Annotated in this window: 57 protein-coding genes, 5 tRNA genes and 1 pseudogene (1 of these 63 only partly in view); 39 read left to right on the top strand and 24 right to left on the bottom strand. The window is 70.8% G+C overall.

The window, feature by feature from the left end; genetic code table 11:
- From LOK55_RS11730 to LOK55_RS11720, 3 genes are all read left to right on the top strand, one after another.
- Positions 1–79: the final stretch of a DNA polymerase IV gene (locus LOK55_RS11730; protein ID WP_229935500.1), read on the top strand. Its footprint begins 1,193 nt before the window's first position; 79 of the gene's 1,272 nt are visible here — the last part of the coding sequence; its start codon lies off the left edge, out of view; it ends in the stop codon at positions 77–79.
- 130 nt (positions 80–209) lie between these two features.
- Positions 210–536 (top strand): hypothetical protein, encoded by a 327-nt coding sequence (locus tag LOK55_RS11725; RefSeq protein ID WP_141380031.1) that lies wholly within the window; start codon positions 210–212, stop codon positions 534–536.
- Positions 517–1,116 (top strand): hypothetical protein, encoded by a 600-nt coding sequence (locus LOK55_RS11720; protein WP_229935499.1) that lies wholly within the window; start codon positions 517–519, stop codon positions 1,114–1,116. The genes LOK55_RS11725 and LOK55_RS11720 overlap by 20 nt, the downstream gene beginning before the upstream one ends.
- Before the next feature lie 74 nt (positions 1,117–1,190).
- On the opposite strand, the gene LOK55_RS11715 is transcribed toward LOK55_RS11720, so the two are convergent.
- From LOK55_RS11715 to orn, 5 genes are all read right to left on the bottom strand, one after another.
- Entirely contained in the window at positions 1,191–1,691 is a 501-nt protein-coding gene (locus LOK55_RS11715; protein ID WP_229935498.1) for a DUF2017 family protein, read from the bottom strand.
- On the bottom strand, positions 1,688–1,972 hold the full coding sequence (clpS, locus tag LOK55_RS11710) for an ATP-dependent Clp protease adapter ClpS (RefSeq protein ID WP_141380027.1): 285 nt from the start codon (positions 1,970–1,972) through the stop codon (positions 1,688–1,690). Before clpS ends, LOK55_RS11715 begins: the two co-directional genes overlap by 4 nt.
- Complete coding sequence (locus LOK55_RS11705) at positions 1,969–2,319, bottom strand: metallopeptidase family protein (RefSeq protein ID WP_229935497.1); 351 nt, start codon at positions 2,317–2,319, stop codon at positions 1,969–1,971. Before LOK55_RS11705 ends, clpS begins: the two co-directional genes overlap by 4 nt.
- A gap of 34 nt (positions 2,320–2,353) precedes the next feature.
- Positions 2,354–2,429 (bottom strand) — tRNA-His (locus LOK55_RS11700).
- Between the two features lie 34 nt (positions 2,430–2,463).
- Positions 2,464–3,087 carry an oligoribonuclease gene (gene orn / locus LOK55_RS11695; protein ID WP_141380024.1) on the bottom strand — a complete coding sequence of 208 codons (624 nt, stop codon included), beginning with the start codon at positions 3,085–3,087 and terminating at the stop codon, positions 2,464–2,466.
- A gap of 60 nt (positions 3,088–3,147) precedes the next feature.
- On the opposite strand from orn, the gene LOK55_RS11690 reads away from it, so the two are divergent.
- Together LOK55_RS11690 and LOK55_RS11685 are read left to right on the top strand one after the other, a co-directional pair.
- Positions 3,148–3,219: transfer RNA gene (locus LOK55_RS11690), tRNA-Arg, on the top strand.
- A gap of 95 nt (positions 3,220–3,314) precedes the next feature.
- Positions 3,315–3,524, top strand: a complete 210-nt coding sequence (locus LOK55_RS11685) for a methyltransferase (RefSeq protein WP_229935496.1) — start codon at positions 3,315–3,317, stop codon at positions 3,522–3,524.
- Here the strand turns inward: LOK55_RS11685 and LOK55_RS11680 are convergent.
- Entirely contained in the window at positions 3,511–4,119 is a 609-nt protein-coding gene (locus LOK55_RS11680) for a YitT family protein (RefSeq protein WP_196324786.1), read from the bottom strand. The genes LOK55_RS11685 and LOK55_RS11680 overlap by 14 nt on opposite strands.
- Before the next feature lie 61 nt (positions 4,120–4,180).
- Between LOK55_RS11680 and LOK55_RS11675 the strand changes: the two genes are divergently transcribed.
- Positions 4,181–5,602: a PLP-dependent aminotransferase family protein gene (locus LOK55_RS11675; RefSeq protein WP_229935495.1), complete on the top strand. Its 1,422-nt coding sequence runs from the start codon at positions 4,181–4,183 to the stop codon at positions 5,600–5,602.
- Positions 5,603–5,727: 125 nt separating this feature from the next.
- On the opposite strand, the gene LOK55_RS11670 is transcribed toward LOK55_RS11675, so the two are convergent.
- Complete coding sequence (locus LOK55_RS11670; RefSeq protein ID WP_141380019.1) at positions 5,728–5,976, bottom strand: DNA mismatch repair protein; 249 nt, start codon at positions 5,974–5,976, stop codon at positions 5,728–5,730.
- A gap of 226 nt (positions 5,977–6,202) precedes the next feature.
- On the opposite strand from LOK55_RS11670, the gene LOK55_RS11665 reads away from it, so the two are divergent.
- From LOK55_RS11665 to LOK55_RS11650, 4 genes are read left to right on the top strand one after another with little or no spacing between them, the layout of a single operon-like run.
- Positions 6,203–6,793: a single-stranded DNA-binding protein gene (locus LOK55_RS11665; protein ID WP_229935494.1), complete on the top strand. Its 591-nt coding sequence runs from the start codon at positions 6,203–6,205 to the stop codon at positions 6,791–6,793.
- Positions 6,794–6,851: 58 nt separating this feature from the next.
- Complete coding sequence (locus LOK55_RS11660; RefSeq protein WP_229935493.1) at positions 6,852–7,337, top strand: hypothetical protein; 486 nt, start codon at positions 6,852–6,854, stop codon at positions 7,335–7,337.
- A gap of 49 nt (positions 7,338–7,386) precedes the next feature.
- On the top strand, positions 7,387–9,066 hold the full coding sequence (ettA, locus tag LOK55_RS11655; protein WP_141380015.1) for an energy-dependent translational throttle protein EttA: 1,680 nt from the start codon (positions 7,387–7,389) through the stop codon (positions 9,064–9,066).
- Between the two features lie 4 nt (positions 9,067–9,070).
- Complete coding sequence (locus LOK55_RS11650; protein ID WP_229935492.1) at positions 9,071–9,532, top strand: thioesterase family protein; 462 nt, start codon at positions 9,071–9,073, stop codon at positions 9,530–9,532.
- On the opposite strand, the gene LOK55_RS11645 is transcribed toward LOK55_RS11650, so the two are convergent.
- A complete protein-coding gene (locus tag LOK55_RS11645; protein ID WP_229935506.1) occupies positions 9,519–10,385 on the bottom strand; it encodes an acyl-CoA thioesterase II in 867 nt (288 codons plus the stop codon). The genes LOK55_RS11650 and LOK55_RS11645 overlap by 14 nt on opposite strands.
- 168 nt (positions 10,386–10,553) lie before the next feature.
- Between LOK55_RS11645 and LOK55_RS11640 the strand changes: the two genes are divergently transcribed.
- On the top strand, positions 10,554–11,222 hold the full coding sequence (locus LOK55_RS11640) for a hypothetical protein (protein WP_229935491.1): 669 nt from the start codon (positions 10,554–10,556) through the stop codon (positions 11,220–11,222).
- 76 nt (positions 11,223–11,298) lie between these two features.
- On the opposite strand, the gene LOK55_RS11635 is transcribed toward LOK55_RS11640, so the two are convergent.
- The 6 genes from LOK55_RS11635 to pepN form a co-directional block, all read right to left on the bottom strand.
- Entirely contained in the window at positions 11,299–13,029 is a 1,731-nt protein-coding gene (locus LOK55_RS11635; RefSeq protein ID WP_229935490.1) for an FAD-binding dehydrogenase, read from the bottom strand.
- A gap of 75 nt (positions 13,030–13,104) precedes the next feature.
- Entirely contained in the window at positions 13,105–13,560 is a 456-nt protein-coding gene (locus LOK55_RS11630) for a globin (protein WP_229935489.1), read from the bottom strand.
- On the bottom strand, positions 13,557–14,840 hold the full coding sequence (locus tag LOK55_RS11625) for a mechanosensitive ion channel family protein (RefSeq protein ID WP_229935488.1): 1,284 nt from the start codon (positions 14,838–14,840) through the stop codon (positions 13,557–13,559). Before LOK55_RS11625 ends, LOK55_RS11630 begins: the two co-directional genes overlap by 4 nt.
- Positions 14,841–14,930: 90 nt before the next feature.
- Positions 14,931–15,752, bottom strand: a complete 822-nt coding sequence (locus tag LOK55_RS11620; protein ID WP_229935487.1) for an ABC transporter permease — start codon at positions 15,750–15,752, stop codon at positions 14,931–14,933.
- Complete coding sequence (locus LOK55_RS11615; RefSeq protein ID WP_229935486.1) at positions 15,749–16,699, bottom strand: ABC transporter ATP-binding protein; 951 nt, start codon at positions 16,697–16,699, stop codon at positions 15,749–15,751. Before LOK55_RS11615 ends, LOK55_RS11620 begins: the two co-directional genes overlap by 4 nt.
- Positions 16,700–16,818: 119 nt before the next feature.
- The gene (gene pepN, locus LOK55_RS11610; protein ID WP_229935485.1) at positions 16,819–19,371 is read right to left on the bottom strand and encodes an aminopeptidase N; all 2,553 of its coding nucleotides are present in this window, start codon (positions 19,369–19,371) and stop codon (positions 16,819–16,821) included.
- Positions 19,372–19,488: 117 nt separating this feature from the next.
- Here pepN and LOK55_RS14135 point away from each other — a divergent pair, with 117 nt between their 5' ends.
- The 5 genes from LOK55_RS14135 (at position 19,489) to LOK55_RS11590 (ending at position 23,453) form a co-directional block, all read left to right on the top strand.
- On the top strand, positions 19,489–19,617 hold the full coding sequence (locus tag LOK55_RS14135; protein ID WP_268252556.1) for a hypothetical protein: 129 nt from the start codon (positions 19,489–19,491) through the stop codon (positions 19,615–19,617).
- Between the two features lie 9 nt (positions 19,618–19,626).
- Positions 19,627–20,187, top strand: a complete 561-nt coding sequence (locus LOK55_RS11605) for a ribose-5-phosphate isomerase (protein WP_229935484.1) — start codon at positions 19,627–19,629, stop codon at positions 20,185–20,187.
- A complete protein-coding gene (locus LOK55_RS11600) occupies positions 20,187–21,221 on the top strand; it encodes an Fpg/Nei family DNA glycosylase (RefSeq protein ID WP_141380000.1) in 1,035 nt (344 codons plus the stop codon). Before LOK55_RS11605 ends, LOK55_RS11600 begins: the two co-directional genes overlap by 1 nt.
- 61 nt (positions 21,222–21,282) lie before the next feature.
- Positions 21,283–21,954: an FMN-binding negative transcriptional regulator gene (locus LOK55_RS11595; RefSeq protein WP_229935483.1), complete on the top strand. Its 672-nt coding sequence runs from the start codon at positions 21,283–21,285 to the stop codon at positions 21,952–21,954.
- Positions 21,951–23,453 carry an amidohydrolase gene (locus LOK55_RS11590; protein WP_229935482.1) on the top strand — a complete coding sequence of 501 codons (1,503 nt, stop codon included), beginning with the start codon at positions 21,951–21,953 and terminating at the stop codon, positions 23,451–23,453. Before LOK55_RS11595 ends, LOK55_RS11590 begins: the two co-directional genes overlap by 4 nt.
- A 118-nt stretch (positions 23,454–23,571) precedes the next feature.
- On the opposite strand, the gene LOK55_RS11585 is transcribed toward LOK55_RS11590, so the two are convergent.
- Entirely contained in the window at positions 23,572–24,057 is a 486-nt protein-coding gene (locus LOK55_RS11585; RefSeq protein ID WP_229935481.1) for a Dps family protein, read from the bottom strand.
- Between the two features lie 143 nt (positions 24,058–24,200).
- Between LOK55_RS11585 and LOK55_RS11580 the strand changes: the two genes are divergently transcribed.
- A complete protein-coding gene (locus LOK55_RS11580) occupies positions 24,201–24,740 on the top strand; it encodes a gamma carbonic anhydrase family protein (RefSeq protein ID WP_141379995.1) in 540 nt (179 codons plus the stop codon).
- A gap of 48 nt (positions 24,741–24,788) precedes the next feature.
- Here the strand turns inward: LOK55_RS11580 and LOK55_RS11575 are convergent.
- Positions 24,789–24,859, bottom strand: a tRNA-Gly gene (locus LOK55_RS11575).
- A gap of 119 nt (positions 24,860–24,978) precedes the next feature.
- Here LOK55_RS11575 and LOK55_RS11570 point away from each other — a divergent pair.
- From LOK55_RS11570 to clpX, 5 genes are all read left to right on the top strand, one after another.
- A tRNA-Pro gene (locus LOK55_RS11570) sits at positions 24,979–25,055 on the top strand.
- 73 nt (positions 25,056–25,128) lie between these two features.
- On the top strand, positions 25,129–26,691 hold the full coding sequence (gene tig, locus LOK55_RS11565; RefSeq protein WP_229935480.1) for a trigger factor: 1,563 nt from the start codon (positions 25,129–25,131) through the stop codon (positions 26,689–26,691).
- 174 nt (positions 26,692–26,865) lie between these two features.
- The gene (locus LOK55_RS11560; RefSeq protein WP_229935479.1) at positions 26,866–27,480 is read left to right on the top strand and encodes an ATP-dependent Clp protease proteolytic subunit; all 615 of its coding nucleotides are present in this window, start codon (positions 26,866–26,868) and stop codon (positions 27,478–27,480) included.
- A gap of 17 nt (positions 27,481–27,497) precedes the next feature.
- On the top strand, positions 27,498–28,187 hold the full coding sequence (locus tag LOK55_RS11555; RefSeq protein WP_373288696.1) for an ATP-dependent Clp protease proteolytic subunit: 690 nt from the start codon (positions 27,498–27,500) through the stop codon (positions 28,185–28,187).
- Between the two features lie 159 nt (positions 28,188–28,346).
- On the top strand, positions 28,347–29,615 hold the full coding sequence (clpX, locus tag LOK55_RS11550; RefSeq protein ID WP_229935478.1) for an ATP-dependent Clp protease ATP-binding subunit ClpX: 1,269 nt from the start codon (positions 28,347–28,349) through the stop codon (positions 29,613–29,615).
- A gap of 112 nt (positions 29,616–29,727) precedes the next feature.
- Here the strand turns inward: clpX and LOK55_RS11545 are convergent, their stop codons facing one another.
- Positions 29,728–31,776, bottom strand: coding sequence for a M3 family metallopeptidase (locus LOK55_RS11545; protein ID WP_229935477.1), 2,049 nt, complete (start codon positions 31,774–31,776; stop codon positions 29,728–29,730).
- Positions 31,777–31,864: 88 nt separating this feature from the next.
- Here LOK55_RS11545 and LOK55_RS11540 point away from each other — a divergent pair, with 88 nt between their 5' ends.
- Together LOK55_RS11540 and LOK55_RS11535 are read left to right on the top strand one after the other, a co-directional pair.
- Positions 31,865–32,482, top strand: coding sequence for a helix-turn-helix domain-containing protein (locus LOK55_RS11540; protein WP_229935476.1), 618 nt, complete (start codon positions 31,865–31,867; stop codon positions 32,480–32,482).
- Positions 32,482–32,709 (top strand): hypothetical protein, encoded by a 228-nt coding sequence (locus LOK55_RS11535; RefSeq protein WP_196383435.1) that lies wholly within the window; start codon positions 32,482–32,484, stop codon positions 32,707–32,709. Before LOK55_RS11540 ends, LOK55_RS11535 begins: the two co-directional genes overlap by 1 nt.
- Positions 32,710–32,716: 7 nt before the next feature.
- Here the strand turns inward: LOK55_RS11535 and LOK55_RS11530 are convergent, their stop codons facing one another.
- From LOK55_RS11530 to LOK55_RS11515, 4 genes are all read right to left on the bottom strand, one after another.
- Positions 32,717–32,965 (bottom strand): hypothetical protein, encoded by a 249-nt coding sequence (locus tag LOK55_RS11530; RefSeq protein WP_196323543.1) that lies wholly within the window; start codon positions 32,963–32,965, stop codon positions 32,717–32,719.
- A gap of 1 nt (position 32,966) precedes the next feature.
- Positions 32,967–35,564 carry a valine--tRNA ligase gene (valS, locus tag LOK55_RS11525; RefSeq protein ID WP_229935475.1) on the bottom strand — a complete coding sequence of 866 codons (2,598 nt, stop codon included), beginning with the start codon at positions 35,562–35,564 and terminating at the stop codon, positions 32,967–32,969.
- A gap of 386 nt (positions 35,565–35,950) precedes the next feature.
- A complete protein-coding gene (locus tag LOK55_RS11520; RefSeq protein WP_229935474.1) occupies positions 35,951–36,511 on the bottom strand; it encodes a GNAT family N-acetyltransferase in 561 nt (186 codons plus the stop codon).
- The gene (locus LOK55_RS11515; RefSeq protein WP_229935473.1) at positions 36,508–36,882 is read right to left on the bottom strand and encodes a hypothetical protein; all 375 of its coding nucleotides are present in this window, start codon (positions 36,880–36,882) and stop codon (positions 36,508–36,510) included. The genes LOK55_RS11520 and LOK55_RS11515 overlap by 4 nt, the downstream gene beginning before the upstream one ends.
- 242 nt (positions 36,883–37,124) lie before the next feature.
- Here LOK55_RS11515 and ileS point away from each other — a divergent pair, with 242 nt between their 5' ends.
- Genes ileS through ndk form a run of 4 tightly spaced genes read left to right on the top strand, consistent with a single transcriptional unit; the run spans position 37,125 to position 42,721 of the window.
- Positions 37,125–40,523 (top strand): isoleucine--tRNA ligase, encoded by a 3,399-nt coding sequence (gene ileS, locus LOK55_RS11510; protein WP_229935472.1) that lies wholly within the window; start codon positions 37,125–37,127, stop codon positions 40,521–40,523.
- Positions 40,520–41,872, top strand: a complete 1,353-nt coding sequence (locus LOK55_RS11505) for a folylpolyglutamate synthase/dihydrofolate synthase family protein (protein ID WP_229935471.1) — start codon at positions 40,520–40,522, stop codon at positions 41,870–41,872. The genes ileS and LOK55_RS11505 overlap by 4 nt, the downstream gene beginning before the upstream one ends.
- Positions 41,860–42,306, top strand: a complete 447-nt coding sequence (locus tag LOK55_RS11500) for a DUF4233 domain-containing protein (RefSeq protein ID WP_308066669.1) — start codon at positions 41,860–41,862, stop codon at positions 42,304–42,306. The genes LOK55_RS11505 and LOK55_RS11500 overlap by 13 nt, the downstream gene beginning before the upstream one ends.
- Position 42,307: 1 nt before the next feature.
- On the top strand, positions 42,308–42,721 hold the full coding sequence (ndk, locus tag LOK55_RS11495; protein WP_141379979.1) for a nucleoside-diphosphate kinase: 414 nt from the start codon (positions 42,308–42,310) through the stop codon (positions 42,719–42,721).
- Between the two features lie 43 nt (positions 42,722–42,764).
- Here ndk and LOK55_RS11490 read toward each other — a convergent pair whose 3' ends face one another.
- Positions 42,765–43,370, bottom strand: coding sequence for a vitamin K epoxide reductase family protein (locus LOK55_RS11490; protein WP_229935470.1), 606 nt, complete (start codon positions 43,368–43,370; stop codon positions 42,765–42,767).
- Between the two features lie 323 nt (positions 43,371–43,693).
- Here LOK55_RS11490 and LOK55_RS11485 point away from each other — a divergent pair, with 323 nt between their 5' ends.
- Complete coding sequence (locus tag LOK55_RS11485; RefSeq protein WP_229935469.1) at positions 43,694–46,216, top strand: Rne/Rng family ribonuclease; 2,523 nt, start codon at positions 43,694–43,696, stop codon at positions 46,214–46,216.
- Positions 46,217–46,283: 67 nt separating this feature from the next.
- On the opposite strand, the gene LOK55_RS11480 is transcribed toward LOK55_RS11485, so the two are convergent.
- Positions 46,284–46,580 carry a DUF4031 domain-containing protein gene (locus tag LOK55_RS11480; protein ID WP_196323535.1) on the bottom strand — a complete coding sequence of 99 codons (297 nt, stop codon included), beginning with the start codon at positions 46,578–46,580 and terminating at the stop codon, positions 46,284–46,286.
- A 188-nt stretch (positions 46,581–46,768) separates the two neighbouring features.
- Here LOK55_RS11480 and rplU point away from each other — a divergent pair, with 188 nt between their 5' ends.
- The 10 genes from rplU (at position 46,769) to LOK55_RS11430 (ending at position 53,722) form a co-directional block, all read left to right on the top strand.
- Positions 46,769–47,077, top strand: coding sequence for a 50S ribosomal protein L21 (gene rplU, locus LOK55_RS11475; protein WP_229935468.1), 309 nt, complete (start codon positions 46,769–46,771; stop codon positions 47,075–47,077).
- A gap of 18 nt (positions 47,078–47,095) precedes the next feature.
- Complete coding sequence (gene rpmA / locus LOK55_RS11470) at positions 47,096–47,353, top strand: 50S ribosomal protein L27 (RefSeq protein ID WP_141379975.1); 258 nt, start codon at positions 47,096–47,098, stop codon at positions 47,351–47,353.
- 90 nt (positions 47,354–47,443) lie between these two features.
- Positions 47,444–48,958: a GTPase ObgE gene (gene obgE / locus LOK55_RS11465; RefSeq protein WP_229935467.1), complete on the top strand. Its 1,515-nt coding sequence runs from the start codon at positions 47,444–47,446 to the stop codon at positions 48,956–48,958.
- Positions 48,955–49,776, top strand: a complete 822-nt coding sequence (gene proB, locus LOK55_RS11460) for a glutamate 5-kinase (RefSeq protein WP_141379973.1) — start codon at positions 48,955–48,957, stop codon at positions 49,774–49,776. The genes obgE and proB overlap by 4 nt, the downstream gene beginning before the upstream one ends.
- A 31-nt stretch (positions 49,777–49,807) precedes the next feature.
- Positions 49,808–51,067 carry a glutamate-5-semialdehyde dehydrogenase gene (locus LOK55_RS11455; RefSeq protein ID WP_196323531.1) on the top strand — a complete coding sequence of 420 codons (1,260 nt, stop codon included), beginning with the start codon at positions 49,808–49,810 and terminating at the stop codon, positions 51,065–51,067.
- 40 nt (positions 51,068–51,107) lie between these two features.
- Entirely contained in the window at positions 51,108–51,335 is a 228-nt protein-coding gene (locus LOK55_RS11450; RefSeq protein WP_141379971.1) for a hypothetical protein, read from the top strand.
- A gap of 10 nt (positions 51,336–51,345) precedes the next feature.
- Complete coding sequence (gene nadD, locus LOK55_RS11445) at positions 51,346–51,942, top strand: nicotinate-nucleotide adenylyltransferase (protein ID WP_141379970.1); 597 nt, start codon at positions 51,346–51,348, stop codon at positions 51,940–51,942.
- Positions 51,939–53,201 (top strand): hypothetical protein, encoded by a 1,263-nt coding sequence (locus LOK55_RS11440; RefSeq protein WP_229935466.1) that lies wholly within the window; start codon positions 51,939–51,941, stop codon positions 53,199–53,201. Before nadD ends, LOK55_RS11440 begins: the two co-directional genes overlap by 4 nt.
- Positions 53,198–53,572 (top strand): ribosome silencing factor, encoded by a 375-nt coding sequence (rsfS, locus tag LOK55_RS11435; RefSeq protein ID WP_229935465.1) that lies wholly within the window; start codon positions 53,198–53,200, stop codon positions 53,570–53,572. Before LOK55_RS11440 ends, rsfS begins: the two co-directional genes overlap by 4 nt.
- 77 nt (positions 53,573–53,649) lie before the next feature.
- A tRNA-Ala gene (locus LOK55_RS11430) sits at positions 53,650–53,722 on the top strand.
- A gap of 142 nt (positions 53,723–53,864) precedes the next feature.
- On the opposite strand, the pseudogene LOK55_RS11425 reads toward LOK55_RS11430, so the two are convergent.
- A pseudogene (locus LOK55_RS11425) lies at positions 53,865–54,382 on the bottom strand (transposase); the annotation flags it as partial.
- Positions 54,383–54,501 lie beyond the last annotated feature (119 nt).

Genomic DNA, 54,501 nt, shown 5'->3' with positions numbered 1-54,501 from the left:
CGTGCTGGGCCCGCGCCGCGACACCGGCGCGCTCCCCACGAACCCGCGCCTGCCACCCGACGCGCCGCCGGCAGGCTAGCGCCGCCGGTGCGCGGCCATCGCACCACCGGCGCGCGTCCAGCCCGGCCCGATCGCGCGGAGGTGCCGTCGCATCCGCGTCGCCGTGCCCGGCCGTCGCGGTCGGGCGGTGCAGGGGCTACGGTGGAGACATGCCCAACCTCGCACTCGAACTCGGCAAGCAGACCGCATCGATCGGCGTCACGAGCGTCTACGGCGAACAGCAGGACGTCGACGGCGTGCGGCTCATCCCCGTCGCACTGACGTGGTCGGGCTTCGGTGCCGGCGAAGAGCCCGGGGGCGGCGGCAGCGGGGGAGGCGGCGGTGGCGTCGCGATCCCCGTCGGCGCCTACATCCGCAAGGGCGACGACCTGCGGTTCGAGCCGAACATCATCTCGCTCGTCGCCGTGGGCATCCCGTTCGTGTGGGTCGCCGGTCGCGCGCTCAGCCGCATCATCCGTGCCCTCAAGAAGCACTGACGGGTTCGACGCCGCGATCGACGAGGCCGCCCGCCGCGTGCGGGAGGCCGCCGACGCGCTCGCGCCCGTCGGTGCCCGCGCGACTTCCGGTGCGCCGACCTTGGTGCTGATCGACGGACAGTCCGGAGCGGGCAAGACCACCCTTGCCGCGCGGCTGCGCGAGCTCTGGGCCGGTCCGGTCGAGGTCGTTGCACTCGACGACGTCTATCCCGGCTGGGATGGCCTGGCTGCCGGCGCCGAGGTGGCGCGCGCGCAGATCCTCGTGCCGTGGAGCGAAGGCCGCGATGCCGCCTGGCGGCGGTGGGACTGGGCGCGGTCGGCGCCCGGCGACGAGCGGCTGACGCGAGCGGATGCCTCGCTGATCATCGAAGGCTCGGGGGTGCTCACCGAGGCATCCGCCGCGTACGCGCCGATCCGGGTGTGGCTGGACTCTCCCGAGGCGGCGCGGCGCGAGCGCGCGCTCACGCGTGATGGGGATGCCTACCGTCCGCACTGGGAGCGCTGGGCGGCGCAGGAGCGGAGCCATCTCGAGCGGGACCATCCGAGGAGCCTCGCCACCCTGATCGTCGACGTGCCCTGATCGTCGACGTGCCCTGATCGTCGACGTGCCCTGATCACCGGTCGCCGGGGCCGAGTGTCGCCCGGCCCGCGGGGTCAGTTCTCGAGTGCCTGCAGCAGACCCTCGAGGCGGAACCCGAGCCAGTCGTAGACGCCGAAGCGGGGGTCATCGGGCCGGTCGCCGTCATCGTCGTCGATGACACCCAGCCGGGTCGCCATCACGAGCCGCACCGAGGTGAGGGTGCGCAGCCACGCCGCCACCGCGAGGTCGTCGAGCTCGACGACGAACGCGGCGTGCGCGTCGGCATCCGTCACCTCGTCGGGCCTCAGCCGCACGCCGTCCCGGCGGAGGGTCTCGAGCACGCGGGCCGCGTCGTCGCGGCGACGGTCGAGGAGGTCGTGCTGCGTGAGCCGGCGGAACTCGCCGGCCGCGGCGTCGTCGTCACGGTACGCGTCGGGGACGAGGCGGGCGACGGCCTCGTCGTCGTCGATCGTGTCGCTGTCGACCGTCTCGGCGATGAGCTCGGCGAACTGGTCGACGAGGTCGGTGAGGTGCGCCGCCTCGAGGATCGACATCTCCATCAGCACCCGGGTCATGCTCCGCCCTCCCGTACCGTGGCCCACAGGCCGTAGTCGTGCATCGCCTGCACGTGCAGCTCCATCTGTTCGCGGGCGCCCTCGGCGACCACCGCGTGACCGACGTGGTGCACGGCGAGCATGAGCTGCTCGGCGCGTTCGCGCGAGTAGCCGAAGTACGTGCGGAAGACGTAGGCGACGTAGCTCATCAAGTTCACCGGGTCGTTCCACACGACGGCCTGCCACGGCCCCGCGGTCGCGGCGCTCTCGTCGAGGCGGATGTCTTCGAGGGGGAGGCTCATGCCCACCCCAGCTCGTGCAGGCGCGCATCGTCGATGCCGTAGAAGTGCGCGATCTCGTGCACGAGCGTCGTGTGCACCTCGTCGCGCAGGTCGTCGACGCTCTCGCAGACCTCCAGGTGCGGCTCGCGGTAGACGATGATGCGATCCGGCAGTTCGCCGACGCCGTAGCGGTCGCGCTCGGTGAGGGCGAGCCCGTCGTAGAGGCCCAGCAGGTCGAGCGAACCGTCCTCGGGGCGGTCCTCGACGACGAACACGACGTTGTCGAGGCCCTCGATCATCGCGTCCGGCAGGCGGTCGAGCTCATCGGTGACGAGCGCGTCGAACGCGTCGGCATCCATCTCGATCATGCGAACCTCCCGGCGGAAGAATCCGCGGGTTCCGTGGGGTGGCTAACGGGACTTGAACCCGCGACCCCCGCGACCACAACGCGGTGCTCTACCAACTGAGCTATAGCCACCATGTGCCTGTTTCCAGGCAACCAGACGATTGTATTACACCTCGGAGGCGTACGATGACACCGCCTCGGCGGCGGCCTCGCGCGCTTCGTCGCTGGTGGGCCCCGGCTCGGGCACGAAGACCGCCTGACGGTAGTACGCGAGCTCGCGGATCGACTCGCGGATGTCGGCGAGTGCCCGGTGCCCGCCGTCTTTCGCGGGGGCGTTGAAGTAGGCACGCGGGTACCAGCGACGCGACAGTTCTTTCACGCTCGACACGTCGACGTTGCGGTAGTGCAGCCATCGGTCGATGCGCGGCATGTACTTCGCGAGGAACATCCGATCGGTGCCGATCGTGTTGCCGGCGAGCGGCGCCTTGCCCTCGGGAACGAAGCGCTGGATGTACTCGAGTGCCTCGAACTCGGCCTCGGCGACGCTCACCCCGTTCGGGATCTCCTCGAGCAGCCCCGACGTCTCGTGCATCTTCGTGACGAATTCGCCCATGTGCGCGAGCGCCGAGTCGTCGGGCCGGATCACGATCTCGAAGCCCGGGTCGAGCACGTTCAGGTCGAAATCGGTCACGACGATCGCGATCTCGACGAGCTCGTCGACCTCGAGATCGAGGCCCGTCATCTCGCAGTCGATCCAGACGAGACGGTCATTCTCAGCGGCACTCACCATGGGAATCATCCTAATGAGGGGTCCCGACGCGGCGGGCGGGGCGCACTACGCTGGAGGGGCGCCTCCGTAGCTCAGTGGAAGAGCGACGGCCTTCTAATCCGTTGGTCGCAGGTTCGAATCCTGCCGGGGGCACCGATCCTGACTCGTTCGTTGCGGGCGCGGCCCGTCGCAGGTCTGGCGCCGGGGACGGGTGCGGCGTAGCGTCGGCGGTGACGAGAGGAGTCACCATGAGCACCGTATCGTCCGCCCTCTGGGTCGCCTACGGGCCGGAGGGCAACGTCGTCGGCACGATCCGACGCGATGACGAGGGCTACACCGCGACCGTCGCCGGAGCCGATGCGAGCGTCGGCACCTACCCGACGATGGAGGTCGCCAAGAGCGCGCTGCACGGGCACCTGCCGCCGGGTTCGGATTGGCCGCGCTTCACGCAGCACTGACCGTCCTGCGGGCGTCGCGCCGGCGCCGCAGGTCGAACAGCGGAAGTGTGCGGTGCACGAGCGGACCGATCCCGAGCGCGAAGAGGATCGTGCCGAGGCCGACGGAGCCGCCGAGCAGCCAGCCGGCGAGCAGAACGGATGCCTCGACGACGAGCCGCGCCGCCCAGATCGGCCAGCCGAAGCGTGCGCGCAGCCCCGTCATGAGGCCGTCACGCGGGCCGGGACCGAAGTCGGCGCCGATGTACAGGCCCGAGGCGACGGCGACGAGCATCATGCCGAGGAGGAACACGAGCACCTGCAGCGCGAACCCGTCGATCGCGGGAAAGACGGCGAGCGTCGCCTGCATGCTCGTGCCGACGAGCAGGATGTTCGCGAGGGTGCCGACGCCCGGCTTCTGACGCAGGGGGATCCACAGCAGCAGAACGAGGAAGCCGACGATGTTCGTGACCCACCCGATCCCGATGCCGGTCTGCAGTGACACCCCTTGCGCGAACACCGTCCACGGATCGAGGCCGATGCCGGCGCGCACCATGATCGCGCACCCGGCCCCGTAGAGGGCGAGTCCGACGAGGAGGTGCACGACCCGTTGCGGCATGGAGACATTCCACCGCAGAATTGGACTTCGCGCACCAGTCCAATCGGACTATCGTGGCCGCATGGATTCCCGGATCACCGCTCGCTCCCTCGCGACCGCACTCGGCGGCTGGCGCGCGCGCGACCCCGCGTACGAGGCGCTCGCCGACGGCATCCGCCTCCTCTGTCTCGACAACCGCATCGCGGCGCGCACGGCGCTTCCGGCCGAGCGCGAGCTCGCCGCCGCCCTCGGGCTCAGCAGGACGACCGTCGCGACGGCCTACCGCAGCCTCCGCGACAGCGGGCACATCGAGAGCCTCCGCGGGTCGGGGAGCGTCACCCTGCCGCAGCCCGGTCGGGAACCGGGGAAGGTCGCCACGGGGGAGGGGGACATCGACCTGCAGCAGGCGAGCCCCGCCGCCTGGCCGGGACTCGTCGGCGTCATGAGCGAGGTCGCTGCGGATGCGGCGACGCTCGTCGCCCGCGCGGGGTACGAGACGCGGGGCGCGCTCGCGCTGCGCGCCGCGATCGCCGACCGCTACACGGCGGCCGGCGTGCCGACGACCCCCGACGAGGTGACGATCACCACGGGGGCGCAATCGGCGATCCACCTGCTGGCGCAGACGCTCCTGCGCCGCGGCGACCGTGCTCTCATCGAGACACCGACCTACCCACACGCCGCCGAGGCGCTGCGCTCTGCGGGGGCGCGGCTCGTGGGTGTGCCGGTGACGACGGATGCCGGGTGGGACCTCGACCGCGCGGCGCAGGCGTACGCGCGCGCCATGCCGCGCATGGCGTATCTCATGCCGAGGTTTCAGAATCCCACCGGCCGCTCGATGACGCTGAGCGAGGAGGCGGTCTTCGCCGACGCCGCACAGCGCGCCGGGACCATCCTCGTCATCGACGAGACGACCGCCGAGCTCGCGATCGACGATGCGCGCGCGAGCGCCACCGGACCGTTCGCCTCGACCGCCGTGGTGCGCGTCGGCTCGCTCGGCAAGACCGTCTGGGGCGGGCTGCGGATCGGGTGGATCCGCGCCGACGCCTCGCTCATCGACCGCCTGGTCGCCGCCCGGCCCTCGCGCGACCTCGGAACGCCCGAGTTCGAGCAGGCCGTCGCCGCGCGAGTGCTCGAGCGGATGCCCGACGTGCTCGCCCAGCGCGCCGCCCTGCTGCGCGACGGGCGCGACGCGCTCGCGGACGCGCTCGCCGAGCGTCTGCCCGACTGGCGCGTTCCGCGCGTGGACGGGGGAGTCGCCATGTGGGTCGAGCTCGACGCGCCGCTCAGCTCGGGACTGGTGCTCGCGGCACGGACGCGCGGGGTGTTCCTCTCGGCGGGTTCGCGGTTCGCCGTCGACGGCGCGCACGATCGGCACCTGCGCATCCCGTTCACCGCCTCCGCGGCCGACCTGCGCCGCGCAGTCACGGTGCTCGCGCAGATCTGGCCAGAGGTGCGCGCTGCGGCCCCCGTGACGAGTGTCGAACCGATGGGCGCGCTCGTCTGACACCCGGCCGCGCGGGTACGTGGGTGCGCGGCTGGCGCGGGTGCGGGTGCGGGGACCGGCGCTGGCGCGTGAGGACGGAGCACGTTCGGCTCGAACGGGCGTCAGCGAGGCGACCGGTGCCGGCCTCAGCGCAGGTACCTCAGGCAGTCGATCGCCTCGTCGGCGCTCCAGAACGCGCCGAGGTGGCGCAGTCGCGCCGACGCCAGGTCGAAGCGTTCAGCGTGGAACCGGATGCCCGTGCTCTGCGCCTCGGCGCGCAGGTGCCCGATCACCCGGCCCGTGCGGTCGAGCACGCGCCATCTTTTGTCGGATACCGCGCGCAGTGTCACGCCGCGCACCCCGACGGCGGGACCGTTCTGTGTCGTGAGAATCATCTGCTGCCTCCTGTATCGAACATAGATACGACCTCCGACATCGCGTTGTCATCGCCTCCTCCCCAATCGCGCAATCTCGCGATCCATCCACATTTCGACGTTCCGGACTCCGCACGCACCCGCGCCGCCGCCAAGCTGAGCGTGCTCCGGCACCCGGATGGGCACGCGGGTGCCGGAGCAGGAGCCGCGGAACGGCCGCGGCCCGGCTCACGAAAGGACGCCCGCCATGTCAGATCTCATCGCCGTCACCGGCAACCTCACCTCATCGCCGCTGCGCCACGCCGTCTCGGGCGGGGTCACCATGGTCACGTTCGGGCTCGCCAGCACCGAGCGTCGCTTCGACAACGGCACGTGGACCGACGTGCACACGAACTTCTACAGCGTCTCGGTCTTCCGCAAGCTCGCCGAGCACGCGTACGCGTCGCTCGAGAAGGGGCAGCGCGTCATCCTGTCGGGCAAGCTCAAGGTGCGCAGCTGGGAGGCGAACGGCAAGTCGGGCACGAGCGTCGACCTCGAAGCGACGAGCATCGGTCCCGACCTGATGTTCGGCGTCGCGACGTTCGTCAAGGACGGACGCGGGGCGCAGTCCGAAGCCCCCGTGGCCGACGATCGGGCGAGCAGCGCGCCCGACGACTGGGCGACGCGTGTGCCCGGCGAGGGCGCGCCCGACGCCGTCGGCGACCACGCCGCCGCGCAGGTCGAGAACCCCCGAGCGCAGAGCGACCACGGCAGCGAAGGCGCCCGGTCGCCCGAGCTCGTCGGCGCGGGCGGGGGCGCGTGGGCGACACCCGGTGCGGAGGAGGAGACCCCGTTCTGAGCGCCGCGCGCGCAGGGGCGCACGGCTCACCCGGAAGCTCTCCCCGTAGACTTCGGAGGTGCGCCGCTCCGCCCCTGTCTCGTCCCGGCTCGCCGCGTTCGGCGCCCTCGCCGTGGCCGGCATGCTCGCGCTCGCCGCCTGCACACCCACGCCGTCGCCCACGCAGACCTCGGCGTCGCCGTCGCCGACCGCCGCGCCGACGCCGACCGGGCCCGTGTTCGTTCCCGAGGGTTCCGCGCAGGACAATCTGCCGCTGTTCGCGCAGGTCGTGAATCAGGTCGCCGCGACCGACGCGCGGGTGCAGGGGCGGGCCTACATCGACGCGCTCGCGGCGGCGGGGTTCCCGAAGGCGCAGATGCAGGTGACGAACGACCTCACCACCGTGGGAAACCCGGCCGATTCGATCCAGTTCTCCGTCGCCTGGGCGGGGGAGTGCCTCGTCGGCCAAGTCGGCCCGTCCACGCCCGCGCCGACGGCCCTCGTCCTCCCGCTCCTGCCCGCCGGCACGTGCCTCATCGGCCAGACGAGACCCATCGACTGGTGAGACCGGGGTGGCGCTCCCGATGCGACCCGCCGCGTAGACTTGGGCCGTTATGGCCGAATACATCTACTCCATGGTCCGTGCCCGCAAAGCGGTCGGCGAGAAGCTGATCCTCGACGATGTCACGATGTCGTTCCTGCCGGGAGCGAAGATCGGCATGGTCGGCCCCAACGGCGCCGGAAAGTCGACGATCCTCAAGATCATGGCGGGTCTCGACACACCCTCCAACGGCGAGGCGAAGCTGACCCCGGGCTTCACCGTCGGCATCCTCATGCAGGAGCCCGAGCTCGACGAGACGAAGACCGTGCTGGAGAACATCCAGGACGGCGTCGCGATCAAGGGCAAGCTCGACCGGTTCAACGAGATCTCCGCGCTCATGGCCGACCCCGACGCCGACTTCGACGCGCTCCTGGCCGAGATGGGCGTGCTGCAGGAGGAGATCGACGCCGCCGACGGCTGGGACCTCGACTCCCAGCTCGAGCAGGCGATGGATGCCCTGCGCACGCCTGCGGGTGACGAGCCGGTCACCAAGCTCTCCGGTGGTGAGCGCCGCCGCGTGGCGCTCGCGAAGCTCCTGCTGCAGAAGCCCGACCTCCTTCTCCTCGACGAGCCCACCAACCACCTCGACGCCGAGAGCGTGCTCTGGCTCGAGCAGCACCTGCAGTCGTACAAGGGCGCGGTCATCGCGATCACCCACGACCGATACTTCCTCGACAACGTCGCCGAGTGGATCGCCGAGGTCGACCGCGGCCGGCTCATCGGCTACGAGGGCAACTACTCCACCTATCTCGAGAAGAAGGCCGAGCGCCTCGACATCCAGGGCAAGAAGGACGCCAAGCTCGCCAAGCGACTGAAGGACGAGCTCGAGTGGGTCCGCTCCTCCGCGAAGGGCCGCCAGACGAAGTCGAAGGCCCGTCTGCAGCGCTACGAGGAGATGGCCGCCGAGGCCGAGCGCACGCGCAAGCTCGACTTCGAGGAGATCCAGATCCCCGCCGGCCCGCGCCTGGGCAGCGTGGTCATCGAGGCGAAGAAGCTGCAGAAGGGCTTCGGCGACCGCTCCCTCATCGACGGGCTCAGCTTCAGCCTGCCGCCGAACGGCATCGTCGGCGTCATCGGCCCGAACGGCGTCGGAAAGACGACCCTGTTCAAGACGATCGTCGGGCTCGAGCCGCTCGACGGCGGCGACCTCAAGGTCGGCGAGACGGTCAAGATCAGCTACGTCGACCAGAGCCGCGCCAACATCGACCCGCAGAAGACGCTCTGGGAGGTCGTCTCCGACGGGCTCGACATCATCACGGTCGGCAAGACCGAGATCCCCTCGCGCGCCTACGTGTCGAAGTTCGGCTTCAAGGGCCCCGACCAGCAGAAGAAGGCCGGCGTGCTCTCCGGTGGTGAGCGCAACCGCCTGAACCTCGCGCTCACCCTGAAGGAGGGCGGCAACCTGCTCCTCCTCGACGAGCCGACCAACGACCTCGACGTCGAGACGCTCTCCTCGCTCGAGAACGCCCTGCTCGAGTTCCCCGGCTGCGCCGTGGTCATCACCCACGACCGGTGGTTCCTCGACCGCATCGCGACGCACATCCTCGCCTACGAGGGCACCGACGAGGAGCCCGACAAGTGGTACTGGTTCGAGGGCAACTTCGAGGCGTACGAGGCGAACAAGATCGAGCGTCTCGGCCCCGACGCCGCGAACCCGCACCGCTCGACGCACCGGAAGCTCACGCGTGACTGAACGGATGCACGTCCCCATCCACCTCCGCTGGGGCGACCTCGACGCGTTCAACCACGTCAACAACGCGACGATGCTGAAGCTGCTCGAAGAAGCGCGCGTGCGCGTCTTCTGGTCGCCGATCGTCGGCGAGGAGGCGCCCGACACCGCGGTGATCGAGGCGGGGCTGGATGCCCGTGAGCTGACCCTCATCGCACGGCAGGAGATCGAGTACCTCGCCCCGGTGCCGTACCGGCGCGACCCGCTCGACGTGCAGATGTGGTTCGGCAAGCTCGGCGGATCGAGCGTCGAGGTCTGCTACGAGGTGTACAGCCCTGCGACCGATGCCGAGCAGAAGCTCTACGCCCGGGCATCCTCTGCCGTCGTGCTCGTCGACGCGGAGACCTTCCGTCCCGTTCGCCTCAGCGAGCAGATGCGCGCGGCGTGGGCGCCCTACGTCGGCGAGCCGATCGCGTTCAGCCGGCGCTGACGCCCGAGCCGTCCGCGTCGGGCACGCGCACCATGATCTCCTGCGCGACCGTGGCGATCAGCTCGCCCTCGCGGGTGAAGATGCGGCCCGTCGCGAGCCCGCGCCCGCCGCGCGCGCTCGGCGACTCCTGCGCATAGAGCAGCCACTCGTCCACGCGCGCACGCCGGTGCCACCACATCGCGTGATCGAGGCTCGCGACCTTGAGACCCGGCTGCGACCAGGCCACGCCGTGTGCGCGCAGCACCGACTCCTGGATCGTGAGGTCGCTCATGTAGGCGAGCACCGCACGGTGCAGCGCGGGATCGTCGCCGATCCCGCGGCGCGTGCGCATCCACACGTCCTGTCGGGGCACGTGCGCCCCGGGCACCCGGTCGTAGATCGCGCCGTCGGCGTGCACGACCTCGATCGGGCTGTCGTCGAGCAGTCGTCGCGAGAGCGGGTGCAGGCGCGAGGCGCCGGAGCGCTCGAGTGCCTCCTCGGGCGAGAGCACGCCCTCCGGCGCGGGAGTCTGGTGCTCGAGGCCGGGGTCTTCGCGCTCGAACGACGAGATCATCGAGAAGATCGGCACCCCGTGCTGGTAAGCCTGCGTGCGGCGCGTCGAGAACGAGCGGCCGTCGTGGATGCGCTCGACGGCGAGCGTGAGCCCCGTGGACGCGTCACCCGGGCGCAGGAAGTAGCCGTGCATCGAGTGCGGCACGCGGTCGTCGTCGGTGGTGCGGTCGGCGGCGATGATCGCCTGCGCGAGCACTTGGCCGCCGAAGATGCGCCCGGTCGGCATGGGCTGCGACACCCCCGTGAAGATGTCTTCGGTGGTGCGCGCCGCGCCCGAGTCGAGGTTCAGCACGTCGAGCATGACGCTGACCGGGTCGGTGATCACGGGGATGGCGGCAGCATCCGAGGCGGTGGGTTCTTCGGGCGAGCCGTGTCGAGCGGCCGGGGCGTGTTCGCGCACGAGGCTCCTGTCATCGCGGGGTGACCGCCGGCCGCCGGGGCGGCGCGGTCGCTTGATAGTTTAGGGCGGATGTCGCAACGCCTGATCTTCCCCGATGCGCCCACCGCGGCGGACGTGCTCACCTTCTCCGCCCGGGCCGCGCGGCTCGGTGACGGCGCAGTCCGGCTGAAGGCGACCGGCGGCACGCTGCTCGCCTCGGCCGCCCCACTCGCGCCGCGGACGCTCCTCGAATCGACGCCCACCGTGCTCGGCATGCGCGCGGTGCGGGTCGACCCCGAACTCGTGTGCGACCTCGTCGTGCCGGCGGAGGGGCTCACGGCCTCGGACGACCCGGCGGCGCTGCAGCTGCCGGATGCCGCGGTCACGGCGACCTGGGCCGGGGTGTCGCCGCCGCGCGCCGGCTGGACCGATGACGGCGCGATCGCCGCGGCGCTCCTCGCCGAGCGCGCCCAGTGGGGCATCGCCGCGGTCGCCGAAGCGGTGCCGAAGGATGCCGGTGACGATGCCGTGCACGCCGTGCGCGCGGCGATCTGGGGCGCCGCCGACGAGCCGCTCGCCGGCCTGCCGCTCGGCGTCGCGTTCGCCGCGTTGGCCCTCGGGTTCATTGCCAGCGAGGAGCAGGCGGTCGTGCGCCGGAACGGCCCCTGGACGCGCGTCAGCCTCGCGCGCGGGCACGTGCTCACCCGCGGCACGGTCCGGTCGGGACTCACCGCCGTCCGCGCCACCGGCGCGAGCTGACTCCGCGGCCCGGTGTGGGCAGCGCCGCCGCCGCCAGCGCACCGCCGTCGTCACCACGCCGCGGCCACCACCGCCGTCAGACAGCGGCCGCCGCCGCGCGCCCGGCGACGCGCCCAGAGAACAGGCATCCGCCGACGAAGGTCCCCTCCAGCGCCCGGTACCCGTGCACGCCGCCACCGCCGAACCCCGCCGCCTCGCCGGCGGCGTACAGACCCGGCACGGGGGAGCCGCCCGCCCCGAGCGCCCGGCCCGACAGATCGGTCTCGATGCCGCCGAGCGACTTGCGGGTGAGCACGTGCAGCTTCACGGCGATGAGCGGCCCCGCGGCCGGATCGAGGATGCGGTGCAGCGCCGCGGTACGGATGAGCTTGTCGCCGCGATACGCCCGTGCCGAGCGCAGCATGGCGACCTGCGCGTCCTTCGTGAAATCGTTGTCCATCTCGCGGTCGCGCGCCTCCACCTCGCGGCGCACGCGGGCGCCGTCGAGCGCGTCGCCGCCGGGCAGGGCGCGCATCCCGTCGATCAGCTCGTCGAGCGTCCGCCGCACGACGAAGTCCGCGCCGTGGTCGAGGAACGCCTGCACGGGCCCCGCCGCCCCCTTGCCGAGCCGTGAGCGCACGAGGAGCGGCAGGTCCTTGCCGGTGAGGTCGGGGTTCTGCTCGCTGCCCGAGAGGGTGAACTCCTTCTCGACGATCTTCTGCGACAGCACGAACCACGAGTGGTCGTGCCCGGTCTGCCGCAGGTGCGCGAGCGTGCCGAGCGTGTCGAAGCCGGGGAAGAGCGGCACGGGCAGGCGCGCGCCCGTGGCATCCAGCCAGATCGACGACGGGCCGGGCAGGATGCGGATGCCGTGGCCCGGCCAGATCGGATCCCAGTTCTGGATGCCTTCGACGTAGTGCCACATGCGGTCGCCGTTGATCAGACGCGCCCCCGCCGCCGCGGTGACGGGCTGCATCGACCCGTCGACGTAGGCGGGGACCCCGGTGATCATGTGCTCCGGCGGAGTGCCGAGTCGCGCCGGCCACTGCCGGCGCACGAGGTCGTGGTTGCCGCCGATGCCGCCGGACGAGACGACGGTGGCCGCCGCCGCGATCTCGAACTCGCCGACCACCTCGCGCGAGCTCGGGGCGCCCCGCACGGCGTCGGAGGCGGCCAGCACGTCGCCGGCGGCGCCCGTGACGGTGCCGTCCGCGGTGGTCAGCGCGGTGACGCGGTGGCGGGGGAGGATCGTCAGGCGCCCCTCCGCCTCGGCCTGCTCCACGGCCGCCTGGAACGGGGCGACGAGGCCCGGTCCGGTGCCCCACGTGATGTGGAAGCGCGGCACCGAGTTGCCGGGGCCCGTCGCGGTGTAGCCGCCGCGCTCCGCCCAGCCCACCACGGGGAAGAACCCGACGCCCTTCTCGCGCAGCCAGGCGCGCTTCTCGCCGTGGGCGAAGTCGAGGTAGGCCTCGGCCCAGCGGCGCGGCCACAGGTCGTCGTCGCGGTCGAATCCGGCCGTGTCGAACCAGTCCTGCCGGGCGAGCTCGATCGAGTCGCGGATGCCCATGCGCCGCTGCTCGGGCGAGTCGATGAAGAAGAGCCCGCCGAACGACCAGAATGCCTGCCCGCCGAGGTTCGTCCGCGGCTCCTGGTCGACGATCACGACGGTCTTGCCGGCGGCGGCGGCCTCGGCGGCGGCGACGAGACCGGCGAGGCCCCAGCCGATCACGAGCACGTCGGCGCGGTGCGCGGCGCGGCTCGCGTTCTGTCGCGAGGCCCGGGGGGATGCGCTGTTGGACGCGCTGTTCGAGGCGGAGCGAGCTGCCATGACGACTCCTTCGTCGCGAGGGGTGGTCCGGGGCTGATCCGAAGAGGCGGTGCGGGGAGGAGCGCGACGGTGCGCTCAGGTGGTCTCGGGGTGGACGGTCAGCGACGGCGACGGTGCCGGGCGTGCGGGGCCGATGCCGCTCGGCTCGACCGTGTTCACCATCGCGAACGCGGCTCGCTCCAGATAGTCCCACAGCGTCGCTTCGTGGAGCGGCGACAGGCCGAGCTCGTCGACGGCGGCGCGCATGTGCGCGAGCCAGCGGTCGCGCGCGTCGGGGTCGATGTGGAAGGGGTTGTGCCGCATCCGCAGCCGCGGGTGGCCGCGCTGCTCGCTGTAGGTCGTCGGGCCGCCCCAGTACTGCTCGAGGAACATCGTGAGGCGGACGGCCGCCGGACCGAGATCGTCCTCGGGGTACATCGGCTTCAGCACCTCGTCGGTGGCGACACCGCGGTAGAAGGCGTCGACGAGCCGCACGAAGGTGTCGTGACCACCGACCTCGTCGTAGAAGCTGCGGGGTGTGGCATCCGTCATGACGATGCTCCTTCCGCGCCGGTGTCGGGCTTCGCGGGAGGCGCGGCGGATGCCTCGGAGGAGGTCGCGGGGGCGTCGTCCTGCGCCGGCGCGTCACCGCTCCCGGGCGAGCCGTCCTTCCGCGGTCGCCAGATCGCGCGGCCGTCGGTGGGCTCGGCCTCGGGCGTGCCGGCCTGGGTCTTCGCCTCCGCCTTCGCCTTCGCGCCGCGCGGTGTCTTCGCGCCGCGCGGAGGCTTCGTGGCGCGCGGGGTCGCCGCCGAGGCGTCGTCCACGGTCGTCACGGGCGTCGGGCGCGTGCGCGGCGGGTTGGCGCCCCGCACCCGCTGGGCGCCCTCGAGCCCGGCGAGGACGACGGTGTTGAGCGACGGGAGCTGGATGCCGAGGTCGTCGACGGCGCGCTTCAGGCGCATCCGCAGCTCGCGGGCCACGTCGTCCTTCGCGTTCGCGCGCGTCTTCATCACGAGACGGATCACGAGCGCGTCGCCGGCGATCGACTCGAGGCCCCAGATCTCGGGCTGCTCGATGATGCGCGTGCGCCACTTCGGGTCCTTCGCGAGCGACTTCGCGGCGCCGAGCATCGTCTCCTCGACCTCGTCGATGTCGACGTCGGCGGGCACGGCGAGGTCGAGGATGACACGCGACCACCCCTGCGACATGTTGCCGATGCGGGTGATCTCGCCGTTGCGCACGTACCAGAGCGTGCCGTTGACGTCGCGCACGTGCGTGACGCGCACGCTCACGTACTCGACGATGCCGGTGGCGAGGCCGAGGTCGACCACATCGCCGATGCCGACCTGATCCTCCGCGACGATGAAGATGCCGTTCAGCACGTCCTTGACGATGTTCTGCGCACCGAAGCCGAGGCCGGCGCCGATCGCCGCCGACAGCAGTGCGAACGAGCCGGCGACGCCGGGGGCGAGCACGTTGATGATCAGGAGCACGGCGATGATCACCAGAGTGACGTTGACGATGTTCTGCAGGATCGACCCGAGGGTGCGCGTCCGCTGCACGAGTCGCATCGCGGCGAGCGGGGAGCGTTCGAGCGCCTGGGTGTCGTCGACGTTCGCCTTGGTCTTCGCGCCCGACACGATGCGTTCGACTCCGCGGTGGATCACCAGGCGCAGCACCCACGAGGCGAGCAGTGCGCCCACGATGATCAGGGCGACGGTGAGGAGGTTCATCCCCGCCTCGCCGAGCCACTTCAGTACGCGCTGCCAGAAATCCGGGTCGGTGATGGCGGGCGTCGTCTCGCCCGAGCCGGAGTCAATGCGCCACATCATCGCTCCGATCCTAACGGCGGTGGCTATGGCGTGGTTGAGTGCCCCTCAGGCGCACCGCGCCCGGGCTCTTCAGCCCGGGCGCGCGCCCGCTCAGGCGTCGCGGGTGCGCAGCGCCACCCAGGCGGCCAGCAGCAGCGCCGCGGGCCACGCCGCGAGGGTGATGATGCCCTGCAGCGCATCGTCGCCGGCGGGCGTCGTCGCCATCTGGGCCGCCGACATGGGCAGGTACTGCCCGGCATCCACGAGCCACTGCCAGCTCTCGCCGGCGAAGACGAACATGTTCGTGACGATCGGCAGCACGAACAGCACGCCGACGGTCGCCGCGATCGCGCCGGCGCCGTTGCGGATCAGGAAGCCGAAGCCCACGCCGATGAGCGCGAACATCGCCATCGCGAAGACGCCCGCCGCGAGCGGAGTCCACGACTGCGCCGGGTCGGACCAGTCGATGCCGGCGCTGCCGAGGATCGGGGCGGTGAGCAGGATCGCGACGAGGTACGTGAGCGCGGTCGCGAGCGCCATCACGACGCCGACGACGATCGCCTTCGCGGCGAGCACGGCGCCGCGATGCGGCTCGGCGGTGAACGTCGAGCGGATCATGCCGGTGGAGTACTCGCCGGTGACCGCGATCGCGCCGAGGATGCCGGCGACGAGCATCGTGAACTGCATCGGCATGACGATGGTCATGACGGGCGACAGGCCGCCGCCGAAGTCGCGGGCGGCCGAGGCCATCATCAGCGAGATCGCGAGCGAGAGCACCACGGTGACGGCGAGCGACCACCAGGTCGAGCGGAGCGTCAGCAGCTTGATCCACTCGCTGCGCACCACCCGGCCGAACGAGAGCCGGTAGGGGGAGGCGGGCCGTGCGGGCGCGGGCGCCGCGGCGCGGGTGCCGGCGGGGGCGGCGGTGGTCATGCGATCTCCTTGGTCTTGTACTGCACCGAGCCCTCGGTGAGGGCGAGGTAGGCCTCTTCGAGCGATCCGGTGCGCGGGGTCAGTTCGTGAAGCGGGATGCCTCGTGCGGCGGCGACATCGCCGATGGCGGCGGCGGGGAGGCCCACGACCCGCAGGGTGCCGTCGCCGGCGTCCTCGACGGCGACGTCGCCGCCCGCGCCGCCGGCATCCCCGGCGCGTGCCGGGTCGATCGTCGCGAGCGCGGCGGCCAGGTCGGCGGGTCGGGGCGTGCGCACGAGCACCTCGTTCGCCGTCCACGCCGCGACGAGCTCTCCGAGCGGCGCGTCGGCGAGCACGCGCCCGCAGCCGAGCACGATCACGTGGTCGGCGGTCTGCGCCATCTCGCTCATGAGGTGGCTGGAGAGGAGCACGGTGCGTCCCTCGCGTGCGAGGTGGCGCACGAACTCGCGCACCCACCGCACCCCTTCGGGGTCGAGGCCGTTCACCGGCTCGTCGAGGATGAGGGTCGACGGGTCGCCGAGGAGGGCGGCGGCGATGCCGAGGCGCTGGCCCATGCCGAGCGAGAACTTGCCGGCGCGCTTGCGGGCCACCGCTTCGAGCCCGGTGAGGGCGATCACCTCGTCGACGCGGCTGTTCGGGATGCCGTGGGTCGCCGCCATCGCCCGCAGGTGCGCACGGGCGGAGCGGCCGGTGTGCACGGCCTTGGCATCGAGCAGCACGCCCACCTCGGTCAGCGGCGTGCGGCTCTGCGCGTAGCGCTGGCCGCCGACGGTGACACTGCCGTCGTTCGGGGCATCCAGGCCCACGATCATCCGCATGGTGGTCGACTTCCCGGCGCCGTTCGGTCCGAGGAAGCCGGTGACGAGCCCCGGTCGCACGGTGAACGAGACGCCGTCGACGGCGGTGGTGGATCCGTATCTCTTGGTGAGGTTCTCGGCGACGATCATGTCTTCGACGCTACGCGAGCGATCCGGGGCCGGCGTCCGGCGGAAGGTGGAGATACGGCGGGCGGGTGTCGTCCGAAAGGATGACACCCGCCCGTGATCGCTCCGGCGTTAGGGCCGGATCACTGCGCGTCGCGCTGCTGCACCGCGAGGGCCCGCTCGACGCCGGCGAGGTTCTCGCGCACGAGGCGGCGAAGCGCCGCGGGGGCGTCGGAGTGCTCGGCGAGCCAGGCCCGGGTCGCGTCGCGCAGGGCGACGTTCGCGAGCGGCGCCGGGTACAGCCCGATGATCAGGTACTCGGCGATGTGGTACGTGCGGCTGTCCCAGATCGGCAGCAGCATGTCGAAGTACGGCGCGACGAACGCCTCGAGCGCGTCGACGCCGGCGGGGTGCACGAACCCGGCCGAGGCGGCGCGCACGACGGTGTTCGGCAGGTCGGCGGTGTCGATGAGCGAGGCCCACGCGGCGCGCTTGGATGCCTCGTCGGGGAGGGCCGCCTTGGCCTGCGCCGCGAACTCGCCGCCCTTCGCCGTGTTGTCGGCGGCGAGGGCAGCGTCGATGTCGGCGGCCGTGACGAGCCCGCCCGCGGCGAGCGAGACCAGCAGCGCCCACGACAGGTCGGCGTCGATCTCGAGTCCGGCGAGGGTCGTGTCGCCGTCCCGGAGCGCGCGCACCTGCTCCCACTGCGCGGGAGTGGCCGCGGCGCTCGCGAAGCCCGTGACGAACTGCAGCTGGCTGTCGCTGCCGGCCTCGGCCGCCTGCGCCAGCGCCCAGAGGCCGTCGGCGACCTTCTCGCGCGTGGCTGTGCGCTTCTCGGGGGCGACGTACGAGTTCGCGGCGAGTTGCAGCTGGCCGAGGGTCGTCCGCACCGTCGTCGACTCGGTCTCGGCGCCGATGTTGCGGAGCACCAGGTCGACGTAGTCGGATGCCGAGGCCTCCGCATCACGCGTCTGATCCCACGCCGCACCCCAGACGAGCGAGCGCGCGAGCGGGTCGGCGATGCCGCCGAGGTGCGCGATCGCCGTCTCGAGCGAGCGGGCGTCGAGACGGATCTTCGCGTAGGCGAGGTCCTCGTCGTTCAGCAGCACGAGGTCGGGCTGGGCGAGGCCGGTGAGCTCGGGGACCTCGGTGAGGTCGCCGTCGACGTCGAGCTCCACGTGGTGCGTGCGCACCAGGGCGTCGCCGTCGAGGCTGTAGAAGCCGACGCCCAGGCGGTGCGGGCGGATCGTCGGGTAGTCGGCGGGCGCCGTCTGCACGATCGCGAAGCGCGTGATCTTCCCCGCGGCATCCGTCTTGATCTCGGGGGCGAGCGTGTTGACGCCCGCCGTCTCGAGCCACTTCTTCGACCAGGTGCCGAGTTCGCGCCCGCTCGTGGCCTCGAGCTCGACGAGCAGGTCGGCGAGCTCGGTGTTGCCGAAGGCGTGCTTCTGGAAGTACGCGCCGACGCCGGCGAAGAACTCGTCGATGCCGACCCAGGAGGTCAGCTGCTTGAGCACCGAACCGCCCTTGGCGTAGGTGATGCCGTCGAAGTTCACCTCGACATCATGGAGGTCGTTGATCTCCGCGACGACCGGGTGCGTCGAGGGCAGCTGGTCCTGGCGGTACGCCCAGGTCTTCTCCATCGCGTTGAAGGTCGTCCACGCGCCGGTCCACTCCGTGGCCTCGGCGGTCGCGATGGTCGAGGCCCACTCGGCGAACGACTCGTTCAGCCAGAGGTCGTTCCACCACTTCATGGTGACGAGGTCGCCGAACCACATGTGCGCGAGCTCGTGCAGGATCGTGACGACGCGGCGCTCCTTGACGGCGTCGGTCACCTTCGAGCGGAAGACGTAGGTCTCGGTGAACGTCACCGCGCCCGCGTTCTCCATCGCGCCCGCGTTGAACTCGGGGACGAACAGCTGGTCGTACTTCGCGAACGGGTACGGGTAGCCGAACTTCTCCTCGTAGTACGCGAACCCCTCGCGGGTCTTGTCGAAGATGTAGTCGGCGTCGAGGTGGTGCCAGAGGCTCTTGCGGCCGTAGACCCCGAGCGGGATGGTGCGGCCGGAGGCGCTCTGCAGCTCCGAGAACGTCGACTCATACGGGCCCGCGACGATCGCGGTGATGTACGAGGAGATGCGCGGGGTGGGCTCGAACGTCCACGTCGCCGCGGCCTCGGCGCCTTCGGCCGGCACGGGCTCGGGCGTAGGGGAGTTGGAGATGACCTTCCACGCCGCGGGCGCGGTGATCGTGAACTGGAAGGTCGCCTTCAGGTCGGGCTGCTCGAACACCGCAAACACGCGGCGCGAGTCGGGCACCTCGAACTGCGAGTAGAGGTACACCTCGCCGTCGACGGGGTCGACGAAGCGATGCAGACCCTCGCCGGTGTTCGTGTAGAGGCAGTCGGCGTCGACGACGAGCTCGTTCTCGGCGGCGAGGCCGTCGAGCGCGATGCGCGAGTCGGCGAAGGCGGCGGCCGGGTCGATCGCCACGCCGTTCAGCGTGATCTCGCGGACGTCCCGCGCGATCAGGTCGATGAAGGTCGACGCGCCCTCGGTGGCGGTGAAGCGCACGACGGTGCGCGAGCGGAACACGTCGGGGCCCGTCGTCAGGTCGAGCTCGACGGCGTAGCTGTCGGTCGAGACGAGCGCGCGGCGGTCCTGCGCTTCGAGGCGGGTGAGGTTCTGTCCAGGCACTGCGTTGCTCCCAAGGGTGAGGGTGGGATGCCGCGGACCGGCGCTGCTGGCGCCGACGGCAACTTGTCAAGCCTACGGCGTCGTGCCGCACCGCTCACGTCTGACGTGATCACGCGCGTGCCCGATCGCCGTGGGCAGGTCGTCGAAGAGGTGCTTGTGGTGGCGGAGGGCGCCGAGCACGCCGACGGTGCGGAAGAGGTCTTCGTGGCGCTCGAGGCCGAGGACGCTCCCTCGGACGCTCCCTAGGATGGGGGCATGCGCATCCACATCGCGACCGATCACGCGGGCCTCGAGTTCTCGACGCAGCTGCAGCATCACCTCGCCGAACGCGGCCACGACGTCGTGGACCACGGTCCGCTCGAGTACGACCCGCTCGACGACTACCCGGCGTTCTGCATCCGTGCCGCCCAAGCCGTCATCGCCGATCAGTCCGCCGGTGTTCCCGCCCTCGGGATCGTGTTCGGTGGTTCCGGCAACGGCGAGCAGATCGCCGCGAACAAGGTGCGGGGCATCCGTGCCGCGCTCGTCTGGAGCCTCGCCACCGCCGAGCTCGCGCGTGAGCACAACGACGCGAACGTCATCTCGATCGGCGCCCGCCAGCACACCGTCGACGAGGCGATCGGCTTCATCGACCGCTTCATCGCCACGCCCTTCTCGGGTGAGGAGCGCCACGCGCGCCGCATCGCACAGCTCGCGGCGTTCGAGACCTACGGCACCCTCGAGCCCGACCCGCGTGCCGGTCTCGGGACGGACGGCGTGGCGGATGCCCCGCACGGCGGCGAGTCCGTCGACGCCTTCGATCCCGAAGCCGGCTGATGCCCGAGGGTCACTCCGTCCACCGGATCGCGCGCCAGTTCGACCGCAACTACGTCGGCCGGGTCGTCGCCGCGTCGAGCCCGCAGGGGCGCTTCGCGGAGGGCGCGGCCCTGCTCGACGGCCGCGAGGCGGTGTCGGTGCGCGCCGTCGGCAAGCAGATGTTCCTCGCGTTCGACGGCGATCTGTGGTTGCGGGTGCACCTCGGCATGTACGGCGCGTGGGACTTCGCGGGGGAGATCCTCGTCGACCCGACCATCGCGTCGGCGAACGGCCGGATGGGCCAGACGAACCAGCGCGGCACCGATCTCGTGGATTCGGACCTCGACGGGGACGCTCCCGTGCTCGATGCCGCCGGCGAGAACTCGCTGACCTCCATCGGAGCGCCCCGCCGTGCACGCGTGCACGTGCGGATGAGCGAGCAGACCCGCGGGCTCGACGCACCCGGTGACCACGACGACGCCGACGAGTGGCCGCCGCCCGTCGTCGGACAGGTGCGGCTGCGGCTCATGACCGACATCACCTGCGCCGACCTCCGCGGCCCCACGGCGTGCGAGCTGCAGACCCCCGATGAGGTGCAGGCGACGATCGCGAAGCTCGGGCCCGATCCGCTCGTCGACGACCCGGTCGCGGGCGAGGAGCGCTTCACCGAGGTCGTGCGCCGCAAGCCGACGCCGATCGGGCTGCTGCTGATGGACCAGTCGGTCGTCAGCGGCATCGGCAACGTGTACCGGGCGGAGCTCCTCTACCGCGCGCTCCTCGACCCGCACACCCCCGGCAAGCTGGTTCCCGAAGAGGTCGTCCGCAGCATCTGGCGCGACTGGTCGCGCCTGCTCGTGATCGGCGTCGAGACCGGCCAGATGATGACGATGGACGACCTCGACCCCGAGGCCTACCGCCGTGCCATGGCGCACCGCGACGACCGGCACTGGGTGTACCACCGCGCCGGGCTGCCGTGCCGTGTCTGCGGCACCGAGATCGTGCTCGAAGAGATGGGCGCCCGTAAGCTCTACTGGTGCCCGTCGTGCCAGAAGTAGACGAGTCCGGCGTCGGAACCGCAGGCGCCGTCGGAATCATCGTCAGCTCAGGAGGCGCCGCGTGAGGCAGAATCCCAGTTTCGCCATGACGGATGCCACGGAGATGCGCCGACTCATCCACGCGAACCCCTGGGTCACGATCGTGAGCTCGGGTCCGGACGGCCTCGTCGCCTCCCATTACGCCGTGCTGCTCGATGAGCCCGACGACTCCGCCGGGGGCTCCGGCGACCTCACGATCGTGGGACACGTCGGCAAACCCGACGACGCGATCCACGGGCTGGGGGAGCGTGAGCTGCTGGTCGTCGTGCAGGGGCCGCACGGGTACATCTCGCCCGGCTGGTACGGCGACGTGGCGAGCGTGCCGACGTGGAACTTCGTGTCGGTGCACCTGAGCGGCGTGCCCGAGGTGCTGAGCCCGGAGGAGAACCTGCGCGTGCTCGACCGGCTGGTCGCGCGGTTCGAGCAGAGCCTGCCGCAGCCGCGGCTCATGTGGCAGGCGCCGAACGACGAGGAGTACGTGCGACGCCTCGAACGCGGCACGGTCGGGTTCCGGCTGAGGCCGACCAAGGTCGTCGCCAAGCGCAAGCTCAGCCAGAACAAGTCCGACGAGGTCGTCGTCGACACGATCATCGCCGAACTCGACGCCGGTGCGAGCCCGTACGCCGATCCGCGGCTGCCCGACGAGATGCGCCGCGCCCACGGGGCGCTCCGCGCCGCGCGGGGCGAGCGGTGAGCGGGGCCGGCCGCGGGGAGCGTCCCGCCGTCATCGCGCGGGCGCGCCTGACCGGGGTCGATCGGCTCGACCCGTTCGGCGATGACCTCGTCGACGTGCACCTGTCCGGCGGGCGCATCGTCGACCTCGCCCCCGCCGGCGCGCTGCCCCACCGCGGGATCGTCGTCGACGCCGACGGCGGCTGGGTGATCCCCGGGCTCTGGGACCATCACGTGCACACGGTGCAGTGGGCCCTCGTCGCCCAGCGCCAGCCGCTCCACGAGACGCGGACCGCGCGCGAGGCCGCCGCCCTCATGGGCGCCGCCGCCGTGCTCGAGGGCGACCGCCGCGTGGGCACCGGGTTCCGCGATGCGCTGTGGCCGGATGCCCCGACCCTTGCGCTCCTCGACGAGCACACCGGGTCGGTGCCGACCTACCTCATCAACGCCGACGTGCACAGTGTCTGGATGAACACCGCCGCCTTCCGACGCGAGGGCTACACGATCGAGGAGAGCGGGCTCGTGCGCGAAGAGCCGGCCTTCGAGATCTCGCGCCGCCTCAACGCCGCCGATCCGCTTCTCGGCGACCGGCTGGTGCGGGGCGCCCTCGACCGCGCCGCGACGCGGGGGATCGTCGGCGTCGTCGACCTCGACATGGCGTGGAACGCGGAGGCGTGGGCGCGCCGCCTCGAGGCCGGGTTCGACACCACCCGCATCCGCTTCGGCATCTATCCCGCGCAGCTCGAGCGCGCGCTCGCCGAGGGGCTCGCGACCGGTGACGCGCTCGATCCCGACGGCCTCGTGCGGGTCGGCTCACTGAAGGTGATCACCGACGGCTCGCTCGGCACCCGTACCGCCGCGTGCTCGCACTCCTACCCCGGCGACCCGCACAACCACGGCGTGCTGACGGTGGCGCCGGACGCGCTCGCCGACCTGATGACCCGCGCCACGGGCGGCGGCCTGTCCTGCGCCGTGCACGCCATCGGCGACCTCGCGAACTCGCACGCGCTCGACGCGTTCGCCCTCACCGGCGCGACGGGCACCATCGAGCACGCGCAGCTGGTCGCCCACGCCGACATCCCGCGGTTCGCGCGCCTCGGCGTGGGGGCGAGCGTGCAGCCCGAACATGCGATCGACGACCGCGACATGACCGACACCATCTGGGCCGAGCAGACCGCGATCGCCTATCCGCTGCGCTCTCTCGCCGACGCCGGCGCGAATCTGCTCTTCGGTTCGGATGCGCCCGTCGCCGCCCTCGACCCCTGGGCGGCGATGGCCGCCGCCGTCCATCGCACGCGCGACGGGCGCGAGCCGTGGCATCCCGATCAGGCCGTCGACGCGGCGACGGCGCTCGCCGCGTCGACGGGCGCGGGTTCGCTCGCCCGTGCGACGCTCGTTCCCGGCGACGTCGCAGACCTCGTCGTGGTCGACCGCGACCCGCTGACGGCGGACGAGCCGTCCCTCCGCGCCACCGAGGTGCAGGCGACACTCCTCGCCGGGCGGCTCACCCACGCTCGCTGACCGCGCCGGGGCCGAGGTGCCGGACAAGCCCGTGCACGGCGCGCACCCCCCGCCAGACGCACGGATGCCCCGGGCGTCGGCCCGGGGCATCCGTCAGCTTTCGGCGATCAGCGTCCGCTCACGCGGCGAGGTGCGCGGAGAGGAACCAGCGGTCCTTCTCGAGGCCCGCCTTGATCGCGATGGCGACGTCCTGGCTCGTCAGGTCGGTCTCGGCGAGACCGTCGATCGCGGCCTGCACGTCGGCGATCACGGCATCCATGTCGGCGACGATCGCGGTGATCTCGTCCTGCCACTGCGCGAACCCGGCGGGAACGGTCGTGGCCGGCACCTTCTCGGCGATGGTCGACACGCGCGCGTCGATCGGCAGGCCGAGGGCGACGATGCGCTCCGCGGCGAGGTCGGCGAAGCCCTGCGCGTTGGCGACGACCGAGTCGAGAAGCTCGTGGATCGCGATGAAGTTGCTGCCGCGCACGTTCCAGTGCGCCTGCTTGCCGTTGACCGCGAGGGCCTGCAGGCCGAGCGCCACCGGGGTCAGGAACTGCGCCGTGCTCGCGGATGCCTCGGGGCTCGCGGCGGTCGTCGAGATCGTCTGCGTCTTGCTCATGATGAAGCCTCCATTCGTCGGGGATTCCCCCCATCACCTGTAACGCTACTCAGCACCCGGCATTCCGCAAGCAAGAGAAGGCTCGGCTTACGCCGGTGCGACACGCGCCGAAACGCGCGGCCGCTCGGGCTATCGTCGGAGCCATGACGATCGCCGACGACGCCTCGATCCTCTCCGTTCCCGCCGGGACCCCCCGCCTGCACGAGAGCGCGTTCGTCGCCTCCGGTGCGCGCGTGATCGGCGACGTGACCCTCGCCGAGGGGGCGAGCGTCTGGTACAACGCGGTGGTCCGCGGCGACAGCGCCCCGATCGTCCTCGGTGCGGGGAGCAACCTGCAGGACAACGTCTCGGTGCACGTCGACCGGGGCTCGCCCGTCGTGATCGGCGAGAACGTGTCGGTCGGCCACAACGCGGTCGTGCACGGCTGCACGATCGGCGACGGCTCGCTGATCGGCATGGGGAGCGTCGTGCTCTCCGGCGCCGTCATCGGGGCGGGATGCCTGGTCGCCGGCGGTGCCGTGGTGCTCGAGGGCACGGTCGTCCCCGACGGGTCGCTCGTCGCGGGCGTTCCCGCGAAGGTGCGGCGCGAGCTCACCGACGACGAGCGCGCCGGCATTCTGCGCAACGCCGAGATCTACCGCGCGCACTCGGCCGCGCACGCCCAGGCATCCGACGTGCGCTGAAGCCGCGGCACGCGTGCGTCGGACGCGCGTCGGACGAGGGGGAGGCGGAGGGGCTGACGGGAATCGAACCCGCGTCATTAGTTTGGAAGACTAAGGCTTTACCATTAAGCTACAGCCCCGCATCCGGCGGAGAAGCCGGGGGTGGATGCCGGTGTGCGCGGCATCTCGAAGAGTCTACAAGGTCGGTTCGGCTAGACTGACCACCGGCCGTGAATCGGCGCTCGCTCGCGTGCGCGCCCGGGGCGTAGCTCAGCTTGGTAGAGCGCCCGCTTTGGGAGCGGGAGGCCGCAGGTTCAAATCCTGTCGCCCCGACCACCGGCCCCATAGACCCAGACCCCAGACCCCGGCCGCGCCCTGGCGTGGCCGAACAAGAGGAGAACGAACAGGCATGGTCACCAGCACCGTCGAGAAGCTCAGCCCCACCCGGGTGAAGCTGCACATCTCGGTCACCCCCGACGAGCTCAAGCCCTCGATCGCGCACGCCTACGAGCACATCGCGCAGGACATCCAGATCCCCGGCTTCCGCAAGGGCAAGGTGCCCGCCCCGATCATCGACCAGCGCGTCGGCCGTGGCGCGGTCATCGAGCACGCGGTCAGCGAGGGCCTCGACGGCTTCTACCGTGAGGCCGTCACCGCCAACGAGGTGCGCACCGTCGGTCGCCCCACCGCCGAGGTCATCGAGTGGCCGAACGAGAACGACTTCTCCGGCGACCTCAAGGTCGAGGTCGAGGTCGACGTCCGCCCCGAGTTCGACCTGCCCGAGCTGAAGGACGTCACCGTCGAGATCGAGCCCGTCGCCACCGACGACGCCGCCATCGACGCCGAGCTCGACCGCCTGCGCGGCCGCTTCGGCACGCTGGTGACCGTCGACCGCCCCGCCAAGACGGGCGACTTCGTCGAGCTGAACCTCGTCGCCACCATCGACGGCACCGAGATCGACCGCGCCGAGGGCGTGTCGTACGAGGTCGGCTCGGGCGAGCTGCTGCAGGGCATTGACGAGGCCATCGACTCGCTCACCGCCGGTGAGGACACCACGTTCCGCTCGACGCTCGTCGGCGGCGACCACGCCGGCGACGAGGCCGAGGTCTCGGTGAGCGTCACCGCCGTCAAGGAGCGCGAGCTGCCCGACGCCGACGACGACTTCGCCCAGATGGCGAGCGAGTTCGACACGATCGCCGAGCTGCGCGACAGCCTCGCCGAGCGCCTCGCCGAGCAGTCGGTCTACGTGCAGGGCGCCGCCGCGCGCGACAAGCTCGTCGACGCGCTGATCGCCGCCGTCGAGATCCCGGTGCCGGCCCAACTCGTCGAAGACGAGGTGCACGCGCACCTCGAGGGCGAGGGCCGCCTGGAAGACGACGTGCACCGCGCCGAGGTCACTGAGGCCAGCGAGAAGCAGTTCCGCACCCAGATGATCCTCGACAAGCTCGCCGAGGCGCACGACGTGCAGGTCTCGCAGGACGAGCTGACCCAATACCTCATCCAGTCGGCCGCGCAGTACGGCATGGCCCCGCAGGAGTTCGTCGAGGCGCTGCAGGCCCAGAACCAGCTGCCCGCGCTCGTCGGCGAGGTCGCCCGCAACAAGGCCCTCGCGATCGCGCTCGGCAAGGTCACCGTCGTCGACACCGACGGCAAGCCGGTCGACCTGACGGGCTTCATCGCACCCGAGGACGAGGACGCGCTCGAGGAAGAGGTCGTCGAGGAGGCGCAGGAGATCGCCGACGAGGCCGCCGACGCCGAGGCCGCCGCCGAGAAGGCTCCGGCGAAGAAGGCCCCCGCCAAGAAGGCGCCCGCCAAGAAGGCTCCGGCCAAGAAGGCCGACGCCGAGAAGGCGGATGCCGACGCCGAGAAGGCGGATGCCGACGCCGATGCCGAGAAGTCGGCCGCCAAGAAGCCGGCGGCGCGCAAGCCCGCCGCGAAGAAGGCTCCGGCGAAGAAGGCCGACGCCGAGTGATCTCGAGGCGATAGCCCGAACGGAATCGTTCAGGACGAAGGGTCGGATGCCGAGGCATCCGACCCTTCGTCGTGTCGCCGACACGGCGCTCCGCCGACGGCGAACACGGGCGGAGGGTGCTCTCCGCCTCGGTAGATTCGATGACGTAAGGAAACCCGCACATCAGGAGTATCCATGGCTGAACCACTGCTCGCCACCAGCGTCTTCGACAGGCTGTTGAAGGACCGCATCATCTGGCTCGGGTCGGAGGTGCGCGACGAGAACGCGAACGAGATCTGCGCGAAGATCCTTCTGCTGGCCGCGGAGGATTCCGAGAAGGACATCTACCTCTACGTCAACTCGCCCGGTGGGTCGATCACGGCCGGCATGGCGATCTACGACACGATGCAGTTCGTGCCGAACGACATCGTCACGGTCGGCATCGGCATGGCCGCCTCGATGGGCCAGCTGCTGCTGACCGCCGGCACCAAGGGCAAGCGCTACATCACGCCGAACGCGCGCGTGCTGCTGCACCAGCCGCACGGCGGTTTCGGCGGCACCTCGAGCGACATCCAGACGCAGGCCCAGCTCATCCTCGACATGAAGCGCCGCCTCGCCGAGATCACCGCGGCGCAGACGGGCAAGTCCGTCGAGCAGATCAACGCCGACGGCGACCGGGACCGCTGGTTCACCGCCCAGGAGGCGCTCGACTACGGCTTCGTCGACCACATCCGCGAATCGGCGACCGACGTCGTTGGTGGTGGCGGCACCGAATCCGGCACCCTGCCCGGCACCACCCCCACGAACTGACCGAAGGAGCACAACGAATGAACACCCCCGCCTTCGGCGCCCCGTCGCATTCCCCGAGCGGCATGCAGCTGCCCGGGCTGATGCCGCAGAGCCGGTACATCCTGCCCCAGTTCGAGGAGCGCACCGCCTACGGCTACAAGCGCCAGGACCCGTACAACAAGCTGTTCGAAGACCGCGTGATCTTCCTCGGCGTGCAGGTCGACGACGCGTCCGCCGATGACGTCATGGCCCAGCTGCTCGTGCTCGAGTCGCAGGACCCCGACCGCGACATCATCATGTACATCAACTCGCCCGGCGGCTCGTTCACGGCGATGACGGCGATCTACGACACCATGCAGTACGTGTCGCCGCAGATCCAGACGGTCGTGCTCGGGCAGGCCGCCTCCGCGGCCTCCGTGCTGCTGGCAGCCGGCGCCCCCGGCAAGCGCCTGGCGCTGCCCAACGCGCGCATCCTCATCCACCAGCCCGCCGTCGGCGAGGCCGGTCATGGCCAGGCATCCGACATCGAGATCCAGGCCGCGGAGATCCTCCGGATGCGCACCTGGCTCGAGGAGACCATGGCGCGGCACACCAACCGCACCCAGGAGCAGGTCAATAAGGACATCGACCGCGACAAGATCCTCTCCGCGCACGAGGCGATGGAGTACGGGATCGTCGACCAGGTGCTGACCTCGCGCAAGCGTCAGCCCGCGGCGATCACGTCCTGACGCCTCGCCCGCCACGAAGCCCCGCCGTGCTCCGCATCCGTCGTTGCACCGGCGGGGCTTCGTCGTCCCGTCCACAACCGGTGACTCAATCCGCCGATGTGTCGGCGGCCTCGGTTAGGCTCGAAGTGCATTCTGAGTGGTTCCTGAAGGGGGAGCAACATGGCTCGCATCGGTGAGAGCGCCGACCTGTTCAAATGCTCCTTCTGCGGCAAGAGCCAGAAGCAGGTGCAGCAGCTGATCGCCGGCCCCGGCGTGTACATCTGCGACGAGTGCGTGGAGCTCTGCAACGAGATCATCGAAGAGCGCATGGCCGAGTCGGGGGAGGGCGCGGTTGCCGACTTCGACCTGCCGAAGCCCCGCGAGATCTACGCGTTCCTCGAGGAGTACGTCGTCGGGCAGGATGCCGCGAAGAAGGCCCTCGCCGTCGCGGTCTACAACCACTACAAGCGGGTCCGCGCGCACGGCACCCTGCAGCCCGCCGAGCAGCGCGCCGACGAGGTGGAGATCGCGAAGAGCAACATCCTGCTCCTCGGGCCCACCGGCTGCGGCAAGACGTATCTGGCGCAGACGCTCGCCAAGCGCCTGAATGTGCCGTTCGCCGTCGCGGACGCCACGGCGCTGACCGAGGCGGGCTACGTCGGCGAAGACGTCGAGAACATCCTGCTGAAGCTGCTGCAGGCCGCCGACTTCGACGTGAAGCGTGCCGAGACGGGCATCATCTACATCGACGAGGTCGACAAGATCGCCCGCAAGGCCGAGAACCCCTCGATCACCCGCGACGTGTCCGGCGAGGGCGTGCAGCAGGCGCTGCTGAAGATCCTCGAGGGCACCGTCGCCTCGGTGCCGCCGCAGGGCGGGCGCAAGCACCCGCATCAGGAGTTCATCCAGATCGACACGACGAACGTGCTGTTCATCGTCGCGGGCGCGTTCGCGGGTCTCGAGGACATCATCTCGTCGCGCGTCGGCAATCACGGCGTCGGCTTCGGCGCCCCGCTGCAGGAGAAGGGCAAGGAGCTCGACCTGTTCAGCGAGGTCGAGCCCGAAGACCTGCACAAGTTCGGTCTCATCCCCGAGTTCATCGGCCGCCTGCCCGTCGTCACCGCGGTCGCGCCGCTCGACCAGGAGGCGCTGATCGAGATCCTCACCGGCCCGAAGAACGCGTTCGTGAAGCAGTATCAGCGCATGTTCGAGCTCGACGGCGCCGAGCTCGAGTTCGAGGATGACGCGCTCCGCGCGATCGCCGATCTCGCCGTCGCGCGCAAGACCGGTGCGCGCGGCCTCCGCGCGATCCTCGAAGACGTGCTCGGTCCGATCATGTTCGACATCCCGTCGACCGAAGACGTCGCCAAGGTCATCGTGACCCCCGCCGCCGTCACCGAGGGTGCGCCTCCGACGCTCGTCCTGGAGCGCAAGCGCAAGAGCGCGTGAGCCCACGCCCAGCGACGGCGCGGCGTCCGCGGAGCTCGCCGTAGGTCGGTGGCCACGCCGGCCGCCCGCACCGCCTGCACGTCGACGGGGCGGGCACGCCGAAGGCGAGGCGTCACGCCAGGCCGCGGCGGGCGAGCAGGGGTGCGATCTCGGCATCCCGCCCGCGGAAGTCGCGGTACGCCTCGAGCGGATCCTTCGAGCCGCCGACGCCCAGCAGTCGCTGGCGGAAGCGGTCGCCGTTCGCACGCGCGAGTCCGCCGTTCTCGGTGAACCACTCGACGGTGTCGGCGTCGAGCACCTCGCTCCAGATGTACGAGTAGTACCCGGCGCTGTAACCGCCCGAGAACACGTGCGCGAAGTAGGTCGACGAGTAGCGCGTCGGCACGAGTGGATTATCGAGGCCGATGTCGGCGAGGGCGGATGCCTCGAAGTCCGCGACATCCGTCACCGCCGCCGCCTCCTCGGCGCCCAGCGAGTGCCAGGCCTGGTCGATCCACGCCGCGGCGAGGTACTCGCTCGTCGCGAAGCCCTGGTTGAAAGCCTCCGACGCGTGCAGCTTCTCGGTGACCGCGGCCGGCAGCGGCTCGTCGGTGTCGATGTGGCGGGCGTACGACGCGAGCACCTCGGGCCATAGGATCCACATCTCGTTGACCTGACTCGGGAACTCGACGAAGTCGCGGAAGACGTTCGTGCCCGCGAAGTGCGGGTAGGTCACCGTCGCGAACAGTCCGTGCAGCGCGTGGCCGAACTCGTGGAACAGGGTCGTCACCTCGTCGAGCGTGAGGAGCGTCGGCTGCCCCTCGGCCGGCCGCGGCACGTTGAGGTTGTTGACGACGACCGGCGACGTGCCGCGCAGGGCCGATTGCGAGACGATCGAGTTCATCCACGCGCCGCCCCGCTTGGTGTCGCGCGTGTACAGGTCGAGCAGGTAGAGCCCGAGCGGCGAGCCGTCGGCTTCGCGCACTTCGAACACCCGCACGTCGGGGTGGTAGCCGGGGAGGTCGTCCCGCTCGGTGAACGTGATGCCGTAGAGCTCCGTCGCCGCGCGGAACACACCGTCCTGCAGCACACGCTCGGCCTCGAACCAGGGGCGCAGGGCCGTGCGGTCGAGGTCGTACTCCGCCGCGCGGACGCGCTCGGTGTAGTACGCCCAGTCATGCGCGTCGATCGGGAAGGGTTCGTCCTCGGCATCCACGATCGCCTGCAGCGCCGCCGCCTCGGCGCGGGCGTTTCGGGCAGCCGGTACGGCGAGGCGCCGCAGCAGATCGTGCACGGCCCCCGGCGACCCGGCGGTCTCGTCGCTCGTGACGTAGGCGGCGTGGCTCGGGTAGCCGAGCAGTGCCGCTCGCTCGGCGCGCAGTCGCACGATCTCGCGCAGCACGTCACGGTTGTCGTGCTCGTTGCCGCGCGAACCCCGGCTGCGCGAGGCTTCGAGCAGCCGCCGACGGCTCTCGCGATCGGTCAGGCTCGACAGATACGGATGCCCCGTGAACAGCGTGAGCGTCACGACGTAGCGACCGGGGAGCCCCCGGTCGGCGGCGTTCTGCGCGGCGGCCGACAGCTCGCCGTCCGTGAGGCCGTCGAGCTCGACGGCGTCGTCGAAGACCACCGCAAGGTCGTTCGTGTCGGCGAGGAGGTTCTTCTCGAAGGTGGTGGTGAGCACCGAGAGTCGCTGGTTCAGCTCGGTCAGTCGTTCCTTCTCGGCGTCGTCGAGCCCCGCACCGGCGTGCGTCATCTCGCGGTAGTGCCGTTCGACGAGGTAGCGCTGCTCCGCGTCGAGGTCGAGCTCGTCGAGGCGCTCGTGCAGGGTCGCGATGCGCCAGTACAGGGCGCTATCGAGCTGGACGGCGTCGTTGTGTGCGGCCATCAGCGGAGCGAGATTCTCCTCGATCTGCTGGATGTCGGCGGTCGCATCGGCCGAGGAAACGGTGTAGAAGGTGCGCGCCACGCGCCCGAGCAGGTCGCCCGAGCGCTCCAGCGCGACGACGGTGTTCTCGAACGTGGGCATCGAGCGAACGCGCGTGATGGCGTTGATCTCGCGACGGTGCTCCGCGAACGCCTCCTCGAAAGCGGGCAGGTAGTGCTCCGGTGCGATCTCCCGGTAGTCGGGAAGTCCATAGGGGAGAGTGGCGGGGGACAGCAGGGGATTCGCATCGGCCATGCGGCCAGCCTAGAGGCATCCGCCTTGCAAACGACTAGTTGCAAACAATCAATTGCAAAGAAGCCTTTGCATTGCTACCGTGAAAGTTATGGCAGCAAACGAGCAGACCGAACCGGTGGACGAGGCACAGAACCGCCTGCTCGACGCGGGCGCGCTGAAGGCGCTGGCCCACCCCCTGCGTGTGCGGATCTTCGACATCCTCAGCCAGTATGGCCCGCAGACCGCGAGCTCGCTCGCCGACCAGCTGGGGGAGTCGAGCGGCGCCACGAGCTACCACCTGCGTGCCCTCGCGAAGCACGACCTCATCCGCGAGGTCGACGGACGCGGGACGGCCCGCGAGCGCTGGTGGGAGCGACCGAAGGGGTCGGTGACGATCTCGACTCCCGAGGCGGTCCGCACCCCGTCGGGCCTCGCCGCGTCGCAGATCGTCGTGACCGAGACCTACCGGCAGCGCCACGACCAGCTGATGCGGTTCCTCGCACAGTCGTGGAGCTCCGACGACGCGCTCGAAGAGGCCGCGGAACTGTCCACGGCCAACGCACGCCTCACACGCGAGCAGTTCGAAGACGTCAGAGACCGCATCGCCGCGATCATCACCGAGGCGGTGCGCACGCACCGCGACCAGGAGGGCGACGACGTGCGCCCGTACCTCATCCGACTGGACATGTTCCCGATCGACGGCCCACGAGTGAGAGAAGGCAGCTGATGGCACTCATCGAGAGCACGCGTGCGCGTCTGCATCCGACGCCGGCGGAGCGGCTCGCACTCGCCCTGGCGACCTGGATCTCGGTCGGCGTCGCCGAGCGGATGGCCCGTCGGGCGCAGCGCCTGACCGACGCGTGCACCGCGAGCGACGCGGCGGCACTCGAGGACGTCGCCGCCACCCATCGCGACCGGGAGCACGCCCGCGCCTACCTGCTCGGCATCCGCTGAGGCGCGGTCAGCCGAACTCGTCCTCGTCGTCGTGGCGCACGACGACCGCCCCCGATGCTGTCTGCTCGACGACCATTCCGGTGTCGAGCTCGGCGATGGGGCGCCCTTCGAGGAAGGTCAGCGTCCACCGCGGGCGCGGCTGACCGAGGTCGTCGGTCGGCAGCGCGCGGTCGACGGCGGCGATCTGCGGGCGGAGACTCGCGGGCACGGCCGCGGGCGGCTCGTCGCCGCTCGTCCACCGCGTGCCGAGCTGCATGTCAGGCCTCCGTCTCGACGGGCGCGAGCTCGACGGTGTCGACGGCGAACGCCTCGGCTCCGCCGACAATCTCGAGGCTCTCGATCCGTCCGACGGCCTTGAGGTCGCCCTCGGCGAGCGTGAGGGCCGCGGCCGTGGCATCCGGTGCGCGCAGCACGAGACGTGCCACGGGCGTCTTCTGGGAGGCCTTCGCCTCGGTCTTCGCGCGACGGATGCCGATGAGCGCCTCGCTCGCCGCCTTCAGCACCGCGGGGTCGCCCTCGATGCCGAGCGGCGTGGGCCACGCCGACGTGTGGATCGAGCCGTCTTCGAACCACGACCAGGCTTCTTCGGTCGCGAAGGCGAGGACGGGGGCGAGCAGACGCAGCAGCGACGACAGCGCGAGGCGCAGCGCGAGTGCGGCGGATGCCTGGCCGACGTCGCCCTGGTTGTAGGCGCGCTCCTTGACGAGTTCGAGGTAGTCGTCGCAGAACGTCCAGAAGAACGCCTCGGTGATCTCCAGGGCGCGCGCGTGGTCGTAGTTCTCGAACGCCGCCGTCGCGTCGCGGATCACCTGATCGAGCGTCGCGAGCATCGCGGCATCCAGCGCGTGGGTGACCTGCGCGCCCTCCGGCACCGGGAACGAGAGCACGAACTTCGCGGCGTTGAGGACCTTGATGGCCAGGCGCCGGCCGATCTTCACCTGCGTCGGGTTCTGCGGGTCGAAGGCGGCGTCGGCGCCGAGCCGGCTGGATGCCGCCCAGTACCGCACGGCGTCGGTGCCGTGCTGATCGAGGATGTCGGCGGGCGTGACGACGTTGCCCTTCGACTTCGACATCTTCTTGCGGTCGGGGTCGACGATGAAGCCTGAGATCGCGGCATCCGACCACGGCGCGCGGTCATCCTCGAGGGCGGACCGCACCATCGTCGAGAAGAGCCACGTGCGGATGATGTCCTGGCCCTGCGGGCGGAGGTCGAATGGCGCCACGAGGTTCCAGAGCTCGTCGTCGCGCTGCCAGCCGCCGGCCAGCTGCGGGGTGAGCGACGAGGTCGCCCAGGTGTCGAAGATGTCCTTCTCCCCCTCGAACCCGCCCGGCACGCCGCGCTGCGACTCGTCGAAGCCGGGGGCGGTGTCGGTGGTGGGGTCGACGGGGAGAGCGGCCGCGTCGGCCGTGATCACGCCGCCCTCGATCCGTTCGCCGTTCTCGTCGAGCGGGTACCAGACCGGGATCGGCACGCCGAAGAAGCGCTGACGGCTGATCAGCCAGTCGCCGGTGAGCCCGTTGGTCCAGTTCTCGTAGCGCACGCGCATGAAGTCGGGATGCCAGTCCATGCCGCGCCCGAGCGCGATGAGCTTCTCGCGGAAGGCCGCATCACGGGCGCCGTTGCGGAGGTACCACTGGCGCGTGGAGACGATCTCGAGAGCGCGGTCGCCCTTCTCGTAGAACTTCACCGGGTGGTTGAAGGGCTTCGAGATCTCGAGGAGTTCGCCGGAGGCCTCGAGCAGCTCGACCATCTTCTTCTTCGCGCTGAAGACCGTGAGACCGGCGATCTCGGCGTAGGCCGCGCGTGCGGCATCCGTCTCGAGCGCTTCGGGTGCGTCGGCGAGGATCCGACCGTCCTGACCGAGGATCGTGCGGTTGGGGAGGTCGAGCTCGCGCCACCAGATGATGTCGGTCACGTCGCCGAAGGTGCAGACCATCGCGATGCCCGATCCCTTGTCCTGCTGGGCGAGCGGGTGGGCGAGCACCGGCACCTCGACGTCGAAGATCGGGGTGCGCACCGTCTTGCCGAAGTAGTCCTGGTACCGCTCGTCGCCGGGGTTCGCGACGAGGGCGACGCACGCGGCGAGAAGCTCGGGGCGCGTCGTCTCGATGTGGATGTCGCCCGAGCCGTCGGTCTTGTGGAAGGCGAGGCGGTGGTAGCTCGCCTGCTGCTCGCGGTCTTCGAGCTCGGCCTGCGCGATCGCGGAGCGGAAGTCGATGTCCCACAGGGTCGGCGCCATGGCCTGATAGGCCTCCCCGCGCTCGAGGTTCCGCAGGAACGCGAGCTGGCTCGTGCGGATCGTGTCGTCGGAGATCGTGCGGTAGGTCTGCGTCCAGTCGACCGAGAGGCCGAGCTGGCGGAACACCGACTCGAAGGCCTTCTCGTCTTCGAGGGTCAGCTCCTCGCACAGCTCGATGAAGTTGCGGCGGCTGATCGGCACCTGGTCGGCCGGCTTGAGGCTCTTCGCGTCGCCGTGGAAGGGCGGGGTGAAGTCCGGATCGTAGGGGAGCGACGTGTCGCAGCGCACGCCGTAGAAGTTCTGCACGCGGCGCTCGGTGGGGAGGCCGTTGTCGTCCCAGCCCATCGGGTAGAACACGGTCTTGCCGCGCATGCGCTCGAAGCGCACCTTGACGTCGGTGTGCGTATAGCTGAATACGTGCCCGATGTGCAGCGACCCGGAGGCCGTCGGCGGGGGAGTGTCGACCGAGAAGACCCCCGCGCGACCCTGCGCCTGCGTGGCCGCCTTGGCGGCGTCACGGTCGAACAGGTACGTGCCCTGCGCCGCCCACGCGGCATCCCACTTCTGCTCGAGGCCTTCCAGGGCGGGCTTGTCGGGAATCTGTGCGTCGGCCATGGCTGTCTCCTCGAGCGATATGTGCGGCACTGTGTGAGCGTGCCTGAGTGTGGTTTGTCCGGCCATTCTACGCGGGTCGGATGCTGCGGAGACGACGCGTGGCGCGGAGGCGGATGCTGAGGAGTCGGATGCTGAGGAGATGACGGATGCTGCGGAGTGATTCGGGGCATCCGGTCCTCAGGAACCGGCAGGCTCCTCAGGAACCTCCCGGCTGACGGGCCGGGCTCTGGGGCCATCGCCTCCTCCCCAGATGCCCGATCCGGTGGACTGTCCACCGATGCGCCCGCGCGCGCCGAATCCTTCATCCCGACGCGGCTGTCCTGGCTGCGGCTCCCGATGCTGAGGAGATGACGGATGCTGAGCAGTGATTCCGGGGCATCCGGTCCTCAGGAACCCGCAGGCTCCTCAGGAACCGACCGCCGCCCCCGCGACCACGCCTCGCGCGACACCGCGAAGGCGAGGTGCGGCATGTCGACGCCGCGGTAGTGGGTCGTGAAGGTGCGCCGCACGGTCATGCCGAGCCGGATGGCGACGTTCATGGATGCCACGTTGGTCGAGCGCACCTTGGCGTACAGCTCGTCGATCGGCAGCCCACGGAAGGCCCAGTCGCGGCACGCGCTCGCCGCCTCGACGGCGTACCCCCGGTGCCAGTGGGCGCGCGCGAACAGGTAACCCACCTCGATCACCTCGTCCTCATCGATCCGCTGGCGGGTGATGCCGCACTGCCCGATCATCTCGCCCGTCTCGCGCAGCACGACGGCCCACAGCCCGAAGCCGTCGTCGGCGTACCGCTCCTGCATCCGCCGCAGCCAGGCGAGCGACTCCGCGTCGTCGAACGCGCCCTCGTACGCGATCATCGCCACGGGATCGTGCAGGATCGCCCGGAGCGCCGGCAGATCGGCATCCGTCATCTCGCGGAGGTCCAGTCGCCCGGTGGAGAGGATCACCCGGTCACCCCGATGCCCAGCGCCTCGGCGAACGCGACCGCGTGCAGTTCGGCCTGGCGCGGCTCGAGCCACGCGCCGTCCCGGCAGACGAGCTCGGCGGCCCGCACACCGGTGATCGCGACGTCGACGAGGGTCGCCCCGGTGAGATCGAGGCGCGTCACGGATGCCTCGTCGAGCCGCGACTCGGCGATGCGCCCGTGCGCGTCACTCACCACGTCGCCCGTCGCGCGCAGCCGCACTCCGATCAGGTCGGCGCGGGGCGCGAGATCGGCGTCGCCGTCGAACCGAGCGGGCAGGTCGGGCGCCGTCACGCGCGGAGCGTGCGGGCCGCGCGGGGTCCGGCGCCCGCCGGTGGACCGAGGGGAGGGCATGCCCGCCAGCCTACGTCGCCGGTATGCTGGAGGGACCAGCATCGATCCGGCCATCACCGGGGAGCTCGCGGAAGAACGCATCGGCCCGTCCGACGCCACTAGAACCGCGCGGGGCAGGCCCGTCACAGCCGCAGGAGAGAGGCCCTCGTCGGATCGGGGAGGGCAAGCGGGGTGGTACCGCGGCCCGTGCGACAGCACGGATCGTCCTCGCAGGAAGCATCAGACGCACCTGCTGGAGAGACATGACCTACCCGCGCACCTCCGCCTTCGGACCGGCCGCCGACGCCACGCCCGACACCATCTCGCCGAGCCCGCGCTTCCCCGAGATCGAGGGTGAGGTGCTCGCGTTCTGGGCATCCGACGACACCTTCCGGGCATCGATCGCGCAGCGCGAGGGCGCCGACGAGTGGGTCTTCTACGACGGCCCACCGTTCGCCAACGGGCTTCCGCACTACGGGCATCTGCTGACCGGCTATGCGAAGGACCTCTTCCCGCGGTTCCAGACGATGCGCGGCAAGAAGGTCGACCGCGTCTTCGGCTGGGACACGCACGGCCTGCCGGCCGAGCTCGAGGCGATGAAGCAGCTCGGCATCACCGAGAAGAGCGAGATCGAGCAGATGGGCATCGGCGCCTTCAACGCGAAGGCGAAGGAGTCGGTGCTCGAGTACACCCAGCAGTGGGAGGACTACGTCACCCGCCAGGCGCGCTGGGTCGACTTCGAGCGCGGCTACAAGACCCTCGACACCGGCTACATGGAGTCGGTGCTGTGGGCCTTCAAGAACCTGTGGGACAAGGGCCTCGCCTACGAGGGCTACCGCGTGCTGCCGTACTGCTGGCGCGACGAGACCCCCCTGTCGAACCACGAGCTGCGCATGGACGACGACGTCTACAAGATGCGGCAGGATCCGTCGGTCACGGTCACCTTCCCCCTCGTCGGCGTCAAGGCCGAGTCGCTCGGCCTCACCGGCGTGCGCGCGCTCGCCTGGACGACGACCCCGTGGACCCTCCCGACGAACCTCGCGCTCGCCGTCGGCCCCGACATCGAGTACGTCGTCGTGCCGGGCGGCCCGCTCGGAGCGTCCGACGTGCACGAGAGCGCCGCCGAGGGCGAGGCGCACCGGTACCTTCTGGCCGCCGACCTGCTCGGCAACCACGCGAAGGAGCTCGGCTACGAGGATGCCGCGGCGGCGGCCGCCGCCGTCGAGCGCACGCTCACGGGCGAAGAGCTCCGCGACGTGCACTACGACCGGCTGTTCGACTATTACGCCGACGCCGAGGTCTGGGGCACCGACACCGCGTGGCGCATCCTCGTCGACGACTACGTGACGACCACCGACGGCACTGGCATCGTGCACCAGGCGCCCGCCTACGGTGAGGACGACCAGCGGGTGACCGAGGCCGCCGGCATCCCGCTCATCATGTCGCTCGACGACGGCGGACGCTTCCTGCCGCAGGTGACCGACGTCGCCGGTGAGCTGTGGATGGATGCCAACCGGCCGCTCATCCGGCTGCTGAAGGCCGAGGGGCGACTCCTCCGCGAGGCATCCTACGAGCACTCCTACCCGCACTGCTGGCGCTGCCGGAACCCCCTCATCTACAAGGCCGTCTCGAGCTGGTTCGTGCGCGTCACGGCGATCAAGGACCGCCTGATCGAGCTCAACGAGCAGATCACCTGGGCGCCCGAGAACGTCAAGCACGGCCAGTTCGGCAAGTGGCTCGAGGGCGCGCGCGACTGGTCGATCAGCCGCAACCGGTTCTGGGGCTCGCCGATCCCGGTGTGGAAGAGCGATGACCCGGAGTATCCGCGTGTGGATGCCTACGGCTCGCTCGCCGAGCTCGAGGCCGACTTCGGCCGCCTGCCGGTCAACGAGGCGGGCGAGGTCGACCTCCACCGCCCGTACATCGATGAACTGACCCGTCCGAACCCCGACGACCCGACGGGCCGCTCGACGATGCGCCGCATCGAGGACGTCTTCGATGTCTGGTTCGACTCGGGGTCGATGCCGTTCGCGCAGGTGCACTACCCGTTCGAGAACCGTGAGTGGTTCGACGAGCACGCGCCCGCCGACTTCATCGTCGAGTACATCGGGCAGACCCGCGGCTGGTTCTACGTCATGCACGTGCTCTCCGGCGCGCTGTTCGACCGGCCCGCCTTCACGGGCGTCGCGTGCCACGGCATCGTGCTCGGCAGCGACGGCCTGAAGATGTCGAAGTCGCTGCGGAACTACCCCGACGTGAGCGAGGTGTTCGACCGCGACGGGTCCGACGCCATGCGCTGGTTCCTGATGGCGTCGTCGGTGCTCCGCGGGGGCAACCTCATCGTCACGGAGGAGGGGATCCGCGCGGGCGTGCGCGAGTTCCTGCTGCCGCTGTGGAACGCGTGGTACTTCTTCGCGACCTACGCCAACGCGGCGGGCGGTGAGGGCGGCGAGGGGTATGAGGCACGCTGGCGCACCGACTCGACCGACGTCCTCGACCGGTACATCCTCGCCCTCACCGGCGAGCTCGTCGACGGCGTCGCCGCCGACCTCGAGGCGCTCGATTCGACGACGGCGGCCGCGCGCCTGCGCGACTTCGCCGAGGTGCTCACCAACTGGTACATCCGCCGGTCGCGGGACCGCTTCTGGGTCGGCGTGAAGGCCGGCGACGAGGCATCCACCGAGGCGTTCGACACGCTCTACACCGTGCTCGAGACGCTCACCCGCGTCGCGGCTCCGCTCATCCCGCTCGTCTCCGAGCGCATCTGGCAGGGGCTCACCGGCGGGCGCAGCGTGCACCTGACCGACTGGCCCGACGCGGGCGCGTTCCCGGCGGCGGCCGACATCCGCTCCGCGATGGACGCGGTGCGCGAGGTGTCGAGCGTCGCGAACGGCCTGCGCAAGAAGGAGGGCAAGCGCGTGCGGCTGCCGCTGCCCCGGCTGACGGTGGTCGCCGACGGTGCGGAGCATCTCGAGCGGTTCGAGGAGATCCTGCGCGACGAGCTGAACGTCAAGGAGGTCGCGTTCGCGCCCCTCGGCGAGACGGCGGCTGTCGAATACGGGATCACGCATCGCCTGTCGGTGAACGCCCGCGCGGCCGGTCCGCGCCTCGGCAAGCAGGTGCAGCAGGTCATCGGCGCCGCGCGCGGCGGTGACTGGAGCGAGACCGACGGCGTCGTCACGGCGGGCGGCGTCGCCCTGGAGCCCGGAGAGTACGAGCTCGTGCTCGAGACGACCGGGCGGCCCGAAGGGGAGGCGCTCGCGCTGCTGCCGGGCTCGGGCTTCGTCATCCTCGACACCACGACGACGCCCGAGCTCGAGGCCGAGGGGCTCGCGCGCGACGTGATCCGCGCGGTGCAGGACACCCGCAAAGCCGCCGGTTTCGAGGTGAGCGACCGCATCCGGCTGCAGCTGCTGTTCGCGGCGCAGGAGGATGCCGAGGCGGTCGCCGCGGCGTTCGCCGCCGCCGACGTCGCCGGAGAGACCCTCGCGCTCGACTACGCCGTCGTCGCTCCGGGCGGTGAGCCGCTCGTCGCCGAGGGATCGGTGCTGGCCTCGGCCGATACCATCGACGCGGAGCACACCGCCGTCGTACCGGCGGGAACCTACGCCAACCGCGGCGACCTCACCGTCGCCGTCACGCGGATCGGAGGCGCACAGTGAACGATCGAGCGAGAGCGGATGCCGTCTACGCGGCCCTCCTCGCCCGTCAGGGCGAGCAGTGGGTGCAGCCGCGCGTCGAGCGCACCCGGCGGGTGCTGGAGCTCCTCGGCGACCCGCAGGCGACCTACCGGGTCGTGCACCTCACCGGCACCAACGGCAAGACGTCGACCGCGCGGATCGTCGAGTCGATCGTCCGCGCCCACGGTCTGCGCACGGGCCTGTTCACGAGCCCGCACCTGGAGCGGTTCACCGAGCGGGTCATGATCGACGGCGAGCCGATCGACGACGGGCTCGTCGCGGATGCCTGGGACGAGATCTCGCCGTTCGTCGACCTCGTCGACGCCGAACTCGCCGCCGCGGGCGACGCGCCCCTCACCTTCTTCGAGCTGCTGACGGTGCTCGCTTTCGTGGCCTTCGCCGACGCGCCCGTCGACGTCGCGGTGATCGAGGTCGGGATGGGCGGTTCGTGGGATTCGACCAACACCGCCGACGGCGACGTGGTGGTGTTCGCCCCGATCGACCTCGACCACGCCGACCGCCTCGGGAACACGATCGCCGAGATCGCCACCGTCAAGTCGGGCATCATCAAGCCCGGCGCCGCGGCGGTCTCGGCCGAGCAGAACCCGGCGGCGCTCGAGGTGCTGAAGGCCGCCGCCGACGCCCGCAGCGCCTCGCTCGCGGTGGAGGGCGACGCGTTCGGCCTCACCGCGCAGAGCCTCGCCGTCGGCGGCCAGCAGATCAGCGTGCAGGGTCTCGCCGGCACCTACGACGAGCTGTACCTGCCGCTCTACGGCGCCCACCAGGGCCACAACGCGGCGCTCGCGATCGCCGCGGTCGAATCCCTCATCGGGGGAGCCGAGCAGCCGCTGGCGACCGACGTCGTCGCCGACGGCCTCGCCCAGGTGACTTCGCCCGGCCGGCTGCAGCTGGTCGGAGTGGCGCCCACCGTGCTCGTCGACAGCGCGCACAACCCGCACGGCGCGCGCGCTCTCGTCTCGGCGCTCGAGGACTCGTTCGACTTCGACGAGTGGGGCATCGTGCTCGGCGCGTTCGGCGACAAGGACATCGCCGGCATCGTGTCGACCGTCGTCCCCGCCGCGGCGCACGTGTTCGCGACCGCGCCCGACTCCGACCGCGCCGCCGACCCCGATGCCCTCGCCGACCTGGTCGAAGCGGCCGGGGCGCACGTCACGGTGCACCGCGACCTCGCCGAAGCGGCCGAAGCCGCACGGGAATGGGCCGCGGCATCCGACCGCCGCGCCGTCGTCATCGCCGGCAGCGTCGTGCTCGCCGGGGAGGCCCTCCAGCTCGCGGCCGAAGAGGACTGGAAAGACGGGTGGCAGGCGTGAGCCAGGATGCCTCGGGCGCGGCAGACCCCGCGGGCGCACCGGGTGCGGCTCGCGCGCCTCGGGTGCGTCGGCAGCGCGGAGCGCGCGAGTCACTGGCATCCATCGTGCTCGGCTTCGAGTCGATCATCGTGTTCCTCGGCGGACTCGCCCTCTACGGGCTGAAGGCGCTGCCGGCGGGCATCGAGCAGTGGTGGGGGATCGTGGTCGGGGTGGTGCTGGCGATCCTGCTCATCGCGACCTCGGGGGTGCTGCGCCACGACTGGGGCATCGCACTCGGCTGGTTCTGGCAGCTGCTGATCATCGCGGGCGGGTTCCTCGAGCCGGCGCTCGCGGTCGTCGGGCTCATTTTCGGCGCGATGTACGCGTATGCGACGATCAAGGGCGGCTCTCTCGACCGCCGCAACGCGGCGCGAGCCGCAACGAACGGAGACTGACATGCCCACCGAAGAGACTCTCGTCCTCGTCAAGCCCGATGGCGTCGCCCGCGGCCTCACCGGGGCGATCCTCGCCCGCATCGAGGCGAAGGGGTACGCGCTCGTCGACATCAAGCTCGTCGAGCCCGACCGCGAGGTGCTCGAGCAGCACTACGCCGAGCACGTCGGAAAGCCGTTCTACGAGCCCCTCGTCGAGTTCATGCTGTCGGGTCCGTCGGTCGCGATCCGGCTCGCCGGAAACCGCGTGATCGAGGGCTTCCGCTCGCTCGCCGGCACCACCGACCCCACCACCGCGGCGCCCGGGACGATTCGCGGCGACTTCGGCCGCGACTGGGGCGGCAAGGTGCAGCAGAACCTCGTGCACGGCAGCGACAGCCCCGAATCGGCGGCGCGCGAGCTCGCGATCTGGTTCTGACCGCGGCGCGCGGGGCGCGTCCGGCGCGCCCCGCGCCGTCGCGTCAGAACAGCGCGCTCAGGACGTCGAGGCGCAGCTGGGCGAGGACGCCGACGACCGCGTAGGTGAGGATGGCCATGAGCGGCACCCACGCGCTGAGCGAGGCGCCGACCGCCTTCACCCGCCGCGACGATGAGATCACCCCCGAACGCAGGAGCTGCACCCACACCGCGTAGAACGTCGGGATGGTCACGACCCACGTGACCATGCACCACGGGCACAGGGTGCCGAGCGAGAAGATGCTCTGCCCGATCAGCCAGAGCACGAAGCCGAAGGCGAACGTGATGCCGGCGGCGAAGGCGAGCCAGAACCAGCGCGCGAATCGTGCACCGGCGAGGATCGCCATGCCGACGACGATCGACGCGACCCAGCCGGTGAGGCCGAGGATCGGGTTCGGAAAGCCGAACACGCTGCCCTGCCACGAGTCGAGGTTCTTGGTGCACTGCACGAGCGGGCTGAAGTCGCACGACGCCGGCCCCGCGTCGGGGTTCGCGAGGGCGTGGAATTTCTCGGTCGTGAGCGCGAAGGCGGCGATCCAGCCGATGACTCCGGCGATCACCAGCCACACGGCGAGGACGGTCGGGCGGCTGTCGATGGTGCGCGGCGGCATGCGGCGATTATCGCACCGCGATTCTTTGGCTCCGCCGCATGTGCCGGGCACGGCCGCTCGCGGCGCGCTCTCGATCGCCGAGGCGGTCGTTCACACAATCCCGACGCGAAAGTGCGATAATGATGGCCGACGCCTTCGCGGCCGCGCCGCGCGCCGGGTGTCACCGATGACTTCGGGCGATGAACGCCCAGCGCAGGACGAGCCCCGCCGGAGAGCGGGTGAGACTGCAGACCGTATGAGTTCGCGGTAGCTCCGGACCGGAGCCGCACCGCCAGATTCGCCCGGGACGGCCCGCGGAGCCGCCCGCAAGGAGTTAGCCAGAGATGGCCGATGAGCACAATGACACCACCGAACCCGCCCGCCTCGACCTGGAGCAGCTCGCTCAGCTCCCGCTGACGCCCGAGCAGGAGGCTCCGGATGCCGCCGATGCGGCTCCCGAGTCGGCGCCCGTGGACAGCGACACCGACGCGCAGCTCGATGTCGTCGTCGTCGAGACGGTCGAGATCGCGCCCGACACCGAGGCGGATGCCGCGGCCGACGCCGTCGCCGAAGCCGTCGTGACCGAGGCTCTGGCCGAGATCGTCGCCGAGGCCGTCGTGACCGACGCCGCCGCCGAGATCGTCGCCGAGCCCGTCGTCGCCGAAGCCGTGGCCGAGGCCGCCGCGGCGGAGGCGGTCACCGAGCCCGAGCCCGAGCCCACCGAGTCGGAGCCCGCCGCCCCCGTGACCGCCGTCTCGCTCGGTCTGCTGCCCGCCGAGTTCGTCTCGCAGGTCTCGACCCAGCTGATGTTCTACGCGCCCGAGGTCGTCGCGCTGCCCGCTCGTCCCGGACGGGGCGGCGACGCACAGCGCGACGACTCCGGCGACCAGGGGTCCGAGAGCGGATCGAGCGCCCGGAGGCGCAACCGTCGCCGCGGCGGCGGCGGCCAGGCATCCGACGGCGACGACGCGCCGAGCCAGGGCGAGCGCCCCGGCCGTCAGCCGCGCCAGCGGGCCGTTGAGCTCATCACCGAGCCGCAGCGCATCAAGGGATCGACGCGGCTCGAGGCCAAGAAGCAGCGTCGCCGCGACGGCCGCGAGGCCGGACGCCGGCGCACCGTCGTCACCGAGGCCGAGTTCCTCGCGCGCCGCGAGGCCGTCGACCGCGACATGATCGTCCGCTCGAAGAACGGCCGGATCCAGATCGCCGTGCTCGAGGACAACGTGCTCGTCGAGCACTACGTCGCCCGCAGCCAGGAGTCGTCGCTGATCGGCAACGTCTACCTCGGTCGCGTGCAGAACGTGCTGCCCTCGATGGAGGCCGCCTTCGTCGACATCGGTCGGGGCCGGAACGCCGTGCTGTATTCCGGCGAGGTCGACTGGGACGCCGTCGAGACCGGCAACCAGCCGCGCCGCATCGAGCTCGCGCTCAAGAGCGGCGACCGCGTGCTCGTGCAGGTCACGAAAGACCCGGTCGGGCACAAGGGTGCGCGTCTGACGAGCCAGATCTCGCTCCCCGGCCGCTACCTCGTGTACGTGCCCGGCGGTGCGATGAACGGGATCTCCCGCAAGCTCCCCGACACCGAGCGGGCGCGGCTGAAGCGCATCCTCAAAGAGGTGCTGCCCGAGTCGAGCGGCGTCATCGTGCGCACCGCCGCCGAGGGCGCGACCGAGGATCAGCTGACCCGCGACGTGCAGCGCCTGACGAGCCAGTGGGAGCACATCTCCACGCAGCTCGAGACGGTGCAGGCTCCCGTGCTGCTGCACGCCGAGCCCGACCTTCTCGTCAAGATCGTCCGCGACGTGTTCAACGAGGACTTCTCCAAGATGCTCATCCAGGGGGAGGACGCCTACCAGACGATCACCGCCTACCTCGCCGGCGTCGCGCCCGACCTCCTCGAGCGCGTCGAGAAGTACGACGACGAGCAGGACCCGTTCGACCGGTTCCGCGTCAGCGAGCAGATCGAGAAGGCCCTCGACCGCAAGGTCTGGCTGCCCTCGGGCGGCTCGCTCGTCATCGACCGCACCGAGGCGATGACCGTCGTCGACGTCAACACGGGCAAGTTCGTCGGTACGGGCGGCAACCTCGAAGAGACCGTCACGAAGAACAACCTCGAGGCGGCCGAGGAGATCGTCCGTCAGCTGCGGCTGCGCGACATCGGTGGCATCATCGTCGTCGACTTCATCGACATGGTGCTCGAGTCGAACCGCGACCTCGTGCTGCGCCGACTCATCGAATGCCTGAGCCGCGACCGCACCAAGCACCAGGTCGCCGAGGTCACCTCGCTCGGCCTCGTGCAGATGACCCGCAAGAAGCTCGGCCTCGGTCTCCTCGAGACCTTCAGCGAGCCCTGCGAGGTCTGCGCCGGCCGCGGCGTCATCGTGCACCACGACCCCGTCGTCAAGCACCGCAGCGCCGCACCGTCGAACGGCTCGTCGGGCGGACGCCGTCCGCGGCAGTCGTCGTCGGGCAACGGCAACACCAACGGCAGCAGCGCCCCCGGCGGCACGCACGTCATCACGGAGAGCGCGAAGTCGGCCCTCGCGGCGATCGCGGCCTCGACGATCCACCCGGCGGCGGATGCCGCCGGCGAGACGACGGCGGTGGCCGTCGAGCTCGAGGTGCCCGTCGAGCGGCCCAAGAAGGCCCGCAAGAAGCGCGAGAGCCGCCCCTCCGCGGCGAAGAACGAGCGGTCGGATGCCTCGGCCGCGCCCCGCACCGAGAAGGACCTGCTGCTCGACTCGGTGCTGAGCGCCCTGCCCGAGCCGAAGGCTCCCGGTCAGGGTCGTGGGCGTCGGCGCGTGACGACGGCCGCGCTCAGCGGCACCCCGGTCTCCGCGACGCCCGACCAGCCGCGCGAGGACTGACCACGACGCCAGTCGCGGCCGGTGTCACCGCGGGTGCGGTGGCATCGGGCCGGCCCCCGGCGACGGGTCAGCCCCCGGCGACGGGTCCGCGCCCGGCGCTCCGGCGTTCGCGGGCGGTGATGCGCAGGCCCGAGGCGATCAGGCGGCGCACCAGCTCGTGGCCGCTCACGTGCTCGGCGCCGGCGGCGATGAGCCGGGGGAGCGCGTCTTCGGGAACGTCGTAGTGGTCGAGGTCGAAGGCGCGGGAGGGGATGCCCTGGGCATCCGCGAAGGCGTGCAGTTCGGCGAGATCGCTGTCGCTGACGAGGTGGGCCCAGAGCCGATCATGGGCGGGCCAGCGCGCGTCGTCGATCAGAATGGCCACACCTTCATCGTAGGCATCCGCGACACGCCCGAGCCGGTTTCGCGCTCCTTTTGCCCGTTGGCGCGGCATCCGGTAAAGTAGTCCCTTGGTGCGTCGAGGTTCCGCCTCCGCACCGAGCTTTTCTCGCGGGACTGCCCGTCCGGCAAGACAATCGGAGCCGAGAGCTCCATAGAAGAAACAGGTGTGAAGTGGTTTACGCAGTTGTGCGCGCCGGCGGGCGGCAGGAAAAGGTCGAGGTCGGCACGGTCGTCGTGCTCGACCGCCAGAAGGCGAAGGTCGGCGAGAAGCTCGAGCTTCCCGCCGTGCTGTTCGTCGACGGCGACGCCGTCACGACCGACGCCGACAAGCTCGCGAAGGTGACCGTCACCGCCGAGGTACTCGGCGAGGAGCGCGGTCCGAAGATCGTGATCCAGAAGTTCAAGAACAAGACCGGCTACAAGAAGCGCCAGGGCCACCGTCAGGACCTCACGCGCGTCAAGATCACCGGCATCAAGTAAGCCAGGGGAGAAGACGAGATGGCACACAAAAAGGGCGCGAGCTCTACCCGTAACGGTCGCGACTCCAACGCCCAGCGACTGGGCGTGAAGCGCTTCGGCGGCCAGCAGGTGCTCGCCGGCGAGATCATCGTCCGCCAGCGCGGCACGCACTTCCACCCGGGCGCCAACGTCGGTCGCGGTGGCGACGACACGCTGTTCGCCCTCTCGGCCGGCGCGGTCGAGTTCGGCACGAAGGGCGGCCGCAAGGTCGTCAACATCGTGGCGGGCGCGGAGTAATCCTTCGACAAGCTCAGGAACCCACAGGTTCCCTATAGTGAGGGGCGGGCTGCGGCTCGCCCCTCATTTTTTTCCCGAGGAGGGATCGACATGGTCACGTTCGTCGACCGGGTCACGCTGCACCTGCGTGCCGGCAAGGGCGGCAACGGCTGCGTGTCGGTCCGCCGCGAGAAGTTCAAGCCGCTCGCCGGCCCCGACGGCGGCAACGGCGGGCACGGCGGCGACGTCGTGCTGGTCGCCGACCCGCAGGTGACGACGCTGCTGTCGTTCCACCACTCGCCGCACCGGCACGCCGGCAACGGCGGCTTCGGCATGGGCGACAACCGCTCCGGCTACCACGGCGAGAGCCTCGAGCTGCCCGTGCCCGTGGGCACGGTGGTGAAGGATGCCGACGGCGAGACCCTCGTCGACCTCATCGAGCCGGGCATGCGCTTCGTGGCCGCCCCGGGCGGTCAGGGCGGACTCGGCAACGCCGCGCTCGCGAACCCCAAGCGCAAGGCCCCCGGGTTCGCGCTGCTCGGCACTCCCGGCTGGGAAGGCGACGTCTTCCTCGAGCTCAAGACCGTCGCCGACGTGGCCCTCGTCGGCTTCCCCTCCGCGGGCAAGTCGAGCCTCATCGCCGCGGTGTCGGCGGCGCGCCCGAAGATCGCCGACTATCCGTTCACGACCCTCCACCCGAACCTCGGCGTGGTGCAGGCCGGCGACGTGCGCTTCACCGTCGCCGACGTGCCCGGCCTCATCGAGGGCGCGAGCGAGGGCAAGGGTCTCGGCCTCGAGTTCCTCCGTCACGTCGAGCGCTGCACCGCGCTCGTGCACGTGCTCGACTGCGCCACGCTCGAGCCGGGCCGCGACCCGCTGACCGACCTCGACGTGATCCTCGAAGAGCTCGGCGCATACCCCGTCCCCGAGGGGCAGACGCCGCTGCTCGAACGCCCCCAGCTGGTGGCGCTGAATAAGGTCGACGTGCCCGAGGCGAAGGATCTCGCCGACCTCGTGCGCCCCGAGCTCGAGGCGCGCGGCTACCGCGTGTTCGAGATCTCCACGGTCAGTCACGAGGGCCTCCGTCCGCTGACCTTCGCGCTGGCCGACATCATCGCACGCCACCGCGCCGACCTCGCGGCGGCTCCCGCGCCCGAGCGTGTCGTCATCCGCCCGAAGGGCGCCGAGCGCGAGTTCGAGATCCGGGTCGAGGGCGGCACCTACGGCAATCTGTACCGGATCCTCGGCACGAAGCCCGTGCGCTGGGTGCAGCAGACCGACTTCCAGAACGAGGAGGCCGTCGGCTTCCTCGCCGACCGGCTCGAGAAGCTCGGTGTCGAAGACGAGCTCTTCCGCGTCGGCGCCGTCGCCGGATCGACCGTCGTGATCGGCGAGGGCGACGGGGTCGTCTTCGACTGGCATCCGTCCCTCTCGTCTGCCGCCGAGCTCATGACCGCGCCGCGCGGCACCGATCCACGCCTCGACCTCAACCCGCGCCGCACGACGTCGCAGCGCCGCGAGCGCTACCACGAGCGCATGGATGCCAAGGCGGAGGCCCGCGCCGAGCTCGAGAGCGAGCGCATCGCCGGCGCCGACGCCGACTGGTCGGAGGACGACGAGTCGTGAGCATCGAGGGGCGGGCCCAGCTGCCCGGTGCGCGCCGTGTCGTGGTGAAGGTCGGTTCGTCGTCCATCAGCGGCGAGAACGCCGGCAAGATCCAGCTGATCGTCGAGGCCCTCGCCGACGCGCACGCGCGCGGCACCGAGGTGGTGCTCGTCTCCTCCGGCGCGATCGCGACGGGCATGCCCTATCTCGCGCTCGACGAGCGCCCCGTCGACCTCGCGACGCAGCAGGCCGCCGCCGCGGTGGGGCAGAACGTGCTCATCTACCGCTACCAGGACGCGCTGCGGCCGTTCGCGATCGTCGCCGGCCAGGTGCTTCTGACCGCCGGTGACCTCGAGAACGCGACGCACCGGTCGAACGCCCGCCGCGCCATGGAGCGGCTGCTGGGGCTGCGGATCCTCCCGATCGTCAACGAGAACGACACGGTCGCGACGCACGAGATCCGCTTCGGCGACAACGACCGCCTCGCGGCGCTCGTCGCGGCGCTGATCGGCGCGGACGCGCTCGTGCTCCTGAGCGACATCGAATGCCTCTACACGCGGCCGCCGAGCGAGCCGGGCGCCGAGCCGATCGACACGGTCTCCTTCGGCGACGATCTCGCCGGATTCGAGTTCGGGTCGGTCGTCGTCAACAGCGTCGGCACCGGGGGAGCGGCGACGAAGGTGTCCGCGGCACGCGTGGCCGCCGAAGCGGGGATCGGCGTGCTCGTCACGAGCGCCGACCTCGTCGCCGAAGCCCTCGCCGGAGAGCAGATCGGCACCTGGTTCGCGCCGGATCCGTCGGCCTCGCCGTCGGTGCACACCGGCGCCGTCCGCGCCTGAGCCGCTCGCGGGCGCTCGCTAGACTGACGCCATGACGATCACGGCGACGAGCGCGCAGGAACGCATGACGCGGGCCAAAGAGGCCTCGCGCAGCGTGGGGCTGTTGGATGACGGCGCGAAGGCGCGCGCGCTGAACGCGATCGCCGACGCGCTCGACGCCGCCACGGCCGACGTTGTCGCCGCGAACGCCGACGACCTCGCGCGCGGTCGCGACAGCGGTCTGTCGGAGGGGCTCCTCGACCGGCTGCGGCTCGACGACGCGCGCGTGCACGCCCTGGCATCCGCGGTGCGCGACGTCGCCCTGCTGCCCGATCCGGTCGGGCGTGTCCTCGACGAGCGCACGCTCGCGAACGGCGTCTCGCTGCAGAAGGTGTCGGTGCCGTTCGGCGTCGTCGGCTCGATCTACGAGGCCCGCCCGAACGTCACGGTCGACATCGCCGCCCTGGCGCTGCGCTCGGGCAACGCGGTGGTGCTCCGCGGCGGCACGGCCGCACAGTCGTCGAACGCGGCCCTCGTGGCCGTCATGCGCGCGGCGCTCGAGAGTGTCGGCGTCGACCCCGAAGCGATCCAGACGGTCGACGACTTCGGTCGTGACGGCGCGAACGCCCTCATGCAGGCGCGGGGGCTCGTCGACGTGCTGGTGCCGCGGGGGAGCGCGCAGCTCATCGAGACCGTCGTCACCCAGTCATCCGTCCCGGTCATCGAGACCGGCGCTGGTGTCGTGCACATCGTGCTCGACGCGTCGGCGCCCCTCGAGTGGGCCGAGCAGATCGTCGTCAACGCGAAGGCGCAGCGACCGAGCGTGTGCAACGCCGTCGAGACGGTCCTCGTCGTGCGCGACGCCGCCGATCGGCTGATCCCGCCGGTCGCCGCCGCGCTCGAGAGCGCGGGCGTCACGATCCATGGCGACGAGGCGGTGCGCGCGCTCGTCGCGGGCGCGGTGCCGGCCACCGACGACGACTGGGCGACCGAGCACATGAGCCTCGACCTGTCGATGCGCGTCGTCGACGACCTCGACGAGGCGCTCGCGCACATCCGGCGCTACTCCACCCACCACACCGAGTCGATCGTCACCGCCGACGAGGAGAACGCCGAGCGCTTCCTCGCCGAGGTCGATTCGGCGGTCGTCATGGCGAACGCCTCCACCCGCTTCACCGACGGCGGCGAGTTCGGGTTCGGCGCCGAGGTGGGCATCTCGACCCAGAAGCTGCACGCGCGGGGACCCATGGGGCTGCCCGAGCTGACGAGCACGAAGTGGCTCGCCCGCGGGGCGGGTCAGATCCGCGCGTGAAGCGCCTAAACTTGTCTCACCCGAACCGAACGGAGTCCGCATGACCCTCGCCACGATCCTCGCCCTCGCCGGAGAGGCCGCCGAGCACCACGGCAACGTGCAGGCGGAGACGTTCATCTACGGCGCCGTCGCGTTCGTCGTGTTCCTGGCGCTCGGTCTCGTGACCCTGTCCTACCGCAACGTGGCCAATCGCCACGCCCACAAGGCCGAGGCCTACGCCAAGGCGCACCCCGTCGACCAGGCGCAGGTGGGCCACGGCCACCACTGAGGCCGGCTCGATGGTTTCTGCGCGCGCCCCGCGGATCGGGGTCATGGGTGGCACGTTCGACCCGATCCACCACGGTCACCTCGTGGCCGCGAGCGAGGTGGCGCAGTCGTTCGACCTCGACGAGGTCGTCTTCGTGCCCACCGGCATGCCCTGGCAGAAGACGAAGGTCACCGAGGCCGAGCACCGCTACCTGATGACCGTCATCGCGACCGCGTCGAACCCGCGGTTCACGGTCAGCCGGGTCGACATCGACCGCGACGGCCCGACCTACACGATCGACACGCTCCGCGACCTCAAGGCCGCGCGGCCCGACGCCGAGCTGTTCTTCATCACCGGTGCCGACGCCATCGCGCAGATCCTCGGATGGCGCAATCACGACGAGCTGTGGGAGCTGGCGCACTTCGTCGCCGTCTCGCGACCCGGGCACGTGCTCAGCACCGAGGGGCTGCCGAGTGAGGACGTCAGCCAGCTCGAGGTTCCAGCGCTGGCGATCTCGTCGACCGACTGCCGTGCGCGGGTGCGTGAGGGAAACCCGGTGTGGTACCTCGTTCCCGACGGGGTCGTCCAATACATTGCGAAGCACCACCTTTACCGGAGCGAGGCATGAGCACACCCGAAAAGCCTGAATCGCCCCAGCTGACCCGTCGTCAGCTCCGCGAACTGCGCAATACCGCGTCGAACACGATCATCACTCCCGAAGAGGCCGAAGCCGCGGCTGCTGCGGCGGCCACGGCGGCCACGGCGGCGCCGGTCGCCGCGCCGCTGCCGCGTGCGGCCGAGCCGGTCGTGGTGGTCGAGGAACCGCCCGCCGCCGAAGACGTCGACCTCGAGTCGCGCGCACTCACCCGGCGCGCCGCGCGGCAGCAGGAGCGCCTGCGCACGGCATCCGTGCCCGTCATCGACGGGGAGAGCGACGAGACGGCGGGGGAGGCCTCGGTCGACGAGGCTGCCGCCGTCGAGGACGAGCAGGCGACAGTGGATGCCTCCGCGGAGGCCACGGGCGACGACGCTGCCGCCGTCGAGGACGAGGTCGCTGTCGAGGACGAGGTCGCTGTCGAGGACGATGAGACGCCCGCCGACGAGCCCGCCGATGACGAGGTCGCGGCGGAGGTCGTCGAACTCGAGGTCGTGGACGTCGAGCCGGTCGCCGCCGATGTCGAGGCGGACGAATCGACCGATGACGCCGCCGCCGACGTGGACGCGCCGGTTCCGGACGTGGATTCGGACGACGCCACCGAGGCTGCCGAGGCTCTCGCCGATGCGCAGACCGAGTCGCCCGACGTCGAGACCCTGCTCGCCGGCGACACCGACGAGGCCGAAGCCGAGACGGAAGAGGCCGAGGACGGCGACGAGGAGCGTCGGGCCGTCGTGGCGCCGACCTTCGGATCGGGCCTGCTCGCCGGTGACGGCGTGGAGATCGAACTCCCGGCATCCTTCGACCAGCTGCTCACTCGTGGCAGTGCGGCGACCGGCTCGCTCGCCGCCTCGAACGCGCTCATCCTGTCGCAGACGCCCGACACCGGATCGTTCTCGGCGCCGGTCGCGGCGACCGGCGAGGTGCTCATCACGGGCACGTTCAACCTGCCCGAGTCGTTCGGATCGACCGGCACCTCGCACGGGTCCTCCGATGGCAAGGAGATCGACGCCGTGCTCGTCGACGGCGAGCTGCCGGCGTCGTCGTCGCCGACGCCGATCGCCGCGAGCTCGGCGATCAGCACGATCAAGAGCGCGGACGACATCATCAAGCCCCCGGCGCCGGAGAAGGGCGGGCGCCTGATGCTCGCGCTCGTGATCACCGCCGGTGCGCTGGCGCTCGCGCTCACCGGCGCGCTCATCGTGGCGCTCGTGACGGGGGTGTTTCGATGACGGCGAATGCGCGCACGCGCGAGCTGGTCGAGATCGCCGCGGCCGCCGCCGACAGCAAGGGCGCCGCGGATCTCGTCGCCTTCGACGTGTCCGATCCGCTGCCGCTCGTCGACGCCTTCCTGCTCGCCACAGGCAACAGCGAGCGCAACGTCGCCGCGATCGCCGATGCGGTCGAGGAGGCGATGCTCGAGCAGGGCGTCAAGCGTCTGCGACGCGAGGGCAAGGGCGAGGCGCGCTGGATCCTCATCGACTTCGGTGACCTCGTCGTGCACGTCTTCCACGAGCAGGAGCGGGTGTTCTACGGGCTCGAGCGTCTGTGGAAGGACTGCCCGGTGCTGCCGACGGGAGTGCCCGTCGACGCGCCCGAGTGACCGCCCCGGTTCGGAGCACGCCCGCGGATGTAGTAGCATCGAAGGGTTGCCGCGGGAGCGGTGACAACCCAGAGAATGGGCCTGTGGCGCAGCTGGTAGCGCACCTGCATGGCATGCAGGGGGTCAGGGGTTCGAGTCCCCTCAGGTCCACGTAAAGTTGAATGTTCGAACCTTGCCCCGCGTGATCGCGGGGCAAGGTTTTTTCGTTGTGTGGCCTGGTGTTGGTGGCGAGGATCGTGGCGATCGCCTGGGCGGGTGTGTCAGATTAACGGTGGATCTGGCCTGGCGCATTTCAGTTGATTCGGCCTTCGAAGGTGATCGCGAAGGCGTTGAGTGCGGGCTTCCACCTCGTCACCCAGCGTGCCCGACCCCTGCCAGTGGGGTCAAGCGACCGAGTCACGAGGTAGAGGCCAACGCGGCGGCGTCATTCGGGAAGTGCCCACGCGCCCTGACCGCGCGGCGGTAGCGGGCGTTGAGGGACTCGATCGCGTTGGTGCTGCAGATGATGCGGCGGATCTCGACGTCGTAGTCCAGGAACGGGATGAACTCCGTCCAGGCGTTCTCCCAGAGCTTGCGGATCGCGGGATACATCGTGCACCACTTCTCGGCGAACTCCTCGAACCTCGCCTTCGCGGCGGCTTCGGTCGGCGCGGTGTAGACAGGGCGCAGGTCACGGGCGATCTGGTCCCAGTACTTGCGCGACGCGAAGCGGAACGTGTTGCGGATCAGGTGGATAATGCACGTCTGCACGACCGCGAGCTCCCACGTCGTGGTGATCGACTCCGGCAAGCCCTTCAGCCCGTCGCAGACCCTATGCCGATGTCGGCATAGGGTCTGTTATGCCGTGCTCGCGGTTATGCCGATGATGCTCGGGCGGTCCTGGTCAGCGGCGGTGGGCGGGCTGCGGTTGTCGGCATAATCGTGTGATC

The organism is Microbacterium sp. F2E, assembly GCF_020905435.1.
GTDB lineage: Bacteria > Actinomycetota > Actinomycetes > Actinomycetales > Microbacteriaceae > Microbacterium > Microbacterium lacticum.
This window is presented reverse-complemented; position numbering and strand designations above follow the sequence as displayed.

What these genes read in the sequence shown, in the direction of transcription:
- LOK55_RS11725 (WP_141380031.1), top strand. Translation starts at nt 210, where the DNA reads ATGCCCAACCTCGCACTCGAACTCGGCAAGCAGACCGCATCGATCGGC.
- LOK55_RS11715 (WP_229935498.1), bottom strand. Translation starts at nt 1,691, where the DNA reads ATGACCCGGGTGCTGATGGAGATGTCGATCCTCGAGGCGGCGCACCTC.
- clpS (WP_141380027.1), bottom strand. Translation starts at nt 1,972, where the DNA reads ATGAGCCTCCCCCTCGAAGACATCCGCCTCGACGAGAGCGCCGCGACC.
- LOK55_RS11705 (WP_229935497.1), bottom strand. Translation starts at nt 2,319, where the DNA reads ATGATCGAGATGGATGCCGACGCGTTCGACGCGCTCGTCACCGATGAG.
- orn (WP_141380024.1), bottom strand. Translation starts at nt 3,087, where the DNA reads ATGGTGAGTGCCGCTGAGAATGACCGTCTCGTCTGGATCGACTGCGAG.
- LOK55_RS11685 (WP_229935496.1), top strand. Translation starts at nt 3,315, where the DNA reads ATGAGCACCGTATCGTCCGCCCTCTGGGTCGCCTACGGGCCGGAGGGC.
- LOK55_RS11680 (WP_196324786.1), bottom strand. Translation starts at nt 4,119, where the DNA reads ATGCCGCAACGGGTCGTGCACCTCCTCGTCGGACTCGCCCTCTACGGG.
- LOK55_RS11675 (WP_229935495.1), top strand. Translation starts at nt 4,181, where the DNA reads ATGGATTCCCGGATCACCGCTCGCTCCCTCGCGACCGCACTCGGCGGC.
- LOK55_RS11670 (WP_141380019.1), bottom strand. Translation starts at nt 5,976, where the DNA reads ATGATTCTCACGACACAGAACGGTCCCGCCGTCGGGGTGCGCGGCGTG.
- LOK55_RS11665 (WP_229935494.1), top strand. Translation starts at nt 6,203, where the DNA reads ATGTCAGATCTCATCGCCGTCACCGGCAACCTCACCTCATCGCCGCTG.
- ettA (WP_141380015.1), top strand. Translation starts at nt 7,387, where the DNA reads ATGGCCGAATACATCTACTCCATGGTCCGTGCCCGCAAAGCGGTCGGC.
- LOK55_RS11650 (WP_229935492.1), top strand. Translation starts at nt 9,071, where the DNA reads ATGCACGTCCCCATCCACCTCCGCTGGGGCGACCTCGACGCGTTCAAC.
- LOK55_RS11645 (WP_229935506.1), bottom strand. Translation starts at nt 10,385, where the DNA reads ATGCTCGACGTGCTGAACCTCGACTCGGGCGCGGCGCGCACCACCGAA.
- LOK55_RS11640 (WP_229935491.1), top strand. Translation starts at nt 10,554, where the DNA reads ATGTCGCAACGCCTGATCTTCCCCGATGCGCCCACCGCGGCGGACGTG.
- LOK55_RS11635 (WP_229935490.1), bottom strand. Translation starts at nt 13,029, where the DNA reads ATGGCAGCTCGCTCCGCCTCGAACAGCGCGTCCAACAGCGCATCCCCC.
- LOK55_RS11630 (WP_229935489.1), bottom strand. Translation starts at nt 13,560, where the DNA reads ATGACGGATGCCACACCCCGCAGCTTCTACGACGAGGTCGGTGGTCAC.
- LOK55_RS11625 (WP_229935488.1), bottom strand. Translation starts at nt 14,840, where the DNA reads ATGATGTGGCGCATTGACTCCGGCTCGGGCGAGACGACGCCCGCCATC.
- LOK55_RS11620 (WP_229935487.1), bottom strand. Translation starts at nt 15,752, where the DNA reads ATGACCACCGCCGCCCCCGCCGGCACCCGCGCCGCGGCGCCCGCGCCC.
- LOK55_RS11615 (WP_229935486.1), bottom strand. Translation starts at nt 16,699, where the DNA reads ATGATCGTCGCCGAGAACCTCACCAAGAGATACGGATCCACCACCGCC.
- LOK55_RS11605 (WP_229935484.1), top strand. Translation starts at nt 19,627, where the DNA reads ATGCGCATCCACATCGCGACCGATCACGCGGGCCTCGAGTTCTCGACG.
- LOK55_RS11600 (WP_141380000.1), top strand. Translation starts at nt 20,187, where the DNA reads ATGCCCGAGGGTCACTCCGTCCACCGGATCGCGCGCCAGTTCGACCGC.
- LOK55_RS11585 (WP_229935481.1), bottom strand. Translation starts at nt 24,057, where the DNA reads ATGAGCAAGACGCAGACGATCTCGACGACCGCCGCGAGCCCCGAGGCA.
- LOK55_RS11580 (WP_141379995.1), top strand. Translation starts at nt 24,201, where the DNA reads ATGACGATCGCCGACGACGCCTCGATCCTCTCCGTTCCCGCCGGGACC.
- tig (WP_229935480.1), top strand. Translation starts at nt 25,129, where the DNA reads ATGGTCACCAGCACCGTCGAGAAGCTCAGCCCCACCCGGGTGAAGCTG.
- LOK55_RS11560 (WP_229935479.1), top strand. Translation starts at nt 26,866, where the DNA reads ATGGCTGAACCACTGCTCGCCACCAGCGTCTTCGACAGGCTGTTGAAG.
- LOK55_RS11555 (WP_373288696.1), top strand. Translation starts at nt 27,498, where the DNA reads ATGAACACCCCCGCCTTCGGCGCCCCGTCGCATTCCCCGAGCGGCATG.
- clpX (WP_229935478.1), top strand. Translation starts at nt 28,347, where the DNA reads ATGGCTCGCATCGGTGAGAGCGCCGACCTGTTCAAATGCTCCTTCTGC.
- LOK55_RS11545 (WP_229935477.1), bottom strand. Translation starts at nt 31,776, where the DNA reads ATGGCCGATGCGAATCCCCTGCTGTCCCCCGCCACTCTCCCCTATGGA.
- LOK55_RS11540 (WP_229935476.1), top strand. Translation starts at nt 31,865, where the DNA reads ATGGCAGCAAACGAGCAGACCGAACCGGTGGACGAGGCACAGAACCGC.
- LOK55_RS11535 (WP_196383435.1), top strand. Translation starts at nt 32,482, where the DNA reads ATGGCACTCATCGAGAGCACGCGTGCGCGTCTGCATCCGACGCCGGCG.
- LOK55_RS11530 (WP_196323543.1), bottom strand. Translation starts at nt 32,965, where the DNA reads ATGCAGCTCGGCACGCGGTGGACGAGCGGCGACGAGCCGCCCGCGGCC.
- valS (WP_229935475.1), bottom strand. Translation starts at nt 35,564, where the DNA reads ATGGCCGACGCACAGATTCCCGACAAGCCCGCCCTGGAAGGCCTCGAG.
- LOK55_RS11515 (WP_229935473.1), bottom strand. Translation starts at nt 36,882, where the DNA reads ATGCCCTCCCCTCGGTCCACCGGCGGGCGCCGGACCCCGCGCGGCCCG.
- ileS (WP_229935472.1), top strand. Translation starts at nt 37,125, where the DNA reads ATGACCTACCCGCGCACCTCCGCCTTCGGACCGGCCGCCGACGCCACG.
- ndk (WP_141379979.1), top strand. Translation starts at nt 42,308, where the DNA reads ATGCCCACCGAAGAGACTCTCGTCCTCGTCAAGCCCGATGGCGTCGCC.
- LOK55_RS11490 (WP_229935470.1), bottom strand. Translation starts at nt 43,370, where the DNA reads ATGCCGCCGCGCACCATCGACAGCCGCCCGACCGTCCTCGCCGTGTGG.
- LOK55_RS11485 (WP_229935469.1), top strand. Translation starts at nt 43,694, where the DNA reads ATGGCCGATGAGCACAATGACACCACCGAACCCGCCCGCCTCGACCTG.
- rpmA (WP_141379975.1), top strand. Translation starts at nt 47,096, where the DNA reads ATGGCACACAAAAAGGGCGCGAGCTCTACCCGTAACGGTCGCGACTCC.
- obgE (WP_229935467.1), top strand. Translation starts at nt 47,444, where the DNA reads ATGGTCACGTTCGTCGACCGGGTCACGCTGCACCTGCGTGCCGGCAAG.
- LOK55_RS11455 (WP_196323531.1), top strand. Translation starts at nt 49,808, where the DNA reads ATGACGATCACGGCGACGAGCGCGCAGGAACGCATGACGCGGGCCAAA.
- LOK55_RS11450 (WP_141379971.1), top strand. Translation starts at nt 51,108, where the DNA reads ATGACCCTCGCCACGATCCTCGCCCTCGCCGGAGAGGCCGCCGAGCAC.
- nadD (WP_141379970.1), top strand. Translation starts at nt 51,346, where the DNA reads ATGGTTTCTGCGCGCGCCCCGCGGATCGGGGTCATGGGTGGCACGTTC.
- LOK55_RS11440 (WP_229935466.1), top strand. Translation starts at nt 51,939, where the DNA reads ATGAGCACACCCGAAAAGCCTGAATCGCCCCAGCTGACCCGTCGTCAG.
- rsfS (WP_229935465.1), top strand. Translation starts at nt 53,198, where the DNA reads ATGACGGCGAATGCGCGCACGCGCGAGCTGGTCGAGATCGCCGCGGCC.